Below are 57,671 nucleotides of genomic sequence, written 5' to 3' on the forward strand. Positions count from 1 at the left end.
TTTGATGGCGGCCACCACCTTGTTGGCGTCGGCGTTGCTATAAAACAGGTCGGTAATGAAGATGGACACCCGGCCGGGGTCGGTGCTGTCCACGGCCTGCGCAAAGTCGGTGTCCGACCGAAAGCCTTTGTCTTCCCACAGCGCCTGGCTGTGGCGGGCCGCCACAAAATCGGCCCGCGGCAGCGGCGCTACCGAGCGCCCATACTTAAAGAAGCGCAGGTCGGAGCTTTTGGCGGCATCTTGCACGGTGGCCTCAATGCCTTCCAGCAAGCGCGAAAAATTGGTCGTTTGCGGGCGCGAAAAGCCTTTCATCGACAGCGTGGCATCCAGGTAGATATCCACCGGCAGCTTGGCCGCCGCAGGGGCCACCGGGCCAATAATGTCGGCCGAGGTATATTGAAAATCAGGCCCAGCGACGTGGGGAGTGGCGCGTTCGTGCTTGCCTTTCTTGCCGCCCTCTCCCCCGCACGCGGCCAGGCAAACGGTGAGCAATAACAAGAGGCCGATTCTTAAACGGGGCAGCATAGGCGCTGGGCAGCAAAAGTGATAAATGAGCAACAAGCAAAGCTAGGGCCTACGTCGTAGTCCGGGCCAATTGGTGCGGGTGCGGGCCATTCCAAAAAGCTAAGACTTTCGCAACGCAGCTTACCGCAGCTAGAAACGCCGTTTGTTGGTGAACGTGTAAAAAACGCAAGTGATGGCTTTTGATGTGGGGTAAGCGAGGCAGGCAAGTCAAAAACTGAGTGGATTCGAGCGCAATTGACTGGTCAGATTTGCTGCCCCTCCGGTAAGTAGTAGCTGGTGCTTCGTCCACCCGCCTCATCCCTGGCCAGGATGCCCAGCGCCATCAGCGCCTGAATATCGCGTGTGGCGGTATCCTGTGAGCACTTAGCGATTTTGGCCCACTTGGAAGAGGTAAGTTTTCCCTCGAAGCCGGCGAGTAGTCGCCCTAGCAACAACCTCTGCCGCTCATTGAGAGCGGCTGCCGCGTGGCGCTCCCAAAAGCGGGCGCGGCGCAGCACCTGCGCTATGGTTTGCTCGCTGGCGGCCAGGGCGCGGCCCAGGCATTCCAAAAACCACGTTAACCAAGCTGTGACGTCGAGCGAGCCGCGCTGCGTGCGCTCCAGGATGGTGTAATAAGCCTGGCTCTCCCGTTGAATCTGCGCCGACATGCTGTAAAAGCGCTGCGCGCTGCCATTGGCCCGCGCCAGTTGCAAGTCGGTAAGCGCCCGCGCCAGCCGGCCATTGCCATCCTCAAATGGATGCAGGGTAATGAACCACAAATGCGCCAGGGCTGCTTTTAGCACCGGGTCTAAAGTAGCCGGGCCATTAAACCAGGCCAGGAATTGGGTCATTTCGGCGGGAAGCCGCGTCGCGCCGGGGGCTTCAAAATGCACGATTTCCCGGTTTGCCGTGCCCGATACTACCTGCATCGGGCCGGTGCTATCAAGCCGCCAAGCCCTGGTGCGAATGCGCACCAAGCCGCTGCGCCCGGTCGGAAAAAGCGCGGCTTGCCAGCCGAAAAGCCGTTCGGTCGTCAGGTCTTGGTCGAACTGTTGCGTGGCATTTAGCAGCATGGCCACTACCCCTTCCACTTGTGGCCCCGACGCTACCAGCCCCGCTACTTCCAACCCCAGCCCACGCGCTACTGAGGAGCGCACCTGCTCCGGCGGCAGTAATTCGCCCTCTATCTCGCTGGATTTCAGCACGTCCAGCATCAGCGTTTGCAGTGTGGCTTCCTCTCGTAAGGCAAAACCCAAGCCTTCCATTCGCCCCAGCAACCGTCCCTGATGATGCCGGACATGCGCCAGTAGCTCCTGAAGCCGTTCGGCCTGCCAGATGAAAGCGGGCCAGTCGGGTTGTTGATAGATGTACTCGTTCATTCTCCGCAGGTTTTGCGGGGAATATACAGCCTAATCTCCGCACGCACCCCGCGCCCTACCCTAGCAATTCCTCGATATCGGCCCGCGTGAGCGACTTTATCACGGCCTCGTCGGTGGTTATCAAGTCATTCACTAACTGTAATTTACGCTTTTGCAGGGCCAGGATTTTCTCCTCCACCGTGCCCTGGCTGATGAACTTATAGACGAACACCGGGCGCTGCTGGCCGATGCGGTGGGCGCGGTCGATGGCCTGGGCCTCCACGGCGGGGTTCCACCAGGGGTCGAGGATGAACACGTAGTCGGCGGCGGTGAGGTTAAGCCCTACCCCCCCCGCCTTGAGGCTGATGAGGAAAATCTGTAAATCGGGGTCCTGCTGGAAGCGGTCCACCTCGGCCTGGCGGTCGCGGGTGTGGCCGTCGAGGTAGGCGTAGGCGAGCTGGCGCTCGTCGAGACCGGCGCGCACCAGGCTCAGGTGCTGCACAAACTGACTGAACACAAGCACCTTGTGGCCCTCGGCCACTACGCTGCGCAGCATCCGCAGCACCTCGCGTAGCTTGCCCGACTCGCCCGCGTAGGTGGCATCGGCCAAGCGCGGGTGGTTGGCAATCTGGCGCAGGCGCGTGAGGCCCTGCAACAGCATCAGCTGCGTGCCGCCGGCGGGGGTGGGGGCGTGCCCGTCCAGCGTCTCCATGATTTTATTGCGGTAGAAACTCTTGGTTTCCTCGTAAAACTGCTGCTGCTCGTCGGTGAGCGGGCAGTAGCTGAGATGCACGGTTTTTTCGGGTAGCTCGCTGGCTACCTGAGCTTTGTGGCGGCGAAGCACGAAGGGCTTGATGAGCGCGTGCAGCTTGCGGGTGCGGCTCTCGTCCTGGTTTTTCTCGATGGGCTTGACGAATTCCTTCCGAAAAAACGCCTGCGTGCCCAGCAAGCCGGGATTAATAAACGACATCTGCGACCACAAGTCCATTGTGGAATTCTCAACCGGCGTGCCAGTCAGGATGAGCCGGTGCCGCGCCCGCAGCTGCCGTACCGCCTGCGCCGTGGTCGAGCTGGGATTTTTGATGGCCTGCGACTCGTCAAGTATTACGTAATCAAACTGATAACTTGCCAGCAAATCAGTATCCAGGCGCACGATGCCGTAGCTGGTCAGCACGATGTCGTAGTCAGCAAATTGCGCCACGTTCTTGTCGCGGTAGGTGCCGGTATAGGCCAGCAGTCGCAGGCCGGGCGTGAACTTGCGGGACTCGTTTATCCAGTTGTGTACCAAGGAAGTAGGCAGTACTAAGAGCGAGGCCGCGCCTTTCGCCCCACCACTCTCTTTGCGCTCCAGCAGCATGACCAGCGTTTGAACACTTTTGCCCAAACCCATGTCGTCGGCCAGGCAACCGCCGAGGTGGTAGTCCTGCACGAAGCGCAGCCAGTTGTAGCCCGCGTGTTGGTAGGGCCGCAGCGTGCCGCGGAAGCCAACGGGTAGGGGCCGCTCCTCCACGGCGGCGAAGTCGCGCAGCTTTTCGAGGCGGCGCGTGAGGGTCACGGTCGCCAGGTTATCATTCTCTAAATCAGTGACTAACGACAAGTGGTGGCGTCGCAGCGATAGCGGCTGGCCGTCGGTTTCTTCGGCAAAAGCAAAAAGCTCCAGATAGTCCGTAAACCACTCATCGGGGATGAAGGCGACCTGACCGTTGGGGAGGCGGTATTCGCGGCGGCGCTGCAAGATGTAGGGCCGCAGCCGGATAAACGGCACCGCGTACTCGCCAAACCAGACCGTGCCGCGCACGTCGAACCAGTCGCCGCGCTCCTCAATGCCCACATCCACCCGCACCGGCCCGATGAAGTAATCCTGGCTGGCCGAGGCCGCGCCTTGCACCTGAAAGCCGTGCGCAGCCAAGGCCGGCGCGTGGTCGTGCAGCCAGCGAAACGCCTCCGCCTTGGGCAGCGTGGCGTGGCCATCAGTGTCAAGGGGAAGGCCGTGCTGGCGCAACTCGTCGGCGCGCTCGTTTTCTTCCTTGGCTGAGCGCAGCAGGCGGCGAAAGACGTAGGAGTCAGCATCTTCCTCCAGCTGCACGCTCATGGGGCGCGGGGGGGTAAGGGGTAGGTCGTAGGCTCCGTAGCGGAAGGTAAGCGTGAAAAAAAGCGGCGCTTCGTCGGTGCCTGCGCCGGGGATAACGACTGGCTTGGGCAGCGGCACGCGGCCGCGCCGGGGCGGGCCGGGCGGGCGCACGGGCACCACCGGCGCGCCCGCCGCCGGGCCGGGCGGCACGTCCGAAAACGTGAGTTGCGGCCGGGCCAGATAGCGCTCAGTGCGAATGTCGAAGCCGCGCGCGTGGACATCGAACGACTCCATGAGCGGGGCTACGAACTTCTGGAAATAGCTCTTCTCCACGGCCCGCGGCACCACGATAAACTTCTTATTCAGAAAGGGTTGCAGCTTGCGCCCGTCCACGTCGTGGCGGAAGCAGTAGAGCACGTCCTCCACCAGCAGCCAGGCGGGTTGCTGGCACACCAGTACGGCGTTTTTGAACTGAAAATCCAGCCGCTGCTGCTGGTACTGGATGGTGGGGAAGTAGTGCGTGCCCTCCTCGTTGCGCCGGAAGTGAAACAACACCGAGGCGGGGGTAGGGGCCAGCTTCAACTCGCGCCAGGTGGGCTCGCCATCGCGCCCCATGATGAAAACGTGCTTGCCTTGCAGGCCCGCCAGCAGCCGCCCCAAGCGCTGCTGCACGTAGCGCGCCACGGCCTCCTGCATGGGCTTGTCGCCCTTTTCGGGATTATAAATTTTGAGGAAAAACTCGGCCGGCGTGATTTTGCGGGGCCAGAATTCCTTGATAACCGCGTCCTGCTGCAGCTCGTCGCAGAGCTTGATTAGCTCATAATCGTCGCGCTCCAGCCCGTCGGCAAACTCGGACGCGTTCTTGGCCGAAACCGTTTGGTGCTGCAAGGTGAGCTGCCCGCGCGGGCCGAGCTGCACCACGTGCGCCGTGAAGAGATGACCCAGGTACTCGTGGGCAAACAACGAGTACACAAGTTGAAAGGGTAGCGCAGTAGAAACATTCATAGCCGAGCACGAGAACGCGCAAGTTAGTCCCGAATGCTGCTATTTGCCATCTGTTCAGGCCAAACGAAAACCGACGTGTTCGATTAATTGCCTGGCAGCGCGCCGGTTTATAAATTTTCGCGGATGAGCATTCGGCCAGCGTTCAGCGCTGGTCGAATGGATACGGCCAAGGTGATGGAAATGATGGCCAGGGAGATAAAAAATATATCCGAGGCTTGCATTTTAACCGGATAGAAATCGACCACGCTCGTGGCCATGCCCATGCTCACGACGTGGAAAGTTTCCTGTATCCAGCAAATCCCTACCCCCAGTATCAGCCCCGCCACGGCCCCCACGAGCGCCACAATGGCCCCCACCAGCAAAAACGTGCGCCGCACCAGCTGCTCGGTGGCTCCCATCGCCTGGAGCACCGCAATGTCTTTGCGCTTATCAATAACCAGCATCGAAAGCGAAAAAAAGATATTGAGCGAGGCGATGAGCAGGATAAACGCGAACGTGATGAACACGAACAGCTTCTCAATCTTGATGGCTTTGAGCAGGCTCACGTGCTGCTCGTCGGAGTCGAGCACCGTGAAGCTGTTACCGAGGCGCTCGCGCAGCTCTGCCTTCACCTTGTCGGGCTTGAAGCTGGCGCCTACCCGCACGTAGAGGGCCGTGCGGCGCGCGCCGTAGCCCAGCAGGCGCTGGGCAAAGCTGAGGGGCACGAACAGGTAGCTGTCGTCGAGATGCTGCTCAATCTGGAAGACGCCGCCGGCCAGGATAGTTTCCTCGTTGAACGCCTTTTCGGGGTTGATATTGAGGGTTTTGCGGCCGGGTTCCTGGCGGGGGTAGAGCAGGCGCAGGGGCGCGAGGCGGTTGTCGAGGGTGATGCCCAACTCGTTCTGCACGCCCTCGCCGATGAGCGCGTATTCGAGGTTGCCGCGGCGCAGGCGGTGGTCGCCGGCCACGAGGTTGGAGTCGATGGGAATTTGCCCAAAGTAATTTTCCGACAGCCCGCGCATCTTCACCACCATCTGCCGGTCGTGGTATTGCAGCAGGGCATTGTCCTCAATTACTTCGGTTACCAGGGCTACCCCCGGCGTGTTCTGCACCTTGGTAAGCAGCAGGGTATCAGCCGAGAAGGACTTGCCCTCGCGGGCCGCGATAACCAGGCTGGGGTCCGACTTGCCGTAGAGCGAGCGCACCAGGTCTTCCAACCCATTGAACACCGAGAGCACGATGATGAGCGCTGCCGTGCCCACCGCCACGCCCACCATCGAGATGTTGGAAATGATGGTAATAATGTTGCGCTTCTTCTTGGAGAGAAAATAGCGCCGTGCAATGAGGAGAGGTACGTTCACAAAATCACGGATTACGCGGATTTAAACGGATTTCACGGATTTTGTGGATAGCTTCAATTCAGAAAGCAAAGAAATATACTGGCGGGTCTGAAGCCTACTCCTACGGATTTCACGTCCACAAAATCCGTGAAATCCGTTTAAATCCGCGTAATCCGTGATTTACTTCCACGCCTTTACAATCAAACCCGTGCCCGAATCGTGGGTGGTGCGGGCGTCGAGCCAGTTGAGGAGCAGGCACCACGGGAACACCACGGCATAATAGAGGGGTAGGAGCAGGAAAAACCAGCGCGATTTGCCCAGCATCAAAATCGGGTACTTCATGCTGAAGCGCCACGAAATCTGGCCCGGCTCGCCGTAGCTGTACTTGGCCTCGATGCGCTCGAAGCCGGCAGTGCGCAGCTTCTGCTGAATCTCGTGGATGTTGTAGCCGTCGCGCACGTGCTCCTCAATAAAGCTCGTCTCGGAGTCGGCGTGCACGTCGGAGCCGCCCTGGTCGGAGGGGGTAGAGATGAGCAGCATGCCGCCATCCTTGAGCGAGGTGTGGATGTTGCGAAACACCTCCACATCTTCCAGAATGTGCTCCATCACGTCCACGGCCAGCGCCAGGTCAAACGAGTTGGGCTCCTGATACAGCACCAAATCCTGCACCGCAAATTGCACCTGCGGCCGCCCGATGGCCCGGAAAAAGTTGTTGGAATCGGCCACCTGCTCCTCCTTCACATCCACGGCCAGGATGCGCCAAAGGTTGCTGATGCCGCTGAGCCAGTAGCTATACTGGCCGTAGCCCGCGCCGGCGTCCAAAATATCCAGCGGCTGGCGGGTGCGGCCCTTGGCCCACTGGCGCAACTCGCGGTGCACGTGCCAGGTGCGCAACAGCAAGAGGTCGAGCAGGTTATAAAACAAGCGCCGCAGCCACGGCGAACGGTTGAAGACGTTGCCCAGGCTGCGCTTAATCGGGTCGTAGTACAAAAGAAATTATGAATTATGAAGTATGAAGTATGAATTGCTAAGAGCAAGTCTATTCATCATCCTTGGGGTTGAAGAGCCGGGGGCGGGGTAGGGCGGGCGCGTCGTCGGCCTCAGGCTCGGCGGCCGGAATGTCGAGCTGGCTGAGCACCTGGTCCATGTGGGCGGCGTAGGCGGCGCTGTCGTCGTGGAAGAATGTGAGCTCGGGCACCACGCGCACCTGGCTGCGAATGCGCTTGCCCAGGGCAAATCGAATTTCCTTGGTGTGCTCCTTGATGGCTTCGAGGCGCTCGGGCGCGTCGTTGCCGATGAGCAGGCTCAGGTAGATGCGGGCCACGCCCAAGTCGGGCGTCACCTTCACGGTGCTGATGCTGGGCACCAGCCCGCTGCCAAACAAGTGCGGCAGGTCGCGCTGGAGCACCTGGGCCAGCTCCTGCTGGAGCAGGCTGGCCATTTTTTGCTGTCGTTTGCTTTCCATAGTAAATAGCAAAGGTAGTTTCGGGTTTCTAGTTCCTGGTTTCGAGTTCACAGTTCCTGGTTTCTGGTTCCTGGTTTCGAGTTGCAGATTCTTGAATCAAGTGTCCGACCTTTGCCAACTAGAAACCAGGAACCAGAAACCAGGAACCAGAAAATTTGCTGCGTTTTTTCAAAAGCTCTCTGCCGGCCCAGGTGCTGGTGCTGCTGGCGCTGGTGCTGGCCCTGCGGGTGCCGCTGCTGTGGTGGGGCCTGCCCACCACGGCCGCCGAGCTGCGCCTACTGCTGCTGGGCGAGGGGGTAGGGGCCGGGGCCTGGCCCTACCGCGACCTCTACGACGGCACCGCGCCGCTGGCCGCCGCCGCCGCCGGCCTGCTCGAGCTGGCCTGGAGCCGCCCGCTGCTGCTGTACCGCGCCACCGCGCTGGGCCTGCTGGTGGTGCAGGCGCTGCGCTTCAACACGGTGCTCAACCAGGCCGACGTGCATCCCGAGCGCGGCTACCTGGCGGCGCTCACCTACCTGGTGGTGGGCAGCGTGAGCACCGACCTCGACACGCTGTCGCCGCTGCTCATTGGGCACACGTTCATCGTGTTTGCCCTCAGCACGCTGCTGCCCACCTCGCGCGAGGGCTACGACAACCGGCGGCTGTTTCGGGCAGGCTTTTTGGTGGGGCTGGCGGCGCTCTGCTACCTGCCGCTGGCGCTGTTTGTGGTGTTGGGGCTGTTTGCGGTGCTCATTTTCGCAGCCAATTCGTTTCGCAGTTCCCTGCTGCTGATGTGCGGTTTTTTATCGCCCTACGCGTTGATAGCCACGGTATTCCTGTACGTCGGGGCGTTGCCCAATTTCAGTTGGATGCACCTGGAGCGCGGCCTCATTCCGGCCGTGGCCGCCGCCGATGGCCTGCCGCCCGCCGTGGCCTGGCCGCTGCTGGGGGGGGTAGGGACGTTGCTGGCGCTAGCCCTGCTGCGCGCGACGGGCACGGCGCTGGGCCTGGTTTTTCAAACGAAATTCCGGCAATTGATGCTGGTGTGGCTGCTGGTGGCGCTGGCCGTGCTGGTCATTGGGCGGGGGCTGGCGCCGGGCTCCCTGTTGCTGCTGCTACCGCCGCTGGCCTATTTCAGCTTGTATTTGTGGCAGCGGGTGCCGGGCCAGCTGGCCTGGGTGCCCGAGCTGCTGTTTGTGGCGGTGCTGGGCCTCACGGTGGGGTTGCGCTACCGCGACTGGGTGCCCGGCCTGCCCGCGCTGCTGCGCCTACCCCCCGAAAGCGCCTTCGCCCCGCAGCCCAACCCCACTTACCGCCGCCTCGTGGCCGGCCGGCCGGTGCTGGTGCTGGGGCCGGGCCGGCGCATCTACCTCGACCATCCGGCCGCCCGGCCCTACCTCGACTGGCCCCTCGCACAGGCTGATTTTGGCCACCTCACCGAGTACGGAGCCGTGGTGCGCGTGGCCCGCAGCCTCGGCCCGCAGCCGCCGGCCTACCTGCTCGACCAGGCCGGCTTGCTACCCCGCCTGCGCTACTTATTGCCCGATGTGTTTGGCCGCTACGAGCCGGTGCCCGGCGTGCCGGGAGTATATCAGTATGTGCGGTAAGCTTCAGCTTGCCGGGTGAACGTAAAAAAGCCGCTTCCTGCTGTAGAAAGCGGCTTTTTATAGATTTAAGTCCGGCAAGCTGAAGCTTATCGCACACTTGTTCTATTCCGCGCCGGGTAGCAGCAGCTCGGCGTTGAGCTTGGCGGCGCTGTTGCGGCGCACCACGCGGGCAATGTGAATGCTGAGTTCGTAAAGAATCAGAATCGGAATGGTTACGATAATCTGGGCCGAGATATCAGGCGGCGTGATGATGGCCGCGATAATGAGGATGACCACGATGGCGTGCTTGCGGTAGAGCACCATTAGCTCGGGCGTCACGAGGCCGGCTTTGGCCAGGAAAAACACTATCATGGGCAGCTCAAAGACGAAGGCGCACGAGAGCGTCATGGTCGTGAGCGTGCTCAAGTAGCTCTGCAAGTCAATCTGGTTCTGGATGGTAGGGTCAACCGTGTACGAGGCCAGGAAGTTGATACTCAGCGGCGCGGCGATGTAGTAGCCAAACAGCAGACCCAGGATAAACAGAACCGACACAAAAAATACCGCGCCCTTCGAGTTGGCCCGCTCGTGGGGGTAGAGGCCGGGCTTCACGAAGCGCCAAATCTCCCAAAACAAATAGGGAAATGCCAGGCAGATGCCCACGATAAACGAGGTGCTGATGTGCATGGTCAGCTGCCCGCTCATCTCCCGGTTCTGAATAATGAAGTTGACTTGGTTCTCGCACGGGTCGGTAGAGCCGAAATAATGCCCGATTTTGCAGAACGTCTGGTAGGTCCAGAAATCAGAGCGCGACGGCCCCAGAATCAGGTCATGAAACAGGAAGGTTTTGGCAAAAAACGCGCACAGCGAAAAGACCACCACGGCAATCGCCGCCCGGATGATGTGCCAGCGCAATGCCTCCAGGTGGTCAATAAAGGACATCTCCGCTTCGCCTTCGGCGGCGGCGCGGTTCTGTTGAAATTTTTGAGTGGGGGAAGCCAAGGGGTGAATGGGTGAATGAGTGAATGAGTGAATGTTGAGGGAGTGGGCGAATGAGTGCGGCAGACAGCGTCCGCCATTTACTCATTCACCCATTCACCCATTCACTCATTGAAACAATGGGTAGGCCTGCATCCACTCGTTTACCTGGTGGCGCACGCCGGCAATGCGGCCGGCGTCGGCGTGGTGCGTCAGCGCCTCGTCAATGAGTTCGATGATGCGCACCATGTCGGCCTCGACCAGGCCGCGGGTAGTTACGGCGGCTGAGCCAATACGGATGCCACTCGTCACGAAAGGCGACTTGTCATCGAAGGGCACCATATTCTTGTTGATGGTGATGTCGGCCTGCACCAGGGTGTTCTCCGCCAGCTTGCCGGTGAGGCCCTTCGAGCGCAGGTCAATGAGCATCAGGTGGTTGTCAGTGCCGCCCGAGATGATGTCGTAGCCCCGATTGGTCAGCTCTTTGGCCAAGGCCTGCGCATTTTTCTGCACCTGATGCACGTAGTTGGTATAGCCCTCGCCCAGCGCCTCGCCGAAGGCTATGGCTTTGGCGGCGATAACGTGCTCCAAGGGCCCGCCCTGCGTGCCGGGAAACACCCCCGAGTCGAGCAGCGCCGACATGGGGCGGATGTCGCCCTTCGGCGTTTTCAGGCCAAACGGGTTGTCGAAATCCTGACCCAGCATGATGAGGCCGCCGCGCGGGCCGCGCAATGTCTTGTGCGTAGTGGTGGTTACGATGTGGCAGTGCTCAAACGGATTATTGAGCAAACCCTTGGCAATGAGGCCGCTGGGGTGCGAAATATCAGCCAGCAACAGCGCCCCTACCTCGTCGGCGGCGCGGCGCAGAGCGGCGTAGTTCCAGTCGCGCGAGTAGGCCGAGGCCCCGCAGATAATCATTTTGGGGCGCTCGCGGCGGGCGGTGTCAATCACTTTGTCCCAGTCGATAAGACCAGTCGCCTTTTCTACTCCGTAAAAAGAAGGCTTATAAAGCTTGCCCGAAAAATTGACTGCCGAGCCGTGCGTGAGGTGGCCGCCGTGGCTGAGGTCGAAGCCCAGAATTTTGTCGCCGGGGTTGAGGCAGGCCAGCATCACGGCCGCGTTGGCCTGCGCGCCCGAGTGGGGCTGCACGTTGGCCCAGGCCACGCCAAACAACTCCTTCGCGCGGTCGATAGCCAGCTGCTCTACCTGGTCAACTATCTCACAACCACCGTAATAGCGCTTGCCAGGCAAGCCCTCGGCGTACTTATTGGTGAGCACCGAGCCCTGCGCCGCCATCACCTGGTCAGACACGTAATTTTCGGAGGCAATCAGCTCCAGGCCGTGGGTCTGGCGCTGGCGCTCCTGCGCAATGAGGTCGAAAACGGCCGTATCGTACACGGCAACGGGGGCGGCGGTAGGGGCAGTGGCTTGCATAGGTTCAAAAGTACGACGGAGTGTAGGGTAAGCTTTAGCTTGCCGGGTAAGGATGTGCGGTAAGCTTCAGCTTGCCTTTTTTGAAAATGCGCACTTTCACTGGCAACGGCAAGCGAAAGCTTACCGCACAGCGATGGGGTAGGGTTCCTCGCAATTCTCCACCAAGTGCAGCTCCCAGCTATCCAAATCAAGCGCGGCCAGGTGGCGCAACTTGGGGTTGAGCCGAAACGCACAGCCGGTATCGAGGCCGATGGCCCCGGCCCTGGCGGCTACGATGGCTTCAACCTCAGCCACGGGGGTAGGCACGTGGCCGTGCAGCAGGCGCTTGCCCGCCAGCCGCGAGGGGTCATAGGTAAATTCTTTGCTATAAAGCATGCTGTGCGCATCGTTGCGCATCTCGGTGGGGGGTAGGGCGAAGTTGAAGCCGGCGTGCATCAGCACAAAGTCGTTCAGCTCCAGCTGGAGGGGTAGGGCGCTCATCCACTGCACGTAGCGAACCGGAATGTCGGCGACCCGCGCTACGCCGAAGCTGGCCAGCGTCAGCTGCTTCTCGGCTGCCAGCTTCCACATGCCGTTGGCGTTGGGTTCGCCGTGGATGGTGGCCAGCAACTCGTGCTCGTGGTTGCCGCGCAGGCAACGCACCTGGTAGCCAGCGGCTTGCAGCTGCATGAGGTAGTCGAGCACGCCGGCACTATCGGGGCCTTTGTTCACGTAATCACCTAAGCAGATACAGGTGGTCGGCGGGGCGCAGGCGCAGTTTCTCCTCTACCAAGTGGCGAAAAGTGCGCAGGCAGCCATGCAGGTCGGTGGCGACGAAGCGACGCATAAATGAAACATTAGTGAATAAACTTGCCATGAGGCAATGTCACAAAAAAGTCATTTTTTGCACAATGAATCTATATGCTATCACTTGCAATATAAAATTGATAAACAGTTTATTAGCCTTATTTAGCTGAGTTCATTATTTAGCTTATTCTGATAATTTATTGTATTTTCTGACAAACATCAGAATTATTTATATGTCACAAAAAAATAATTTCTGTCCTTTTTTAATGAAGAAATTATGAATAATATTGTGAAAGTTATTTATTAAACAAGTGTTTAGCTATCTCAGTGTTTTGGTCAGCAGGTATCAGCTTATTGAATACGGTCGTAGTAGAGTGCAAGAGTCTGAAAAACCATCATTTTCTCATCATTTTCTTTTCTATATGAAAAAGCACTTACTTTTAAAATTCATTGGCTGCCAAGGGCTTAGCTAAATTTAAAACTGGCCCATTAGCCAAGGTCAAGCAAGCCTCAAATTTTATCGAGCAAAATACCAAAAGTAGCGGTGCGCTTAAAGGGATTCTGGGCGTGGCTGGCTCATTAGGTGGGGTATTCGGAGTAGCTGGTTCCATCGCCGGCTTGTTGTGGCCCAGTGACGACAAGCCAACTACCGTTACGCCGGCTCCCACGGTTTCCAGCGGCTCCATCAGCCTGAAAGGCACCATTGAGACTACTACCTTGATTGGTTCTACTTCTACGGAAGAACCTGGCACACCGCATAATTTTGATGGTAACACCAATGGCTTCAGGCGGGCTTCGCAACCTTACTACGACTGCCCAATGGGTCTGTTTAATTTGCGCCGGACGCCGCAACTGGCACAGCGGGTCTACCCGCGGGCCAAGATGTATAGCGGCTACCGGGGCCAGGTGCCGGAAGAACTTTACACGTCCTACTCCGTGACCCAGGACCTGGAGCCGGTATTCAACCAAACCTCCGGGATGCAGGTGGTGTCGGTGAAGGCGGCCATCGTGCAAAAGGTCGGCTACTCTTCCTTAGCGAGTATTGTCGATAACCCGGCTTCGCCCACTCGTTATAACCTGCTCTACGCACAAGTGGAGGCCGGCAACCTGGAAGCGGTTCCTTTCGACGCTAGCCCCACCAGCAGCCCGAACGACGATACTTATCTGGTGCAAACGCCGTTCGTGGATATAGGCTGCTTTAAAGACATGGCCTTCACTGCTCCTACTGATAGCCTGGCCCGGTCTCCGGCTTTCATCCGCATCATCGCCACGCTGCGCCGGACTAACGCTTCGGTTACCGACGCACCCTGTTTTTTCGCGCAGGACTATGCCTTCGACGCGCTAACGCAGCCCTCAGGAAATTCGTCGGGTGGGTCCGGCAGCACCTACCTGGACATCAACGATTACCTACCCTATAATAGCGGTTTCACGGTGCTCTTCAATCCAGCAGACGCTACGTTTACGGGCAAGGTGTTTCAGCAATATGGACAGTTCTTTGCGGCCCCAAACAATCTGGTATTCGACTACAACTCCTCCTTGCAAATGGACGTAGTGCGTAATGGCGGCACCGCTGGCTACGGCGGGGGTAGCGGCGGCTTTCACGCGGGCAATACTATCAGCTTTGAGGGCGAGTTGAGCATCCCGGCAGGCATGGACGTGTACATGACTACCGACCCATTTCTGAACCGAGCCTGTTCCAATCCGGGCCTGGTAGCGCAGGCAGTGGGTAGTTGTAATCCGTATAATTCCTGGGCTACCACTACCGTGCAGGCTCCGCCTACCACCAGTGTTGCGCGGAAGGATTCACCTGCTGCCAGGCTAGCAGTGGCTATTCAGCTAGCCCCTAACCCGGCTATGCAAAGCACCGTTGTCAGCTTGGTGAGCACGGAAGTCGAGCCGGCTGGTATTAGCCGGGTGGAGGTGCTGAACCTAAGCGGGCAGGTGGTGTGGCAGGCAATAGCCCCTGGCCCTACTACGCTAACGATGAAAATACCCCTGCGGGGCTTAACCACCGGCCTCTACCTGGTGCGGGTAACGACTGCCGGCGGGAGCTACGCGGAAAAACTGGTAATCCAATAAAACGGCGGAACGCGATGAAAAATCTAAAATTCGTGCTGTTAAGCGGCGGCTTATTAATGGCTTCGCTGGCGCAGGCCCAGGTTTTCCGGTGGGCCAAAGTTGGGGAAATAACCAATGCCGATAGTAGCCAACAGAGCGCCGCGACCAGCATTGCCCAGGCAAACGGGCAGGTGGTCGCAACGGGCTACTTTGTTAGTTCGCTTACCTTGGCCGGTAAAACAGTTGGCGTAGCACCTTACGAACAAGGGGCGTTTACTCTTGCCGGCCCGGCCACTGGGACCGATTCCTGGCTGCAAGCAGGACTAGGAAAAAACGTGACGGGTACGGCCATCGGGATGGATGCAGCCGGCAACAGCTACGTAAGCTATACCATTAAGGGAGATGCTACGTTTGATATGGAGACGATACAGTCGCCAGCAGACTATTATTATTCTGTCACGGCTCTGGTCAAATACACGCCGGCCGGCCGGGTAGCGTGGCTGCGCAAGCTCGACGCGGGCCGCCGGGTAGAGATAGCCAGCCTGGCCGTAGCGGCGGACGGCACCTGCACGCTGGGCGGCCGGTACGCCGGCACGCTGGCGCTGGCCGGCCAGCCGCCGCTCACCAGCAACCAGCCGGCCGCCTACGATGACACGTCGGGCTTGCTGGCGCAGTTCGACGCGGAGGGCACCTGCCGGTGGGTGCGGCAGGTTTCTGCCCCGCTGGCGCGCGTAACGAGCGTGGCCCTGGATGCCACCGGCGAAGTGAGCGTGAGCGGGTGGATAAGCGCGGCCAATATTCCCACTGGCAACACCACGGCCACGGCCACCTTCGCGCCCGGCGTAACGCTCACCAGTCAGCTTGCGGATGGCTTCGTAGCCAAATACACGGCCCAGGGCGCGTTGCGGTGGGTGCAAAAAATTGGCGGCGAGGCCAATAACTTTGCCGAAGGCGTGGCCGCCGATGCCAGCGGGGCGGTGTTCGTGTGCGGGGAGTTTGGCTCTAATGCCGTGGCCTTGGGTACGGCCACGGCCACATTCGGCCCATTTCAGCTCACTTCCACCGGCTTTCCCTCTTATCCTTACGGCTTCGGCGCCCCCGATGGCTTCGTGGCCAAATACGACGCGCAGGGCACCTGCCAGTGGGTGCAGGCCATTCGGGGCGGCGAGTACGAGGCGGTGCGCTCGGTAGCCGTCAATAAGCGCGGGGAGGTGTACGTGGGCGGCGCGGCCTACGCGGGCGTACTCTTCGGGACCAACACGTCCTTGCAGGGCACTACGGTGGGCTATCAGGGTTACGTAGCTAAATACAGCGGAGCCGGCGAGCTGCGCTGGCTCCAGAGCTACGGCGGCTCGGGCCGCTACTCGCTGGCGGCCAGTAGTTTCCGCTCGGGCCTGGGCCTGACTACCGATGGGGTAGGGCGGGTATATATCTGCGGGGCTTTCCAAAGTGATGCCTACTTTGGCGGTATCTACGCCAGCGGCACCACCGGCAGTGTAGAGTATCCCTTCATCGCTGCCCTCGACGACCAGGAGCTGCCATTGGCCGCCCGGCCCGCTACGAATGCCGCCACCGCGCTACAAGTCTACCCTAATCCCAGTGCCGGGCCGGTCCGCGTGGCCTGGCCGGCCGGCGCCCGGCCCACCCACCTCGATGTGCTGGACGCGCTGGGCCGCCCGGTGCGCACCGCCGCCCTACCCCCCGCCGCTACTGAGCATCCGCTGGACCTCACCGGCCTGCCGCCCGGCATATACCTGCTACGCCTGCAAACCCTGGGCGCGGGTCTGCTCACCCAAAAGCTGGTATTAAACTGAAACCAAAAGGGAGAGCCGATACTTATCGGCTCTCCCTTTTGGTTGAATTAAACGCAGTCTAAGCGTAGCTGCCTTTACCGTTGTCTGGCTTGTTGTGACTGCGGTTAGGGTGTTGCATCCCGGTGTCCTGGGCCTCGTCTTCGAGGCGGGTTTCGGTGGCCTCGTCGAGGTCATCGACAGGTAGGGCGTCGGCTTTGGTGTGCTCGGGCATGCCGGGCTCGTTCTTGCTGGTCTGCGACTGCTTGTTCTGCTCAGTGTGGTGGGTAGACATGGGAAAAGGAATTAATAGTGAGAAAAAATAATAAGCGGTGAATAATAAGCAAACAGGCAACTACCTACGACTCATCATTCACCGCCCATTATATTAAAATCCTTGGTCAATGGCCGAGTCTTTGGCACCGGGGTCGGTGATTTCGGCGTTGGTGTCGGTGCCGGTGATGGGTTTAATAGGTCTGGGAGCCATCTGGCCCATGCCCACGTGCGAATCGGCATCTTCCATCTCGTCGGGTCCCTTACGCCGGTCGTCGGCGTCAAGCTCATCGACGGGGCCGCGCTGGGGGCGGCGGCCGTTTTCGTCGCGCTCGGCGTCGGGGCTGGGCAGGTCCTGGTCGCGGCGTTGGTCAGCGCCTTGCTCGACGGTGCGCATGTTGTCGCCGGGCTGGTGCGGGCTGCTGTCATTGGAGTTCATGGCCAGCGCGGTTTCGCCCTCGCCATTGGCCGTGCCGAAGCCCTCCTTGCCATCCCGGTTGCCGAAACCACCGCGGGCATCGCCGTTTTTGGGCGGGTCGGCATTCGGAATGCGCAAGCCGGCGGCAAATTCTTCTTCAGTCGTATCGTCGTTGATGACGCGGATGGGGCGGTTATTAGGGTCAACTGGCATGGGTAGGGGAGGCAGCTAGTGAAAAGGCGAAGCGCCCGGTAAGTTGTACTGTGGTTTGCGGCTTTGGGTTTAGCTTCGCCGGCGGCCGGCGGCTCAAGTTGTCTGGTTGTCAGCTTTTAGCCGGCCAGCCTCCGTAGCAATTCCCTACCCCCTCATGTGGACTGAACACGACAACGCCCTGACGCGCACCTTCCGCTTCAAAGACTTCAAAATAGCCTTCTGCTTCATGACCGACGTGGCCGAAGAAGCTGAGCATCAGAACCACCATCCCTGGTGGAGCAACGACTACGCCACCGTGAGCTTCCGGCTGTGCACCCACTCGGCCGGCCGCGTCGTGACGCAAAAAGACCACCAGCTGGCCGCCGCCATCGACCAGCTGGCGGCGGCCTATAAAGGCGAGGAAGTGAGGGGGTAGGCGGCCCTACCTTTGCGCCATGCCCGAAGCCGCCGCCCTCACCCTCGTGCCTACCCCCATCGGCAACCTCGAAGACATTACCTTGCGGGCCATTCGGGTGCTGGGCGAGGTCGATGTGGTGCTCTGCGAAGACACCCGCACCAGCGGCCGGCTCATGCAGCATTTGCAGCTCAAAAAGCCGCTGCTGGCCTACCACTTGCACAACGAGCACAAGCAAGTGCCGCACCTGCTGGAGCGCCTGGCCAAGGGCGAGCGCATGGCCCTGGTGAGCGACGCCGGCACGCCCGGCATCTCCGACCCCGGCTTTTTGCTGGTGCGCGAGTGCCTGGCCGCCGGCTTGCTGGTCGAATGCCTGCCCGGCCCCACGGCCCTGATACCGGCCCTGCTCAAGTCGGGCTTCGGGGCCGAGCGGTTTGCCTTCGAAGGGTTTTTGCCGGTGAAAAAAGGCCGCCAGACCCGCTTGCTGGAGCTGGCCCGCGAAACGCGCACGCTCATCTTCTACGAGTCGCCGCACCGCATCGTGAAGACGCTTACGCAGTTGGCCGAGGTATTTGGCCCCGAGCGGCTGGCCAGCGTCAGCCGCGAGCTGACCAAGCTGTTTGAAGAAACTCTCACTGCCCCGCTCGGCGAGCTGGCCGCCACGTTGGCCGCCCGCCCGGTCATCAAGGGCGAAATTGTACTGGTAGTAAAAGGTGCTGAATATGAGCGAATTGAACGCAGCAAATACGCCGCCCGCGACGACGACGAGGAAGCCGACGACGACGACGGCGATGCCGACGATGACCCCACCGCCTAGCTTCTGGCAGCGCCCGCTGGTGCTGGGTAGCCTCAGCGCCCTGCTGCTGTGCGGCGGCTGGCCGCCCTACCCGTCGGCCGCGCCGGCGCTGCTGCTCTTCATCGGCTGGGTGCCCTACCTGCTGATGGAGCGGCAGCTTACGCTGACCGGGGCGCGCAAGGGCCGCGTGTTTGCCTGCACCTACTGGCTGCTGCTGGTCTGGAACGCGCTCACTACCTGGTGGGTAAGCTTCAGCACGCTGGGCGGCGGCATTGCGGCCGTGGTGCTCAACGCCCTGCTCATGTGCCTGCCCCTCATGGCCTTTCGGCAGACCAAGAAGCGTTTTGGCGACCGCCTGGGCTACCTCTCGCTGCCCATCTACTGGATTGCCTTCGAGCAGCTGCACCTGCACTGGGACCTCACCTGGCCCTGGCTCACGCTGGGCAACGGCTTCGCGGCCGCCCCGCAGTGGGTGCAATGGTATGAGTACACCGGCTTTTTAGGTGGCTCGGTGTGGGTATGGGTAGTGAATTTGCTGATATTTAATGCTTTAATTAGAAATTCTAAATTAAAACTTAGAAATGAAACAGACCAGCTGTGGAATGAAGCCGCTGTAAGGCCCTCATTTTTGATTTTTAATTCCCGATTTTTAATTCCCCTCCTAGCTATCATCCTCCCCATTGGACTTTCTTACCTCATCGGAGCTACTTATCAGGAAAAAGGCCCTACTACTGAGGTAGTGGTGGTGCAGCCCAACCTGGACCCCTACGTGGAGAAATTTGAGGGCGGGGCCAACTTCGTTTCCCCTAACGACCAACTCACCCGTCTTCTCCAACTGTCGGAGCAACACCTGACGCCTGCCACCCGGCTGATAATCTGGCCCGAAACCGCCCTGGAAGAGGCCATATGGGAAAAAATGGTGGAGCGGGACCCCAGAATCCAGCGCATCCGGGCGTGGCTGGGGCAGCACCCCGGCGTGGCGCTGCTCACGGGCATCACGACCATCGGCTCGTACCCGAGCAAGGAGGCGGCCAGCGCCACGGCCCGCTATCGCGACGACCTGGGCTACTACGACACCTTCAACGCGGGGGCCTACTTCGTCTCCGCCACGGCTCCCATCGCCTTTTACCACAAGTCGCGGCTGGTGCCGGGGGTCGAGAACGTGCCCCCCGTGCTCACGGCCCTGGTTTCGCACATCGACCTGGGCGGCTATGTGGGCTCCTACGGCAGCCAGGCCGAGCGCACCGTGTTTGCCGCGCCGGCTGACGCGCCGGCCTTGCGCCCCGCGCCCATCATTTGCTACGAGTCTATTTACGGTGATTTCGTGAGCCAATATATCCCCAACGGGGCCACGCTGCTGGCCCTCTTCACCAACGATGCCTGGTGGCACGACTCGCCCGGCTACCGGCAGCTACTGCGCTACGGCGGCCTGCGCTGCATCGAAACCCGCCGCGACCTGGCCCGCGCGGCCAACACCGGCTTCACTGGCTTCATCAATCAGAAGGGCGAAATCTACCAGCAGGTGCCCGCCTGGATTGCCACCGCCAGCCACGGCACCGTGCATCTGAACGACGAGGTGACGTTTTACGCGCGCTTCGGCGAGCTTATCGGGCGCGCCGCGCAGCTGCTGGCCGTGCTGGGGATAGCGGCCGTAGTAGTAGGGATGCTGCGCGCGCGCGTCTCGAATCGTTAATGCCTTAATCCAAGCGTGGAATACAAAGTCCACGCTACTATTTTATGACTCCCGACCTCCTACCCCTCTCACATTCCGTGGCCGCACTCTGCCGTCAGGCGGGCGCTTTCATTCGCCAGCAAATCACGGATTTTGATTCCTCCAAAATCGAAAGCAAGGGCCTGCACGATATGGTTTCCTACGTAGATAAGGAATCGGAAAAAATGCTGGTAGCGGGCCTCCAAAAGCTATTTCCCGAAGCCGGCTTCGTGACTGAGGAAGGCACCGTAGCTAACACCGAGGCCAACCAGACCGAATACCGTTGGATAATTGACCCGCTCGACGGCACCACCAACTTCATCCACGGCCTACCCTGCTTCGCGGTGAGCGTAGCCCTGGCTCGTGGCAATGAGCCGGTGCTGGGCGTGGTGTATGAGGTGAGCCGCGACGAGTGCTTCCGCGCCGCCCAGGGCCACGGCGCGTTTCTGAACGAGCAGCCCATTCGGGTAAGCACGGCCGCCCGTCTGGATGATTCGCTCATTGCCACTGGCTTGCCGTTCTACAAGTTCACGCACCTCGACGCCTACCTGGGCATCCTCACCGAGTATATGCAGCACTCGCGCGGGCTGCGCCGCTGGGGTTCGGCGGCCACCGACCTGGCCTACGTGGCCTGCGGCCGCTTCGACAGCTATTTCGAGTTCAACATCAATTCCTACGACGTGGCCGCCGGCATCCTACTCGTGCGCGAGGCGGGGGGTAGGGTCACGCAGTGGCTCGAAGCCGGCGACCCCGTATTCAACCGCGAAACCCTGGCCACCAACGGGCTGGTACACGAGGAGATGCAGGCCGTGATGCGGCAGCACTGGCAGCCGGGGTTTCAGCTGTAGCTTAGGGCGCACTTATCCTGCGCTTCATGAAAACTATACTGACCCTAGGGCTGGCCGCGCTGCTGGCCGGCCCCGCCGCGGCCCAAACTCAACTCGTCGGCGACATCGCTGGCATGGGCACCCGCACGGCCGAGTACCACTACACGCGCCAGGGTAAAGATTATACCGATACCCTTCGGGTGGTGAATGGACATTTTGCACAGTCCATCCCAGCGACCGACGACGGCATGGGCACTATTGTATTTCGTAATGCGTCAGGGTTCTTTGAATCTCAGCAGTTCTGGGTTGAGCCAGGTACGGTGCATTTTCAAGGCGCGCTGCAGCAGCTTAACAAGCTCGATGCCACTGGCACGCCCGAAAACAACGTGCTGAGTGCTTTTAATCACACCGTGCAGTGGAAGGACTACGGCAAACCTACTAAGTCGGAAGCTGATTATCAGGCTCTACAAGCTCAACAAGCGCAGGCCACCCGCCAGTTTATTAAGGCGCACCCGGCGGCTCGCACCAGCGCACTCCAACTCTATGAGCAAACACGAAGGCAGCCTACTTACCCGGTGGCAGCGTATGAACAGCTACTGCAGAACCTCAAGCCTACTGTGCGCCAAAGCTGGTACGGGCAGGAGGCTGCCAAGCGCCTCGTCATTCTCCGAAACCAGCCTACCATAGGCAAGGCGGTGGCCAATTTCAGCGTAGCCGATACGGCGGGCGTCCAGCATTCGCTGGCTACCTACCGCGGCAAGTATGTGCTGCTCGACTTTTGGGGGCATTGGTGCCATCCGTGCCTGGAAGCCATGCCGAAGGTCAACGCCTTGCATCAGCAATACGCCGACAAGCTAACTATCATAGGTGTTGCGATGGAGGGACCCAACAGTGCGCCACTATGGAAAAAGGCCATCCGCCAGCACCAAGTACCGGGCTTGCAGCTGTCCGAGTTACAGAGCGATAACGGTCCCGTTATTACCAGTTTCAATATCAATGCCTATCCTACCTATCTGCTACTCGACCCCCAGGGTAAGTTGGTAGCACGCAGTAATGACGTAGATGAAATTACCCAAAAGTTAGCGGCTCTGGGCAGCTTATAAAGCTGCCCAGAGCCGCTAGGCAAACTTTCCGCCTACCCGCGCCGTTTTGCTAGCGTCATGGATACGCAACTGCTCATTATCATTGCCTTGTTCGCCGCCGCGCTCTTTTACCTGGGCCGGCGCGTGTGGCAAACTTTCGCCGCCAAGGGCCAGGCGGGCTGCGCCAAAGGCTGCGGCGGGGCCTGCGGCGCGGCCTTCGATGTAGATGCTTTGCAGCGTACTATTGAGGCGCGTGCGGCCAGCCACTAACGGCGGCGCTTAAAAACTGTAGTTTTGATTAACCCCTGACCGCCCCGGCTCCGTATAGCCGGGGCGGCCTGCTTCAGGCCCTACCCCACCAATTAGCACCTATTGCCATGCAGGACAAAGAAGAAATGACCTCGCTCGTCACCGTCGAGAAAAAGCTCAACGGCGAGGGCTACACCCACGACTTTGTCGTGAAGGATGGCCGCCTGACTACGATGGACAACGACAGCGCCCGCACTTATCTGCCCGAAGATGTCACGGTCGTCGATTATTTTCGCTTCGAAGGCGAGAGCAGCCCCGACGATGCTTCCATTCTCTACGCAATCGAAACGGCCGATGGTGCCAAGGGTACCATCTCGTCGGCCTACGGAGTTTATGCCAATGGAGATGTGGACCAGTTCATTCTCCAAGTAGAATCGCTGGGTAAAAACCTGATGAAAGGAAAAAAATAAATCACGGATTACGCAGATTTTAGCGGATTTCACGGATTTTGTGGACGCAAGAAGGGCTACCCGTTGGGGTGGCCTTTTCTTTTGGTACGGCAAGCGCCGTCCACAAAATCCGTGAAATCCGTTAAAATCCGCGTAATCCGTGATTTAGCCCCACACTTTGGTGCCCTCGGTGCAGTTGCGGCACATCTCAATCTGGTCGCGGCCTCTTAACAGGGCTTGGCGGAAGCCGTGGTATTTGGGGCCGTGCCAGAGGGCGCGGAAGCTTTCGTGCTGGCGGTCGCCGAGGCGGTACTCGGCGTCTTTATCGAAGCAGCAGGGCACCACTTTGCCATCCCAGGTGATGACGCAGGAGTGCCACATCTTCCAGCAGCCGTTCACGAGCTTGTTTTTCAGGCTAAAAGTGCCGTTGCCATTGTTGGCGTAGCGCGAGTAGTAGTCGATGGTTGGGATGAGCGGCGAACCCTGTTGATAGTCGTAAATCTGGGCCGTTTTGAACCACACGTCATCTACCCCCATCGCCTGGGCCAACGCTTTGGCATCGGCAATCTGGTGCTCGTTGGGCCGCACTACCAGAAATTGAAAGATAATGCGCGGCGTGTTGCTGTTGAGCTGTTTGCGCCACTTCACCACGTTGCGGGTGCCCGCCAGTACCTTTTCCAGCTTGCCGCCAATGCGGTACTGCTGATAGACCTCCTGCGTAGTGCCGTCAAGCGAAATGATGAGCCGGTCGAGGCCGCTTTCCACCGTGCGGCGGGCATTCTCATCGGTGAGAAAGTGGGCGTTGGTGCTGGTGGCCGTGTAGAGGCCCTTTCGGCTGGCATACTCCACCAAATCCAGAAACTGCGGGTGCAGGTAAGGCTCGCCCTGGAAGTAAAAAATGAGGTACCAGAGCCGGCTGGCTACCTCATCAATGGTGTTTTTAAACAGGTCGGCGGGCAGCATGCCAGTCGGCCGCGTGAAGGAGCGCAGGCCGCTGGGGCACTCGGGGCAGCGCAGGTTGCAGCTCGTGGTGGGCTCAAATGCCAGCGCCACGGGCAGGCCCCAGGTGCGGGCCCGGCCCGTGGCGCGGCTGATAATATAAGAGCTAACTACTTGGCAGGCATTAAGAATACGGCCGGGCGTGGCTTTGCGCAATAGGGAAAGACCGTCGCGGAGGGTTGAGCGCATAGCATGAAGGTAGGCAGCGGCCCTCACAAGGGGAAAGTTAAGAGGTAAGAGGTAAGAGTTAAGATACTTTTAATCGGCACCTTAACTCTTAACTCTTAACTCTTAATTCCTAACTCGTTTACTTGGCCGCGCTGGCGGGGCTAGGGAGCTGCGCCACGGCCGCACTATACACGCCGGCTTTGCCAAACGACTGGTTTATCTCGTCCACGGCGGCGCGGCTGCTCAGGCGCTTGGGCTTGGGGTTGAGGATGGTGCCGTCTTCGCCCAGCAAAATATAGGTGGGCACCTCGCTCAGGTTATAGGCTTTGGCCAGTTCTGAGTGCATCCCGCCGATGGCCCGCACGTGCACGCCCGGCAGCTTCTTAATGGTAACAAGCTGGCGCCAAGGCATTTCCAACTCATCGAGCGCCACGTTTACGAAGACGATATTTTTGCCCTCAAACCGCTTGGCCAGGTCCTGCGCGTAGGATAAGTCGCGCAGGCACAGGCCATTAGTGGTTTTCCAAAAGTTGAGATACACCAGCTTGCCCTGAAAGCTGCTGAGCCTCACCGAATCGCCGGTAGCCGAAACCAGCCGGAAGTCAGGCGCCTGCGAGCCGATAGCCAATGCCTTGTGCTTGCTAAAGTCGGATTCCAGGGCGGTCAGGTAGTACTTGTGAGTATCCAGCGCCCGAAAATCGCTGAGCATAGCGGCCGACTGGCGCACGTGGCCAAAGCGAAACGATTCCTGCAGGATGCGGCCCAGCGTGAGCAGGCGCATGGTGCTGTTGAGGCGCTTGGTGGCTAAGGCGTAGCAGAAAGGATAAAAATCGGGGTCGGTGCGCAGGTGCTTCTGCTGCGCGGCCATGTGGTGCACATAGTTGAGCAAAAACTCCTGAAACTGCTCGTTGGCAACCGCCGTCTGGTCGTTGAGCAGGTTGGGGTCGCGCAGAAATTCGAAGTAGCCGGGCGTCATCGTCATGCGGCCTTCGCTGCTCACCACCTGCTCGCGCAAGTCAGGAAAAGTTAGGCGGTCATTGGCATTGGAGTACGTAATCTCCGCCTTGGCATAGTTATAAAAATCAATGGTAAAAGACTGCCTCGCGGCGCGGTCTTCTAAAAAGTTGCGCTCGTGCTTAATTCGGTAGTCCAGAAACGATACAAAGGGGGCTTCGTAAAGTTGAATATTATCCGGAAGTACTTGAAAACCATCGTTTGACACGAACTGCTCATCGAACTCCGCCAGGTAAGAATTGGCGTTGGCCATCTGCTGACGGTGGCGTTGCTCGTCGGTCAGGTTGCCACTATTGCGAAACCGGGTTGCGAAGCCGTTCGGAACATCGTTAGCCTTGAATTTAACCGTGCCGGGCAAATCGTCTCCTTTGAAGCGTACGTCGAGGTCCGTGCCGGGGTCCAGAAACAGGTCCGCCACCGCGTCACCATACACCAAATCGGCCTTGGTAGAGCCTGTAAGCTGTACGATGAGCCGGAATTCGCCCTTTCCGTTGAGCTTGGCGTAGCTAATGCGCTCATTGCTATCGAAGGGACTGTCATGAATTGAGACAGCAACGGTATCGGTGGTTGGGTTGGAAACCCGGCCCGTAAGTATCGCTTTGCCAGCTGTTTCAGCTAGCCGGGTGCCAGTTGCTTGCGCTTGCGCACCCAACACCCAGGCAGCGCTCAGCCAGCAAGTGAGTAAACAAGTAAATGTTAATTTCATAGAAGGTAGGACAATAGACAGCGAAGCACAACCAATGCGGATGAACCCTAAAACCTAATTCGTGTACGTATTTATTTTATCGGTAAAAGTCAATTATTGCCCCGAAGATAAGGCACGCCGCGCACTCGTTTCGCACGTTGACTTAGCAAAAATAAATAGTCCTGAAAAATATGGTTTTTGCCAAATTCTACCTCGGAATAAGACAGTTTTTCGGCATGCTTATCCCGTCCCTACCCCCTCATCCGTCGCTCATCCAAACAGGCCCTGCAAAACCTCATCCAGGCGGCTCACGGCCTGCACGCGCAGCCCGGCCCGGCCCTGGTCGGCCAGGTTCTTGCCGTTGAACTGCGACACGTACATCTCCCGGAAGCCCAATTTCTCGGCTTCGGCCAGGCGCTGGTCGAGGCGCGGCACGGCGCGCATTTCGCCGCTGAGGCCAACCTCGGCTGCCAGGCACACATCGCCGGGAATAGGCAGGTCGTTCAGCGACGACACTACGGCGGCACACACCGCCGCGTCGAGGGCCGGGTCGTCGAGGCGTAGGCCGCCCGCAATGTTCAGAAACACGTCGTGCTGGCCCAGCCGCAGGCCAGCGCGCTTTTCGAGCACGGCCAGCAGCATTTGCAGGCGCTTGGCGTCGAAGCCGGTGCTGCTACGCTGCGGCGTGCCGTAGGTGGCGGGCGTCACCAGCGCCTGCACCTCTACTAATAAGGGCCGGTTGCCCTCCAGCGTGGCCCCGATGGCCATGCCGCTCAAGCTCTCGGCGCGCTGCGACAGCAATATCTCCGACGGATTGCTGACCTGGCGCAGCCCGCTGCCCTGCATCTCGTAAATGCCCAGCTCGGAGGTGCTGCCGAAGCGGTTTTTGGTGGTGCGCAGAATACGGTAGCTCAGGTGGCGGTCGCCCTCAAACTGCAACACCGTGTCCACCATGTGCTCCAATATTTTAGGGCCGGCGATGCTGCCGTCCTTCGTGATATGGCCGATGAGCAGCACCGGCGTGCCGGTTTCCTTGGCGAATTTTAGAAACTCAGCGGTGCATTCGCGCACCTGGCTCACCGAGCCCGCGCCGCTCTCCACCAGCGTCGAGTGCATGGTCTGGATGGAGTCGATGACGAGCAGGTTGGGCTCCACCTGGTCTATTTGGCGGAAAATATTCTGGGTATTCGTTTCGGTTAGGATGAAGCAGCCGGGGTGCTGGCCGTCGGCCAGGCGCTCGGCGCGCATCTTTATCTGCGCTTCGCTTTCTTCGCCGCTCACGTAGAGAATGCGCAACTTCTTCATCATCAAGGCAATCTGGAGCATGAGCGTGCTCTTGCCAATGCCCGGCTCACCGCCGATGAGCACGATGGAGCCCGGCACCAGGCCGCCGCCCAGCACGCGGTTCAGCTCACCGTCGGGGGTGATGATGCGCGGCTCTTCCTCGTGGCGGATGTCGGCGAGCGGGCGCGACTTGGCGGCTTTGCTCACGTTGCCACCGGGCACGGTGCTGGCGGGCTTCCACTGGCCGGTGGTGGTAGCGGCGGTTTCCTTCTGCACCACTTCCTCCACGTAGGTGTTCCACTCGCCGCACGAGGGGCAGCGCCCAATCCACTTTGCCGACTGCGCCCCGCAGTTCTGACAGAAAAAAACCGTTCTTGCCTTGGCCATCTTTGCTAAAATAATTCGCAAGAATAAGGCCTGGGAAACTAAAAAGGTTGCAGCGAAGGCCACAAACCAGCCTGGCAATCGAGCACAAAAAAGCCTCAGCCGAAACGACCGAGGCTTTCCAAATGGACTTAATGGAATTTGCGCTGGGTGGGAACAGAATTGGTGCCAGAAATCAGGAAAGTGGAAATGCTATTCGCGTTGTTTCGAAATTCGGCCGCGTGCGATTGTCAGTTTGCTACCCCCGCGGCTGAGGCAAAGCGGCTGTGGCCGAGAGCCGACCCACAGACCAACCGTATGCACGAATGCCGGAATTGCTCAGCCGCAAATTTACGCAGGCGAATCACAATTTTTAGCGAAAATTCGCTAAAAAATATAAATTTGCTGATTCCCAGTAGCTTTGCGTAGGCAAAATCCTTGTTTGCGGTGAATGCAGCAGGTTTTGATTTGTGGTGATGAGGACCCCACGGTTTCTTTTTTTACTCGTTTACTACCCCCATGCTTAGTCATAGCCAAGTCGTTCGCCTCATTTTTGGCCTGAAGCTGCGCGAGCTGCGGCAGGAGCGGGGCCTGAGCCCGGCCGAGCTGGCGCGCAGCTGCGAGGTGAGTGTGAGCTACCTCAACGAGATTGAGAAGGGTAAAAAATATCCCAAGGCCGATAAAATACTGAGTTTCAGCAAGTTTTTGGACGTGCGCTACGACCAGCTCACGTCCACCATCTTGCCGCGCCGGTTGGAGCCGATTTCGGATTTGCTGAATTCGAACGTGCTCCAGGAATTTCCGCTGGCCATGTATGGCATCGAGCCCATGCAGCTGTTTGAGCTCATCGCCAACGCGCCGGCCAAAATGAACGCGTTTATCAGCACCGTTTTTGAGATTGCCCGCAACTACGAGCTGCGGCAGGAGCACTTTTTTCTGGCCGCGCGGCGCTCGTACCAGGAAATGCACGACAACTATTTTGAGGACTTGGAGGAAGCCGCCCGCGCTTTCGTGGCCACCCACCACCTCGGCCCTACCCCCCCCGCTGACTTGGAGCTGCTCGAAGCCGTGCTGACGCAACAGTATGGCTACACCATCGACCGCATCACGCTGGCCGGGCACCCGGTGGCGGTGGCGGGGCGGCTGCGCTCGGTGTTTCGGCCCACGACCAAAACCCTGCTGCTGCTGCCTACCCTGAGCCGCGGGCAACAGGCCTTCGTGCTGGGTAGAGAGCTGGGGTTCAATTATTTGAAATTAAAAGAGCGCCACTACGCCAGCCCCAATTCGCTGCCCCTGCGCTCATTTGAAGAGGTGCTGAACAACTTCCGGGCTTCGTATTTCGCCAGCGCGCTGCTGATGGAGGAAGACAGCCTGGTGCGCGACCTGCGCAAGGTGCTGGGGGCCAAAAAGTGGCAGCCCGACGCCCTGCTGGCCCTTTTGGAGCGCTACGACGTGAGCTCGGAGATGCTGATGCAGCGCCTGGCCACGCTCCTGCCCAAGCATTTTGGGTTGACTAGCCTGTTCTTCCTGCGGTTTGACCAGGCGCAGGCCGGCGCCGACTACGTGCTGACCAAGGAGCTGCACCTTTCGCGCCTGCACAACCCGCACGCCAACGACTTGCACGAGCACTACTGCCGCCGCTGGGTGAGCTTGCGCCTGATAGCCGAAGCCCGCGCCGCCGCCCCGCCCGCGGGCCTCGTCACGCTGGTTGACGCGCAGCGCTCGCGCTACCTCGGCACCGACGACGAATACCTGTGCCTGACGCTGGCCCGCGCCGGCGCGCTCGACGCGCCCGCCATGAGCGTGACCGTGGGCCTGCGCTGCGACGACAACCTGCGCCAGCAATTCAAGCTCCTGGCCGACCCCGCGCTGCCATTGCGCATCGTGAACGAAACCTGCGAGCGCTGCCCGCTAACCGACTGCCAGGAGCGCGCCGCGCCCCCGGTGCAGGTGCAGCGCGCCGCCGAGCAGGTCGCTTACGAAGCCGCCGTTGCGGAGCTGGTAGGAGGGTAGGGAGTAATGAAATGGTGGTTAGTGAGATTGTGAAGTGGTGATTAAAAGAACGTTATGCAGAAAGCGTCTGTCATTGCGAGCAACGCGAAGCAATCGCACCAGAACGAGCCGTTTGGGTATCGTTCTGGTGCGATTGCCGCGCGTTGCTCGCAATGACAGACGTTTTGCATAAGCCCTAGACTAGTTTCCCGCTCACCATTTCACCACCTCACCATTTCACTGCGCTGCTACCGTGCGGCGGATGCCCAGCTTTTTCATGCGGGCTTCCAGGGTTTTGGGGTTGATATCGAGGATGGCCGCTGCGCCCTGGATGCCGCTTACGCGGCCGCCGGTGCGGTGCAGCGCCGTTAGGATATGGTCGCGCTCCTGCTCGCGCAGCGTTTTGAGGGGCGCTTCGTCGGTTTCGGGGGGGGTAGGGAAAAGCGGCTCGGCAAGGGGCGCGGGGCCGGGCGGCAGCGCCCGCAACGTAGGCCCGGCCGCAAAGCCACCAAACTCCAGCCAAGTGCCCTGGCTCACGATGATGGCCTGCTCCAGCACGTGCTCCAGCTCCCGGATGTTGCCGGGCCACGAATAGGCCAGCAGCGCCGCCAGGTCGGCGGGCCGAATGGCGCGGGGCGGCCGCGCCAGGCGCTTGCTCAGCGTGCCTAAGTAGTGCTGCACCAGCGGCACGATGTCCTGGGGGCGTTCGCGCAGCGGGGCTAACTGAATCGGGAACACGTTGAGCCGGTAATAGAGGTCGGCCCGGAAGCGCCCGGCGCGCACCTCCTCTTCGAGCACGCGGTTGGTGGCGGCCAGCACACGGGCGTCGGTTTGCAGCACGCGGTTGCCGCCCAGGCGCTCAAACTCCTTTTCTTGCAGCACGCGCAGCAGCTTGGCCTGCAAATCGAGGGGTAGCTCACCCACTTCATCCAGGAAGATAGAGCCGCCATTGGCCAGCTCGAACTTGCCGATGCGCCGCTCCACGGCCCCGGTAAACGCGCCTTTTTCGTGCCCAAACAGCTCACTTTCAATAAGTTGGGCGGGTAGGGCGGCGCAATTTATTTTGACCAGCGCGCGGCCGTGGCGGGGCGAGGCCTGGTGCAGCGCCCGCGCCACCACTTCCTTGCCGGTGCCGGTTTCGCCGGTGATAAGCACCGTGGCGTCGGTGTCAGCCACCTGCGCGATGCGCTGGCGCACCTGCTGCAAGGCTGGGCTCACCCCAATGAGGCCGTCGGCGGGCCGGTCGGTGTTGATTTCGTCAATCAAATAGGTGCGCTCCTGCTCCACCTGCGCCTTCAGTTCCTCAATCTGCTCGAAGGCAAACAAGTTGTCCAGCACCAAGGCAATCTGGGGCAGCAGGGCCTGCACCGTAGCCTGGCTATCGGACGTAAACGCCTCTGGGTCAGCGGCGGAAAGAGTAAGCACTACCTGGCTGTCGGGCCGCTGCCAGATGGGTGCCACCAGCATCGCGCGGGTGTCGTAGTGCTCGTATGCGTAGCGCAGGCGGGGGTAGCGCACGGCCAGCGCGTAAAAATCGACCCCTGCGTATACACCGGGCCGTTGCAGCAAGTCACTGAACTGCTGGTAAAGCCCAGCCGCGTCAACGTCGTCCTCTTGCTGCGGGCGGCCAGGGTCAAGGGCCATAAACTTATCACCGTCAACTCGTGAAAACTCCGCGAACGCTTCAAAAGAATTGGTAGGCCCCACGCGCTGGATGCGAATGCCAAAATACTCGAAGGGCATCACCCGGCCCAACTCCTCGGCCACGGCCCGAAACAGCGGCTCGCGCTGCTTGATACTGAGCAGCGCGTTGTTGATGGCCAACTGCATAGTGCGCTCACGCTCGCGCCAGGCTATACTCTCGAAGGCCAGCGTATTACCCACGGCCACGGCCACCAGGGAGCCAATCTTTTCGAGGAGCCGGTCATCGTCGGCGGTGGGGGTAGGGCGCCGGGCGGCGGCCAGAATCAGGAAGCCCGTGAGCCGGCCGCCCAGCCGCAGCGGCACGGCGGTCATGTACTCGATGCCTCGCTGTCGCAGCTGATTAAACGGCTCGTAGTCAGCGTAATGGTGCGTATATTCTTGCAGCGTAATGTGCCAGACGCGCGGGTCAGCCACGAGCTGCTCAACGGGCGAGCCCGCGATGGGCGTAAAGACTGTGGCGGAGGCATCGATGGGCAGGCTGGCCGCCGTGCTTCCTACGTAGCTGCGTAGGAATAAGCGCTTGTTTACCAAGCCTTTATCGAAGACATTGATGCCAATCAAGTCAAACGAAAAGATGAGCCGCAACTTGTTGGTGATGGCCTGAAACAGCGTCTCCTTGTCGCGAATCGTGGCAATGGCTTCGTTGAGATGAAGCAAGAGTGTCTCGTCCTGGTTGGTAGTAAGCGGCATGAGAGCTTTGAGAAATTCCTGATATGTAAGGAAACCCTAAAAAGGAGACAAGGTTTTTTATGGTCCAGTTTATAGAAGCAATGTTTTTATCTTGCAGATACTTAGGGGGTTCCAGCTAGTAAATCCAGCCATAGCCAATTGGCACGTCATTCGGTAAGGGGTAGGCACACTACTACGCCACCTGGCTTATGTTTTCTAGATATCAACTTGCTGGCTTTGCGGGGCTGTCGCTCGCGGGCAGCATGCTGGCTCGGCCTGCGCTGGCCCAGACCCTGCCTGGCCTACCTGCCGCCAACCAGCCCACCGGGATGCTCAGCGATTCGCTTAGCCTCGGTGGCACGGTGCAGGCGGTGCTCGACGCTAATCCGGGCTTGGCCAACCTCACTGAGCTGGCTAACGCTGCTTCCAGCCGCCTGAACCAGACCCAGGCCGGCTTCCTACCCCTAGTTACGGGTACGGCCAACTACACGAACCTTACGCCAGTTTCGCATTTGGCCCTTGGAGGCGGGCCGGAACTAAAATTTGCGCCTAGCAACCTCTTTGATGCTCACATTACGGCGCAATACGAGCTGCTGGATTTTGGTAAGCGGAGCGCTACTACCGACTTGTCGCGCTCGCAGGTACAGACGGCCCAGGACAACATTATTGTGGCCCGGCGCGACCTGGCTTTCAATGCGGCGCAGACGTACTATAATATCCTGTTTATGCGCGAAAGCATTCGGGTGCAGGACCAGCAGATTGCTTCGTTGGTGGTACATCGCAACGATATGCAGAAGCGCGTGGATGCCGGCGTAAGCACCAAGTTCGACGTCACCACAACCGACGTGCGCATCACGCAGGCCCAGAACAGCAAGCTCGACCTTCAAAACCAGCTGCGCAACCAGCAGGTGATGCTGGCCCGGCTGCTGCACAAGCCCCAGCAGGCCGATATTCCGGTGCGCGGCAGCCTCAGCTACGACCCGCAGCCCGTGAACCTGGAAGCCGAGCTGGCCAAAGCCGCTACCAACCGCCCCGAAGCCAAGCTGGCCAAAGACGCCGAAGCCACCGCCGACCTGCAAGCCAAGCTTCTGGACCACAGCAACATGCCTAGCCTGGGGGTAGGGGTGCAGGCGGGTGGCAAAAACGGCTACATTCTGCCCAACGCCACCATCAACGACATCCGCTTCAACACGGTAGCCACGGCCCAACTCTCGGTGCCTATCTACGACGGCAATAAGAACCGCAAGCAGCGCGTAGAAGCCGCTGCCAGCTACCGCGGGGCCCTGGCCCGCACCGCCGACACGCAGGACCAGATTCGGGCTGATGTGCGCCAAGCGGCTAATAACATGGAGTTTAGCCAGGCCCGCTACGACAATGCCGTGCAGCAAGTGACGCAGGCCACCGATGCCCTCACCCGCGCCGAAGGCCGCTACCGCTACGGCGTGGGCCAGAACCTGGATGTGCTCGATGCCGAAACCCAGCTGGCTCAGGCCCGCCTGGCTCGCGCTCAGGCCATGTATAATTACACGCTCGGCCAGTACCAGTTGCGCCGCGCCACCGGCGAGCAAATTTGGCAGTAGCTTGATTAGGCCAGGAAGGTGTGGGGGTAAGAGGGTAGGAGTTAAGCGGTCTTTGGATTACTAAAGCTGCGCTGCTTCCCTCCTAAACTCCAACCCTTCTACCCTCCTACCCTTACTAAAATGACTCTCTCGACCATCTTGTGTCCGCTTGACTTTTCGGCTGCCTCGGTGGCGCTGGTGGCGTATGCTGCCGCGCTGGCCGTGGGCACCGGGGCCGAGCTGCACCTGCTCTACGTGCAGGAGCTGGCCGTGCCTACCCCGGCCGGAATAGAGGCCGAGCTGCATGCGCACCGCGCTGCCGCGGTGGCGGCCGGCGCCAACAGAGTGAGCGCCACCACCGTGCACGGCGAGGCGGCCGAGTCTATTCTGGCCGAAGCGGAGCGCCAGCGCGCCGACCTCATTATCATTGGGGCGCACGGCCAAACCTGCCTCAGCCGCTTCCTGATGGGCAACACCGCCGAGCGGGTGGTGCGCACCGCGCCCTGCCCCACGCTGCTCGTCAGAGAATAAATCACTAGTTGCCTGTTAAGCAAGCAATCAACTCCCAATAATCAGCAATTAACTTTCCAACACTACCTCATGGCTACTCAAACCGAACTCCAAGACGTGCCTCCGACCGCCGTGGCCGAGCCGATGGAACCCGAAAAAAAGCGTAATCCGCTCGTGCTTATCATCGTGGCGCTCGTGCTGCTGGTTGGCGGCTACTTCGGCTGGACGCGCTACCAGTTTTCCAAAGTCCACGAAAGCACCGACGACGCTTCGGTCGAAGGCGACGTGTACCCCATCATTCCCCGCGTGTCGGGCCCGGTGCTGAAGGTATTTGTTGCGGACAACCAGACCGTGAAGAAGGGTGACACGCTTGTTACCATCGACAAGTCGGACTACCAGCAGCGCGTCAACGCCGCCCACGCCGCCCTGCTGGCTGCCCAGGCCCAGGTAACGGCCGCCCGCGCTCAGGTGGGCACGGCCCAGGCCAATGTGCGCACCGCCCAAACCACCATCGGCGTGAGCGAGGCCAACCGCGTCAAGCTCCGGCAGGACTTGGCCCGTAGCGTGAAGCTGCGCAAGGACGACATCATTCCGCAGAGCGACTACGATGCCGTGCAGGCTAACCTGAGCGCCACCAACGCCCAGCGTAGTACCGCCAACGACATGGTAACGGTGGCCCGCGAGCAGGTAACCGCCGCTCAGCAGCAGGTAGTAGTGGCCCAGGCCGTGGTAAAACAGCGCCAGGCTGACCTCGACAACACCAATCTCCAGCTCAGCTACACGACCATGCTGGCCCCGGCCAATGGCTACGTGAGCAAGAAAAACGTGCAGCCTGGCCAAGTAGTATCGCCCGGCCAGCAGCTGATGGGCCTGGTGAGCAGCGGCAAAACCTGGGTTATCGCCAACTTCAAGGAAACCCAGCTCGAAAACATGAAAGTGGGCCAAACGGCCAAGCTGGAAATAGATTCCTACCCCAACGAAGATTTTGAGGGCCACATCGAGTCGCTGTCGGCCGCAACCGGCGCGCGCTTCGCGCTACTACCCCCCGATAACTCGACCGGCAACTTCGTGAAAGTGACCCAACGCATACCCGTCAAAATCGTGCTTAATAAGGAAGACCCCGAGCACCCCCTGCGCGCTGGCATGAGCGTCAATGCCATCGTTTCGGTGAAGTAGTAGCTGAGTAGCTGAGTAGTGAAAACTACTCAGCTACTCAGCTACTCATTTGCCTTTCTGTCCTTATAGGTTTTGCGGGCGGCGGTTTCATTCTTAAACTTATAAAAGAGTGTGCGTGAGTCGGCCCTAAGCTACTTCACTCACTTGCTCACCTACTCACTTACCGATGGAAACCGGATTTAGAAAATGGATTATCGTTATCACGGTGGTCCTGTGCTGTTTGCTGGAGCTAATTGATACCAGCATCGTGAACGTGGCCCTGACCCAGATGATGGGCAACCTCTCTGCCACGCAGCAGGAAGTGAGCTGGGTAGTGGCCTCCTACGCCATCGCCAACGTGATTGTGATTCCGATGACCGGCTTTTTGGGCGAGCAATTCGGGCGCAAGAATTACTTCCTGTTTTCGGTCATTCTCTTCACCCTCGCCTCGATGGCCTGCGGGCAAAGCACTAACCTCTGGGAGCTGGTCGCGTTCCGCTTCATTCAGGGGGTAGGGGGCGGAGCCCTGATGGCCACTTCGCAGGCTATTCTGGTGGATACTTTTCCGCCGCGGCAGCTGGCGCTGGGGCAGGCGTTGTTTGGCATGGGCGTGATTATCGGGCCCACTATCGGGCCTACGCTGGGCGGCTTTATTGTGGATAACTACGACTGGCCCTGGATTTTTTACGTCAACGTGCCGGTGGGCATAATGGCCTCCATCTTCACCATCCTGTTTATTCGCGACCCCGAGCGCATCAAAAATGCCGTGAAGCGGCCGTTGGGCCAGATTGACTGGACGGGTATTGGCCTGCTGATAATGGGCGTGGGCTCACTGCAATACGTGCTGGAGCAGGGCCAAACCAACGACTGGTTTGACGACAAAATCATTGTTCTGTTCACCACACTGGCAGTGGTCGGCATCATCGGGTTCATCGTCCGCGAGCTGACGGCCCGTCAGCCCATCGTGGATTTGCGCGTTATCACCAAGAGCCGCAACCTGGCGGTGGGCGCGTTCCTCTCGTTCGTGCTGGGTTTCGGGCTGTTTGCTTCGGTGTTCATCTTCCCGATTTTTACGCAGCGCATTCTGGGCTTCACGGCCGAGCAAACGGGCCTGATTCTGCTACCGGGTGCGCTGATGTCCGGCTTCATGATGCCGGTCATCGGGCGGCTGATGGGCGCGGGCGTGCCGATTAAGGTGATGCTGCCGTTGGGTTTTATCATCTTCTTCTTCTTCACCTTCTGGATGGGGGCGCGCATTTCGCCCACGGCCGGCGAGGGCGACTTTTTTTGGCCACTCATCGTGCGCGGCATCGGGCTGGGTCTCATCTTTCTGCCCATCACGGTTATGAGCCTGGCGGGCTTGCAGGGCAAGGATGCTGGCCAGGCCGCCGGCCTCACCGGCATGATTCGCCAGCTCGGCGGCTCGTTTGGGGTGGCCATCGTGGGCACCTACCTGGAGCGTAGCATTGCCTACAACCGCGTGGCCCTGCTGCCCAACATCTCGCTCTACAACACCGAGACTGTGCAGCGCATCCAGGCGTTTACCCAGAATTTCATGGCTAAGGGTTTCCCCGCCGAGCAAGCCCGGCAGCAAGCCTACGCCGCTCTCGAAGGCACCCTCATGAAGCAGGTGTCACTGATTACCTATTCGCAGATTTTCAACGCACTGGGTCTTTTCTTTCTGGTCTGCGTGCCGCTCATCCTCTTCGTGAAACGCACCAAAGTCGGCGGCAAAATAGACATGAATGCAGCCCACTAAGGGATTTGGCCCGCGTTTTGCAAATTACCAAGGCGTGAATTATGTAGGTGAAATTACAGATAATGTGATGATTGTTAGGCGTTAGTTTATATTATACTACACAAAGAAGGGGTTTCCGGCATTAAGCCGGAAACCCCTCTTGTTTTCTGCCAGATTTTTTTCGGACCGGCTACTGATACTGGATATAGAGCGGCTTCGGGTTTAAATCGGCCAGCACCTCCTTGGGCGTCATCAGGTGCGAGCCTTTGGGCTTGATGTCGTACTCGTAGAACAGCTTGAAGCCGGTGTACTGCACGGGTTGCTTCTCCACGTAAGCCTTGTAGGAATCCTTTTTGAGGGTCGGGTCGCCCCAGCCGTCCATGTCCATCACCACCTGCACGCGCGGGTCGAGCTTGATATTTTTGTAGTTGGTCACCATCTTCTCCGTAAAGCGATGCACCATCAGAATCTTGGGGGGTAGGTGGTTTTCGCTCACGATGCGGGCCAGGAAATTGATGGCGAAATTCACATCCTTGGCATCGTAGGTGCCGATTTTCTTGCCGGGGCGCGCGTTCTTGGTCGCCATCGCGAACTCGGGGTCGATGCCCAGGTGAATAGTCGGGTCCTTCAGATATTCCGTGAGCTTGGGCAGCTCGTGAGCCAGGTCGCTCAAGCCCACCTGCACGTCCATAAACAGCAGCGCGTTTTTCTCCTTGGCCCAGGCGCGGGTTTCCTCAATCGTCGCTTTCGAGTTCATGAGGCGGTATTTGCCGTCGGAGCCCGCCGCGCCCTGCGCCGTGATGGTCACGCTGTGCAGCGCCGGCATCACCGGAATGCTGGGGTCGGCGGCCTGCCATTCGGCCAGCACCTTGTCAAATTTGCGCATCATCTGAGCCTTGGGCTCGCGGCCCAGAATGCCCATGCCCTTCGAGCGAATGTTGCCATAAAACGCCACAATGCGGTGGCCCGGCAGGATAGCGCCCGGCAGCTGCCCCGTTTTGCGGGCAATGCTGTCGGCCTTGAGCGAGTCGCGCTGCAAGGCTATTCGCTTGAGCTTGATGGTATCGACGGGAGCCGGCTTGTTGGCGGCGGCGAGGGTGTCGGCCTTGCCGGCGGAGGCTTCGCCCTGGCCCGAACGGTTGCAAGCGGTGAGGCTTAGGCCGGCTAGCAGGCCCAGGCCCAGCGCGCCGCGCCAAGCCGAATTAAAACGTAAACGCACTACAGTTGAGATAAGTAAAATACGGCGCAAGTTACAGCCCGGTCGGGGGTGGGCAAGTTTTGGCCGGCCGGCGGGGCAGTCAGGGCAGCTCAAGTAGCGCGGACTCCCAGAGTCTGCGCTACTTGAGCTGCCGCTTATAAAGCTGCACCACATTTTCCAGGCCCAGATACAGCGCATCAGCTACCAGCGCGTGGCCAATGCTGACTTCCTGCAAGCCGGGCAGCTCCTGGGCCAGGTAGGCCAGGTTTTCGAGGTCCAAATCGTGGCCGGCGTTGAGGCCCAGACCGGCGGCCACGGCGGCGCGGGCGGTGTCGCGGTAGGGCAGCACGGCCGCCGCGCGGTCGGTGGGGTAGTAGCGGGCGTAGGCCTCGGTGTAGAGCTCGATGCGGTCGGTGCCGGTGTGGGCGGCGGCATCAATCAGGGCCGGGTCGGGGTCGAGGAAAATGCTGACGCGGGCACCGTAGCTCTTCAGCTCGGCCACCACGTCGCGCAGAAAGCCTTGGTACTTAACGACCTGCCAGCCAGCGTTGGAGGTGATGGCGTCGGGCGCGTCGGGCACCAGCGTCACCTGCTCGGGGCGCACTTCGCGGCACAGGGCCAGAAAATCGGGGGTAGGGTTGCCCTCCACGTTGAGCTCGGTGGTGACGACGCTCTTCAAATTGCGCACGTCGTCGTAGCGAATGTGGCGCTCGTCGGGCCGCGGATGCACCGTGATGCCCTCGGCCCCAAAGCGCTCGATGTCGCGGGCAGCTTGCAGCAAATCGGGCCGCGCGTGCAGGCCACGCGCGTTGCGCAGGGTAGCGATTTTGTTGATGTTGACGCTTAGCTTGACCACGGATTACGCAGATTTAAAACGGATTTCACGGATTTTGTAGTCGGCGCAAGCGGCTCGCCGCCTCGCTACGGCGCGCAAGGTACCTTTGCCACGAGGTAGCCTGGGCGGCGCGCTTTTTCCTTTAACCAACTTTTGCATGACTGGTTCGCTTCGCTCGCCCGTTCGGCCGGGGCCACTGCTGTTGTTTGGGCTGCTGGCGGCCGGCATCGTGGCCGCCGAATATGGCGTGGTGCATTGGGCCGACTTTGGCCGGCACCCGGCCCTATCCCCCGCCGTGGCCCTCGACCTGCTGGTGACGCTGCCGGTGGTGTTCTACCTGTGCCTGGTGCGGCCGTATCGGCTGCCGCTTAGCACGTTGGGAGTAGCTTTGGGCGGTGGGTTGGCCCTGAGCCACTGGCTGTTGCCGGGCGGCGGCGTGTCTTTGCTGGTGTGGGCCGGCCGGCTGGCGGGGGTAGCAGAGGTGGCAATGCTAGCCTACACCGCCGTGCGGCTGCGGCGCGTGGTGCGCGGCTACCGGCTGGCGCAAGCGCAATCGGCCGATTTTATGGAAAACCTGCTTACCGCCGGCCGGCCGGTGCTGGGCCGCCTCACCGAAGCCCTTATGACGGAAGTGGCGGTGGCCCGCTATGCCCTGCTGGGCATTTGGACACCGCTCGAAGCCGGCCCCGGCGAGCAGCCATTCAGCACGCACCGCGCGTCGGGTTTTGGGGCGCTGCTGGCGGCGTTCGCGGGGCTGAGCGTGGTGGAGATGGCAGCCGCGCACCTGGTCATCGGCTACTGGCACCCGCGCGCGGCCTGGGTGCTCACGGGGCTGAGTGCTTACTCCTTGCTGTGGCTGCTGGCCCACGGGCAGGCGGTGCGGCGGCGGCCGGTGCTGCTCACGGCTACTACCCTGGTGGTGCGCGCCGGCTTCGTGTGGCGGGCGGCTATTCCGCGCGCGCAGCTTCTTTCTATCGAGAAAATAACGGACGTACCTACCCCCGCGCCGGGCCTGCTCAACGCGGCCCGGCTGCTGCTCACGCCGCCCAATCTACTACTCACTTTTGCTGAGCCGCAGCTCGTGCGCGGCCTCTACGGCCTGCGCCGCACCGTGCGCCGCCTCGCCATTTACGTAGATGAGCCGGCCGCGCTGCTGCCGCAGCTGGCCGGCAATCACCTAATTCACTGATTTTTCGGGTGCTCCGGCACTCCTGGTTTTTCACGCTTCTTTCCTAACCCCATCCTGAAAATGGCTCTTAAAGACACCATCGACGCCGGCATCAAGCAAGCCATGCTGGCCAAAGACAAAGTGCGCCTCACCGCCCTGCGCAGCATCAAATCGCAGATTTTACTGGCCGAAACCGCCGAAGGTGCCAGCACCACCGGCCTCAGTGCCGACCAGGAGCAGAAACTCCTCATCAAGGCCGCCAAGCAGCGCCGCGATTCGGCCGCCACCTACAAGGAGCAGTTCCGCTCCGACCTTGAAGAAACTGAGCTGTCAGAGCTGGCTATTATTGAAGAATTCTTGCCCCAGCAGCTCGATGAAGGTGAGTTGGTCCAAAAGCTCGTGGACATTATTCAGCGCACCGGTGCCACCGGCCCGTCGGACCTGGGCAAGGTGATGGGGGTAGCTGCCCGCGAGCTGAGCGGCCAAGCCGATGGCAAGCGCATTTCCGCCGCCGTCAGCATGTTGCTCAATAACACGGACTTCTAAGAATGTAGGGTAAGCTTTAGCTTGCCCTACATTTTCCTCATGACAGCGCTCGACTTGCTCTTGCTGCTGCCGCTGGCCGTGGGCACCGTGAAGGGCTACCGGCGCGGGCTGGTGCTGGAGGTGGTGTCGCTGCTGGCCTTCGTGCTGGGGGTAGTGGGCGGGCTGAGCCTGCTGAGCGCGGCCATTCCGGTGGTGCGCTCGTACCTGGGCGAGCTGTTTGGCATGCTGCCGCTGGTGGCGTTTTTGCTGGTGCTGGTGGGCATTATGTGGGGCGTGCACCTGTTGGGCGGTCTCGTCAAAACGGCCGTGCACCTTACCCCCCTCGGCGTGCTCGACAACCTGCTGGGGGCCGCCGCCGGCGCCCTCAAGTGGCTGCTGGGCCTGAGCCTGCTGCTGCACGGCACCGCCCTGGCGGGCCTGCCGCTGCTGGCACCCAGCCTCACCAAAGGCTCGGTAGTGCTGCCCTGGGTAGTGAAGGCAACTCCGCTGGCCTTGCAGCTCACCGCGTATGTGCTGCCCTTCGCCAAAGGCTTGATGGCCAAGGTAAAAGCAGCCATGTGATTAGTAAGTTGGTAGGGTGCGGGGCTTGCCCCCGCCCACCGTTGAACAACTCGTGCTGGGCTCGTTCAATGATGGGCGGGGGCAAGCCCCGCCCCCTACTCATTCCCAATCCAATTTTGACTCTTCTCCTGCTCGATAGCTTCGACTCCTTCACCCACATGCTGGCCGACTACCTGCGGCAGCTGGGGGCCGAGGTGCTGGTGCGCCGCAACGACACGCCCCTGGCCGAGCTGGCTTTGCTGAAATTTGGGGGGGTAGTGCTGTCGCCGGGGCCGGGCACGCCCGCCACGGCCGGCCACCTGCTGGCCGTGATTGCGGCCTACCACCAGCGCCTGCCCATGCTGGGCGTGTGCCTGGGCCAGCAGGCGCTGGGCGAATTTTTTGGGGCCACCCTGCGCCGCGCCGCGCGCCCCGTGCACGGCAAGGTTACCGACATCGAGCTGTTAGGTGATGACCCCTGGCTGGCCGGCCTACCCCCCCGCCAGCCCGTAACGCGCTACCACTCGCTGGTGCTGGAAGCCAGCACGTTGCCAGCCTGCCTGCGCCCGCTGGCCGTGACCGCCGACGCCGACCGTGAGCTAATGGCGCTGCGCCACGCCACGCTGCCGCTCTACGGCGTGCAATTTCACCCCGAGGCGCTGCTCACCACGTATGGCTTGCAGTGGCTGGCCAATTGGGTGCGCTGTTGTAACATTGCATAGGTCGGTTTTTAAGTTTTTGGCGGCTTGTTTCTGGCTGGTCAACAACCTGGAATCAGCGATTAAAAGCGAGAAACGAAAAATAATTAACCAGAAACGAGAAACTATGGAGCTTCGCCGCCAGCAACAGCACGGGTTTGACTATGTTGACGAGGGTCAGGGGCCGGTGTTGCTGCTGCTGCATGGGCTGTTTGGGGCGCTCAGCAACTGGGAGGATGTGATAGCTGAGTTTTCGCCTACTCACCGCGTCATTATTCCGGTGCTTCCCGTCTATGAGATGCCGCTGCTGCAAGCCACGGTGCCGGGGCTGGTCGAATATGTGGCCACATTTGTGGAAAAGTTGCGCCTACCCCCCTCGTTTGCGCTGCTCGGCAATTCGCTGGGTGGCCATATTGCTCTGGTCTATACGCTGCGCAATCCCGACCGCGTAAACCGGCTGGTGCTCACGGGCAGCAGCGGCTTGTTTGAGGATGGTATGGGCGGCTCATTTCCGAAGCGCGGCAACTACGACTTCGTGCGCGAGCGGGTCGGCTACACCTTCTACGACCCGCAGGTCGCCACCAAGGAGCTGGTCGATGAGGTATTTGCCGTTACTAATTCCAACGCCAAGTGCCTGCGCATGATTAGCATTGCCCGCTCGGCCCAGCACCACAATCTGGCCGGCGACCTGCACCGCATCACGGTGCCCGTGCTGCTGGTGTGGGGACTGAACGATACCATTACGCCGCCGCCGGTAGCCCACGATTTCGAGCGCCTGCTGCCCCACGCCCAGCTGTGCTTTCTCGACCACTGCGGCCACGCGCCCATGATGGAGCGCCCCGCTGGCTTTAATCGCTACCTGGGGCAATTTTTGCGGCGCACCGCGCCCGCGCTTTCGCCGGGCGCGGCGGCCCCGGCGCACTGATCCGGCTGCCTGACGAGGCGCGGCGTGGTTTTTGCCGGATAATAGCAACCTTTAGTGCCCGTTCGTAGTCCTAGTCCTGCTTGGCCTGCTTCGGAAAGTTAGTCGCAGCTTTCAACGGAAAATCACCAGCCAACCCGATATTTCGCTGGTGCTGCCTGTTGTAGCTCATCGGTAGTTACTTGTTTGTCGCCTGCTACTTAGCTTGTGCCCTTATGCCTGCTTTACTCGCCGAAGACCTACTCAACCAAATGATTCCGCCCCTCAAAGGCACTGACACCACGGCCAAGGCCGCGCGGTGGCTGGAGGAATTTCACGTGGGCCAGCTACCCGTGCTGGCCGGGCGGCGCTACCGGGGCCTCGTCACGGAGCACGACCTGGCCGACTACGACAACCCCGATACCCAGCTGGCCGAGCTTCCGCTGGGCTATGCCAATGCGCACGTGCAGCACGACCAGCACTTTTATCGCGTGATGGAGCTGGCCATTGAAAATAAAATTCAGCTCGTGCCCGTGCTCGATGAGCAGCAGGAATACGCGGGGGTAGTAACGGTGAGCGATGCGCTGGCCGCTTTTGGGCCGGTGCCCGGCGAGGCCGGGCAGGGTAGCATCCTGGTGCTCACGATGGAGGAGCGCGACTATTCGCTTTCGCAAATCAGTCGCTACGTGGAGGAAAACAACGCCAAGATTCTCTCGGCCCACGTCATTGCCGACGAGCACGACCCGTACCGCATTCGCCTTACCCTACGCCTCAACACCGATAACCTGGCCCGTATCACGGCCACCCTGGAGCGGTTTGGCTACGTAGTATCGGCGCAGTTTAGCGGCACACCCGTGGCCAGCGAAGACGAGCAGGAGCGCTTCGACGCGCTGCTGCGCTACCTCAGCGTCTAACTTTACTGGGTGAAGCACGGCGGCCAGCTATTTTTTTTGAGGGCGATTCAGTGCTTGTGCGGGCTTGGTTTGTGGCTTGGCGCTGGCTTTTTGGCCCAAGCCCAAACGGCCCTACCCCCCGCCTCGCCCGACAGCCTCCGCGAGCTGAGCCGGGAGCGCCGCCCGCCGGCCCTGGCGCCCGTGGTGGCCCCTACCGACACGCTGGTGCGCGTGGGCGTGTGCCCCGGCCCGCGCGTGCGGGTGGGGGCCATTCTGTTTGCGGGCAACAACCGCACCCGCGAGCGCACGCTGCGCGCCGAGCTGGACTTTCACGAGGGCGACTCGCTGACCGTGGCCGACTTGCCGGCCCATCTCGAAGCCAACCGCCGCCGCCTCTACAATTTGCAGCTCTTTCACGCGGTGCTGGTGCAGGCCAGCTGCGGCGGCACCGGCGAGGTGGTCGTTCTGTTCAGCGTGCAGGAGCGGTGGTATATTTTGCCTACCCCCATTTTTTCGCTGGCCGCGCCCACGTTCAACGCCTGGCTGTCGCGCCCCGACCACTGGCGACGCCTTGATTACGGCCTGCACCTCACGGACACCAATTTCCGGGGCCGCGCCGAGCAGCTTACCGTGAATCTCCAGCTGGGTTTCAACCGCAAGTATGAGCTTTTTTACGAAGCGCCCGGCTTTGGGCGCCGTCGCCGGGTAGGGCTGGGCTTCGGCATCTCGTACTACCAGAGCCGCAACCTCGACTACACCACCCAGAACGACCGCCCCCAAGGCCTGGCTGAGCCGCAGGACAATGCCTTCCCGATTCAGCGCTTCTACGTGTCGGGTGGGCTGCGCCTGCGCCACACCGTGCAGCTCAGCTCCGCGTTCGATATCTCGTACCACCGCGAATCAATCAGCAACCTCATCTACCTGCTCAACTACAACTACCTGCTGGGCCAGCAGCAGCGTCAGTACCTGGAAGCCAGTTTGATAACAACCAACAATCAGCGCAACACCTTCGCCTACCCCCTCACCGGGCAGTTCTTCCAAAGCTCCCTCACGCTGCGGCAGTTCGTGGGCCCCGACGCGGCCCCGGCCTACGCGCTGGCGCGGCTGCGCTACGCCCGCTACCTCAGCCTGGGGCACCACTTTTACTACGCCGTGGGGCTGGCCGCCCAAACGCGCCTGCTGGCCGACCGCATCGCGTATGCCGACTCGCGCAGCCTGGGCTACGACGCGCTGGTGCGCGGCTACGACGGCTACCTCATCGATGGCCGCTCCTACGGCCTGGTGCAGCAGGGCCTGAGCTGGCGCGCCTGGGCCCCGCCTCCGCTGCGCATTCCTTTCGTTAGGGACCCCAAAATAAATACCCTACCCCTCGCCGTGTACCTCAACGCTTTCGCCGATGCCGGCCTGGCGGGCGGCAGCGTGGGCCGGCCCACGCCGCCCTCCGACCAACTGCCGGGCAAGTTGCTGGCATCGGTGGGTCTCGGGCTACATTTGGTGACGTATTACGACAAAGTATTTCGCTTCGAGTTGTCGCGCCTGTTGAGCGGGTATCCCAAATATGTATTCCTGTTAGGCACCGGATTTCCTATTTAGTCTACCGGGAATATAGTATCTTTCTGTTATGAAAATCGCGATTTTAGGTAAGCCTTTCGACGAAACAGCTGCCCCACACTTGCAGCTGCTGCTTGATGGGCTACACACCCGTGGGGCGGCTATCAGCGTAGTTGAAGAGTTTCGCGACTATATGGATGCCCGCCTGCGCCTACCCCCCGGCGTAGGTACTTTTCGCCGTGGCGACTCGCTGCGGGGAACGCAGTTTGTACTTAGTGTTGGTGGTGACGGAACATTGCTAGATACCGTTACGTACGTTGGGGCCCTGCAAATTCCTATTTTAGGCATCAATACGGGGCGGCTGGGTTTCCTGGCCACAGTCAATCCCGACTACATTCCGCAAGCCATTGATGCGCTCTTCAAAGGCCATTTCACCCTCGAAGACCGCAGCCTGTTGCGCGCTGACACCGACCCCGATGTGTTTGGGCAGCTAAATTTTGGCCTGAATGAATTCAGCATTCTAAAGCGCGATACCTCTTCCATGATTACCGTGCATACCTACATAAACGGCGAATACCTGAATTCTTATTGGGCCGATGGGCTCGTAGTTTCGACCCCCACGGGCTCTACGGGCTATTCGCTGAGCTGCGGGGGGCCAGTAATGCTCCCGCAAACGAACAATTTTATCATCGCGCCCGTATGCCCCCACAATTTGAACGTTCGCCCACTTATCGTTTCTGACCAAAGTATAATTTCTTTTGAAATCGAAGGCCGCGCTACCAGCTACCTGCTCGCCCTGGATTCACGCTCCATGCCGGTCGATGCTACCGTTCAAATAGCCGTTCGCCGCGAAAATTTCAATGCCCGCCTGGTTAAACTCAACCACGTTAACTTTTTAAGTACGCTGCGCAATAAGCTTAATTGGGGGCTCGACCGCCGCAATCCGGCCACTGCGGCACAATTAAAATAACGCAAAAAGTTTTCTTAAAAAACAGCATTAATTTTTTTAGTTCCTTTTAGTACTTACTTTTGTATTCGCTGCCAACCACGTCTTATAAGGTTTGTGGCTCACTAGCTTAGCTAATCTTCTACCCTGCGCCTTATGACTAATATTTTCTCGTATTCAACTGCCCTGCTCGCGGGGCTCGCGCTGCTGGGCTCGACGCGGCAGGCCGATGCTCAGCAGTTCAGCAAGCGTAAGCAGTATACCTCCATCGGGGTTAGCCTGAATGCCATGAACTACTTTGGTGACCTCAATCCGCTCACCAACTTTGCTTCGTTTCATTTGGGTGATACCCGGCCTAATATTGGCCTGAATATCACGCACCGGTTCTTTCCGCGGGTTTCGGGTCGCTTTGCCGTTGCCTACGGCCGCATCACGGCCGATGATAACACCAACGCGAACAAGGACGATGCCAATGCCCGCTATCGCTATACCCGTAACGCGAGTTTCCGCAACGATATCTATGAGGCTTCGGCCGTAGTAGTTGTTGACCTGATTGAGAACCGTAACAATTACCTCAAGCGCCCGGACTTCGTGCCGTATATCTTTGGCGGGGTAGCAGGCTATCACCACAGCCCGCAGGGCAAAGACCAGAACGGTAACTACGTCGATTTGCAGCCGCTCAAAACTGAAGGCGTTGATTACAGCAAGTTTCAGTTCTCGCTGCCTTTTGGCGCGGGTGTGCGCTACCGCATCAACCGTCAGCTAGATGCCTCTTTTGAGATTGGCTTCCGCAAAACCTTTACGGGTTACTTGGATGATGTGAGTGGTAATTACGCTAATTTGGCAGGTGCCACGGCTCCCGCGCAATATTTTGGCGGTTACAACAATGGTACTTCGCCAGGTGGCATCACCAATACCTCAACCGGGGTAGCGGGTGGTTTCCTACCCGGTGCCAAGCGTGGCCAGGGCAAAACTGACTGGTACACCGTTACCGGCTTTTCGCTCAACTACATCCTGAACCCAAAAATCAAGAACCCCAAGTTCCGCTAAGCCCGTGCTGGCTGGCTGAACGCTCCTTTTATCAGTCTGCCGCATGGTTGTTTTCCGAGTTTCTTCCGCACTCCCCGTTGGCCTCCTGCTAGCGGGGAGTGCGTTTTTTTTACCCACTTGCGCTTTCGCTCAGCATACCAGCGAGTTAGGCATCGGCGTTGGCACTACTAATTATAAGGGAGATATTTCGCCGCAGTTTCAGTGGCAGAACAGTCGCCCTGCTTTCACCGTATTTTATCGGCGCGATATCTCGGTGCCCATCACGTTGCGGGGCAGCATCACGGCTGGTTTTCTGCGCGCTACCGATGCCAACGTAACGGGTGTAAACGGGGGGGTAGCCCCTTTGCAGGACTACCGCCAGCTGAGCCTAAGCGGGGGGGTAGTAGAAGCGTCCGGCGTGGTGGAATATAATTTTCTGGATTATCACCGCCGGCAGGACCAGCATCGGATGCACTTTTCCCCTTATTTGTTCGGGGGCCTGGCGCTCTATAGTGTTAATGCTACCGTCCGCAGTGCCAACGTGGCCTTGCAGGCCGACTTCAATCGGCAGGGTAGCAAAGTAGGGGTGGCCGTTCCGGTGGGGGTAGGGCTGAAAGTCGCGCTAACCGAACACTTCAACCTGGGTGCGGAGATAGGGGCGCGCAAGACATTCACGGACCAGCTGGACCATACCGGGGACCAAAACCCGCTGTTAGTGAACAGCCACGACCAGGATTGGTACTATTATACCGGCGTCAGCCTGTCCTACACCTTCTATAAAATTCTGTGCCCGCCAACTTATAAGCACAATAAAAGGCTGTTGAAGTAGCCGATTTACAATGGTAATTTGCGGGTAAAATATTGGATAGTAAGCAATTCGCGGGTTTGGGAAAGGCTGCTGGCAAAGCCTGGCGCTGAGGTGGCGGGGTAGGACTGCAACCCTTTGCGTAACTTGCGCACTCTTATACGCAAACCGCAACAATGGCCGAACGGTCCGAAATCGACCTCTCTAATATTCCTGTCCATGTCGCTGTTATCATGGATGGTAATGGGCGCTGGGCCAAACAGCGGGGAGGCCTGCGCGTGTTTGGGCACCAGAGCGCCATCACGGCGGTGCGCGACACGGTGGAGGAAGCTGCCGAGTTGGGAGTAAAATTTCTGACGCTGTATGCTTTTTCTACGGAAAACTGGAACCGCCCGGCCTTTGAAGTAACTGCGCTGATGCAGCTGCTTGTTCATACTATTCGCAACGAAACCAATACGTTACTTAAAAATAGCGTGCGCCTGCAGGCCATTGGCGACTTGCCAAGCCTACCCGCTAGCTGCCAGCGCGAGCTAGCCGAATCGATGGAACTGACCAAAGGCGGCACTCGCATGACACTGGTGCTGGCCCTGAGCTACAGCGGCCGCTGGGACCTGACGCAGGCCGCCCAGCGACTGGCCGCCGATGTGGCGGCCGGACACGTGCAGCCCGCCGCCGTAACGGAAGCTACGATTACGGGCTACCTGGCAACCGCCGGCATGCCAGACCCTGAACTACTTATTCGCACCAGTGGCGAGCAGCGCATTAGCAACTTTCTGCTGTGGCAGCTGGCTTACACGGAGCTTTATATTACCTCAGTGCTGTGGCCCGATTTTCGGCGCAGCCACTTCCGCGACGCTCTCAAGGCCTACCAGGGCCGCGAGCGACGATTCGGCAAAACCAGCGAGCAGCTGACGATATCCTGATGTTTTTTATGTTAATAATGCGTACCTACTTGCGTAGTGGCCTGTTGAGTTTCCTGCTGCTGGCCGGAATAGTAGCTGCGCAATCGGCTCATGCTCAAGAGGGAGCGCCTACCCCCGCGGCGGGTGCCGACGAGCCGCACAAGTACCAGCTCGGGGGCATTACGGTGAGCGGTGCCCGCTACCTGGACCCTAATACGTTGATTGGCCTGTCGGGTTTACGCATTGGCGACGCCATCACGGTGCCGGGCGAAGACGTGGGCAAAGCCATCCGCAAGATATGGTCGCAGGGTATTTTGGCCGATATTTCGGTAGGCATCGCCCGGATTGAAGGCAATAAGATTTTCCTCGATTTTAACGTGCGTGAGCGGCCCCGTCTCTCCAAGTTCACGTTTGAGGGCATCAGCAAGGGTCAGGCTGATGAGATTGACAAGAAAATCAAGCTCATCCGGGGCAAAGTAGTTACTGATGCGCTATTGTCTAATACCCGGACGCAGGTGCGTAAGTTCTACACTAACAAGGGCTATCTGGATACCAAAGTCGTGATTCGCCAGGTGGCCGACTCCGCGCTTTCCAACAGCGTAGCGCTGAAGATTGACGTGGACAAAGGCAACAAAGTGCGGATTCACGATATTGAATTCGAAGGTAATAAAGCGTTCAAGGATAGCAAGCTGGCTAGTCAGTTCAAGAAAACCAAGGCGCGCAAGCCCTATAAATTCTTGACGCCGGGCAAGTTCCAGCGCTCAGAATTTGAAGATGATAAGAAAAAGCTGGTTGATTTCTACAACGACCAAGGCTACCGCGACGCCACCATCGTGTCGGATACGATTGAGCGCGATGAGAAGGGCCTGATTGTGAAGGTGAAAGTGGATGAGGGGCCGAAGTACTACTTCCGTAACATCACCTGGAGCGGTAACTACCTCTACGACAATAAGACCCTGGCGTCGGTGCTGGGCATCAAGCGGGGTAGCACGTATAGCAAAGAAATACTCGATAAGCGACTGAGCTACAACCCGACCGGCCAGGATATTACCTCGCTCTACATGAACGACGGTTACCTGTTTTTCTCCATCGACCCCGTTGAAACCAAAGTTGAAGGCGATTCCATCGACATTGAGATGCGTATCAGCGAGGGCGTCCAGGCGCGGGTGAAGGATATCAACATCGCTGGCAACACGAAAACGTCGGACCACGTGCTGCGCCGCACGCTACGCACGCTGCCCGGCGATAAATTCAACCGCGAACTGCTCATTCGCTCGCAGCGCGAAATCGCTACCCTAGGGTATTTCGACCCCGAGAAGATTGGCATTAATCCGGTGCCCAACCAGGCCGACGGGACCGTGGACATCAACTACACGGTGGTGGAAAAGCCTTCGGACCAGATTACGCTTTCGGGCGGCTGGGGTGGCTACGCCGGCTTTATCGGCACGGTGGGCCTGGTGTTCAACAACTTCTCGTTGCGCAAGGCCAAGGATTTTCATAACTGGACGCCCGTGCCGGCCGGCGATGGCCAGCGCCTGGCTCTGAACGTGCAGGCCAACGGCTTGCAGTATCAGGCCTACTCCTTTAGCTTCACGGAGCCCTGGCTGGGTGGCCGCAAGCCCAACTCGTTCTCGTTCAGCCTGAACCGCAGCATTTCGCGCCTGGGCGTCAATTTCAACCCGACCACGGGCAGCTTTATCAAGGTGAACAGCGCCACGATTGGCCTGGGCCGCCAGCTGCGCGTGCCGGATGACTACTTCTCGCTGAGCAACTCGATTTCGTATAGCCAGTACACGCTCCAGAACTACTCGATTTTCTCGGACTTTAATACGGGTAAGGCCAACAACTTCACGTTCAATACTACGCTCTCGCGCAACAGTATTGACAACCCGACCTACACGCGCCGCGGCTCGTCCATTAGCCTGAGCGTGAGCCTGACGCCGCCTTATTCCGCCTTTAAGGGCGCGCACCCGAACACGTATGAGTGGGTAGAGTTTCACAAGTGGATGTTCGACGCCTCGTGGTTTACGCCCATCGTGGGCAAGCTGGTGCTGAATACCCGCGCTCACTTTGGCTTCATCGGCACTTACACGCCCGACCGCACGCCGGGGCCGTTCGAGCGCTTCAAGATGGGTGGCGCGGGCCTGGGCTACGGCGGCGGCGGCTCGTTCCTGGTGGGCACGGACTACATTGGCCTGCGCGGCTACGACGACCCCAACGGGGCCTATGCCATTCCGACTGCTCAATCGGGCAAAAATGGGGGGGTAGCCTACAACAAGTACGTTGCGGAGCTGCGCTACCCCGTCAGCCTCAACCCGGCCGCGACGGTGTACATCCTGGGTTTTGCCGAAGCCGGCAATGCCTTCGACACTTCCAGCCAGTACAATCCCTACAAGCTGTACCGCTCGGCGGGGGTAGGCGCTCGTATTTTCATGTCGGCTTTTGGCCTGTTGGGCTTCGACTATGGCCGGGCGTTTGACACGGTAATTCCGCCGCCCGGCACCACTACGGCGCAGGATTTCAATCACTTCCACTTCATCATCGGCCAGCAGATTCGTTAGGTTTGCCGGCAGGCTGAACGTTTAGGGAAGCGCCCGCAGTTTGTGAAAATACTGGGACTTAGTGCCAAACCTCGTAAACTAAACGGCTCGGCTTGTTCGTTAGGCGCTTAATGCTATCGCCATCTGGTCGGCCCTACCCCCTCCTTTTTTTCGCATGACTCACGTTGCTCGTTACCTGCTGGCGTTGCTGTTGCTGGGCGCTTTTGTCCCGGCCTGGGGTCAGAAGTTTGGCTACATCGACACCGAGTTCATTATGAGCAAGATGCCGGAGTATGCCCAGGCGCAGGTGGAACTGGCTAAAATGACCGATACCTGGCAGAAGGAGATAGAGACACAGAAAAAGGACCTGGACCAGATGTACCACACCTACCAAAATGAGGAAGTGGTGCTGACGGAAGCCATGAAAAAGAAGCGCCAGGATGAGATTCAGAAAAAGGAACTAGAGATAAAAGCCTACGAAGCCAAGCAGTTTGGCTACGAAGGGCAGCTTTTCAAAAAGCGCGTGGAGCTGAACAAGCCGGCGCAGGACAAGATTTTTGACGCGGTGGAAAAAGTAGTGAAGGTGCGGAAGCTGGACTTTATGTTTGACCGCAACGGCGACCTGACCATGCTCTACGCCAACCCTACGCACGACTACACCGAGTTTGTGCTGGAGGAGCTGGGCCTGGGTAGCCCTACCCGCAACCAGCCCGGCCCCAAAGGCCCCGTGAAGACCGTGAAGCCGCCTAAAACGCCTACGGCCAGCACTGACCCTAACTTTGAGTCGGATTCAAGCACGCCCGACCCCGCCGAAACGACTAAAACCCCGACTACCAAGGCTGCTAAAGCCAACGCGGGCGGTAAGCCCTAAAATTGCTAACTTTGCAAACAGACTTTTTTTAGAACCTTGATTTCCTTCGTAAAACGCGTGAAAAACCTTCACCTGACCTTCGCCGCCGCGCTGCTTATTGCCGGTTCGTTCTTCGCTCCGAGCGCCCAGGCCCAGGCCCCCCTTAAAATTGGCTACACCAGCGTGGAATACGTGCTGAGCCAGATGCCCGAAAGCAAGCAGATTGAATCGGACCTGAAAGCCTACGGCACCCAGCTCGAAGCGCAGATTAAGAGCAAGCAGACCGAGTATCAGACCAAGCTAGAAGCTTACCAGAAAGCTCAGGCAACGATGACCCCCGTTATCAAGGCTGACAAGGAGAAAGAGCTGACCACGCTGGGCCAAAGCATTCAGGAGTTTGGCCAGAGCGCCCAGCAGTCGATGCAGCAGAAGCAGCAGGCGCTGCTGCGCCCGGTGCTCGACAAGATTCAGAAGACCATCGATGCCGTAGCTGAAGAAAGCGGCTACACCTACGTGCTGAACTCGGACTCGGGCAGCAACCCGGTGCTGCTGCACGGCCCTAAGGACGGCGACGTGTCGGACATCATCCTGAAGAAGATGGGCATCACGCCGACCGCCAACGCGCCGGTGCCTTCGACCCAGGCACCAAGGGCTCCTTCGACCGGCATTCCTGCCGCGCCGACCCGCACCAAGACCAGAAAGTAGTAGCTGCCCACCAGCGGCTAGCAAGCCGGAGCCCAGTGGCTCCGGCTTTTTTCGTGTTCCCTACCCCCTCTGCTGCCCGATGTCCCTACCCCCCGACCCCGACCTGGAGCCCGACGAAGCCGGTGAGGAGGATGAATTGTATGAGCACCACCGCATCGTAGTTGACCGCGGCCAGGAGCTGTTGCGCCTCGATAAATTTCTGCTCAACCGCCTGGCCAACGCCTCGCGCACCAAGATTCAGGATGCCATCCGGGCCGAGGCGGTGCGGGTAAATGGCCACCTAACCAAGCCCAACTACCGGGTGCGGCCGGCCGATGTCATCACCATCACGCTGCCCGAGCCGCCGCGCACGGGCAAGATAGTGCCCGAGGCTATGGACCTCGACATTCGCTACGAGGATGACGAGCTGCTACTCGTGAATAAGCCCGCCGGCCTGGTCGTGCACCCGGCCTATGGCCACTGGGAGGGCACGCTAGTGAACGGCCTCGCCTACCACCTGGCCAACCTGCCCACGGGCCGCAACGGCGAGATTCGGCCCGGCTTGGTGCATCGCATCGACAAAGACACGTCGGGGCTGCTGGTGATTGGCAAAACCGAGTGGGCCATGACGCACCTCTCGCAGCAGTTCTTCCACCACACCATCGAGCGTAGCTACCTGGCGCTGGTGTGGGGCAGTTTTGAGGAAGACGCGGGCACGGTGCGCGGCCACGTGGGGCGCAGCCTGCGCGACCGCAAGGTGCAGGCCGTGTATCCCGGCGGCGAGCAGGGCAAAGCCGCCGTGACGCACTACCAAGTGCGCCAGCGCTACGGCCCGGTTACGCTGCTGGAGTGCCGCCTCGAAACCGGCCGCACCCACCAGATTCGGGCTCATATGCAGCATATCGGGCACCCGCTGTTCAGCGATGCCACCTACGGCGGCGATAAAATTCGTTTTGGGCAGGCTACGGGTGCCTACAAGGCCTTCGTAGAAAGTTGCTTTGCCACGTTGCCCCGGCAGGCGCTGCACGCGCGCTCACTGGGCTTCGTGCACCCTGCCACCGGCGAAAAGCTGTATTTTGAAGCCGAACTGCCCGCTGATTTCGCGGATGCGCTGGCTAAGTGGAAAGCCTGGGCGGCCACGCAGTAGCCGGCCCTACCCCCTAAACACAAAGAAGCCCCGCGCAAGCTGCGCGGGGCTTCTTTGTGTTTAGGGGGTAGGGCCGGCTACTTCTTCTTCTTTACAACAGTCGTTGTCTTTCGCGTCGTAGCCGTGCGAACCGGAGCCTTAATGATTTTCATTGCGTTGATAGCATCCTTGTTGGTTGGGTCGATGGCCAATACCTTCTCGTAATAGGTAGTAGCGGTCGGCTTATCACCCTTCTGCAAGTTGTAATAGCCCAAGTAGTTGTTCGCCTCAATCAGGCCGCTCTTGTACTTGTCGGGGTCAGTGCCGGCTACCTCAATATACTTCTCATAGTAAGGCTTGGCCAGACCCTGCTTGGAATCCTGGTCCTGGTAGAAGTTGGCTTGAGCACGGGCCTGCCAGGCGGGCGCGTAGGTAGGTTTAGCCGCCGTGATGATACCATATACACTATCGGCCTGCACATACTGCTTGCTATTGCTGAAGGCAGTAGCCAGGCGGAACTGGTCGGTAAGGTCACCCTGCGGGGTTTTGAGCTTGGCCTTGTAGATGCTGATGGCCGCCGGATAGTTTTTCTGCGCTATGTAAGCCGCCGCGAGGTCATTCTGCAAATCGGCTTTCTTGTCTGGGTCAGTAATCAGTGAAATTGCCTTTTGCAACACCGAAATCGCCTCTTCACTCCGGCCCGACTTAAGCAAAATTTTGGCTTGGTAGGAATAGTCTTCCGGAATGATTTTCTCGGCCGGGGCCACCTTCATGTACTGGTCCATTGCCGTAGCAGCACCGGCATAATCGCTGGTTTCGTACAGGTTATAGGCTTTGAGGCGGTTCATCGTCAGGTTATTGGGCTCCACGGCCAATACCTTGTTGACTTCCACCAGCGACTCGGGATACTTTTTGGTTAGGTACAAGAATGACGCGTATTCCGCATCCGTATCGGCCGACACTTCCGCTTTGGACTGGTAGGTCTGGAACGTCTCCAGCGCCTTCGGGTACTGGCCGGCCGAGTAATACATCTCCGCCAGCTCCTTATAAGCCGGGGCGTAGTTGGGGTCAAGCGCGATGGCCTTGTCCAGGTTTTCCTTAGCGGCGGCCCCGTTGCGGCTGCGCACGTTCAGCACGCCCTTCTTATAAAAGCCTTCAGCACTGTTGGGGTTGGCGGCCGTGGCCCGGTCGAAGCTGCTCATGGCCTCGCCGCCACCCTGGTCAGAGTGCAGGTAGATTTCACCGCGGGCAATCATCAGCTCGGGGTTATCCTTGCCTTTGCCGAGGGCCTCGGCAGTTTTTTCGTAGGTCAGGGCGCGGGTAATGTCCTTCACATCCGATTCGCCGTAGGCCTGCGCAATCATGGTTAGCACCTTAGCGTCCTTGTTCTTAGTAGCTTTGGCAGCGGCTTCGAACTTAGCATCGGCCTCGCCGGCGCGGCCTTTGGCTAGCAAAGCCCGGCCTTCGGCCACCATCCCGAATGGGGTAGGGCCGGCGGCGCGGTTGAAGTAATAAGAAGCTGAATCGGGCAAATCGCGCATCTGGTAGATGCGACCTAGCTCGAAACTGGCTTCGGGGCTGCTATTGCCGCGTAAAGCGGCGCGGGCCTCCTTATAGCGGCCTAGCTCGATAGCTTTCTGAGCAGAAGCTACGCTCTGTGCGGTGGCGGCCGTAGCGCCGGCTCCTACGGTGAGGGCGGTCAGCAGCAGCGGTTTCCAGGGCTTAAAAGACATAGGGTAGGAAAGAAAAGGGTAAATTTTTGGTGAAAGATGCGTGGTTATACTACGCAGCCGGCAGGAAGGTAGTTCACTGGCGCTTATTGGTCGTTATGATGCGCGCCTGCACGTTGGCAGGCATCAGGCCAGACTTCTGAAAAATAAGCTGGCCCTTTTGGCCGGCCACGAACGATATAAACCCGGAGGCCAGCCCAGCCCGCGCTTCCCGGCTGATAATGTAGATGTCGCGGCGCAACGGGTAGTTCTGCAGTTCGGGATGTTCCCGCAGCAGCTCCGCCGATTTAGGGGCCAAGTATACTTGGTAGGGTTGAATGTAGTCGTCTTTTTTGGGATTGGGCCGGGCCGTGATGCTGGCTACCCGCACCCGTTTCAGAAATCCGCGCACTTTAGGGTCGTCAAAATCCGAAATCCAGTTTACGCCCACAATGCCAATGGCATCGGGGTGGGCGGCCACGTAGTCGAGCAGCTTGGGGTTAGACTGCGCCGCGAACGCCTTGGGGGTGAGCGCGCCGCCATGCAGCAGCGTGTCGCGCACGAAGCGGCTAGTGCTGCTGCGGTTCGCATCGAAGACCACATTAACGGCGCCGAGCTTCTTCTGGCCACTCACCTGGTTCCATTGCGTGGTCTGGCCACCAAAAATGCCGCGCAGCTGCGTGATAGTCAGCAGCGTATCGGGGTTGGATGGGTGCAGGATAATGGCCAGGCCGTCGATGCCCACTTTCGTGGTGCGCGGCAGCATGGTTTGCTTATCCATCTCCTTTTTTTCGTCAGCATTTAACTCTCGGGAAACGACGATGGCCTTTACCTTGTCATTGAGCAAGTCCAGAAAAACGTTGTCTTCCGGCTGGTAGCTCACTTTCAGGTGCGCATCGACGTAGAGCTTCTGAAACGTATCTACCTGCGATTCTAGCACTGGCGCGAACGTAGCATCCACGCTAATGCCCACGTGGCCGCTCGTGGGCGTGTCAGTAAACTCCTCGCTGGTGCCAGCGCCCCGGTCGGGGTGACAGCTGGGGAGGAGGCTGGAAGTCACGAGCGCCGCCGCCAGCACCGGGCGGCCCGGCCGCGAAAACAGACTAGTTAAACTCATTGCGCGTGGGGTTGCGAAATTGACTGCGGATGGTACGCACTAAGCGGATAGCGCCGTAGAGGATGAATACGGTACCCAGCAACATCCGGGTTTTGGGACCCAGGGGCAGCAAGGCACCAGCGGCCGACTGGTGCTTGGCGGTGACCCACAGCCAAATGCCCAGCGCGACATAAACCAGCGACATAATCAGGGTAAAGTAGCGTACTATGCGCTGGGGCGAGCCTAAGCGCTCTTCGGTGGTGGGCATGGGTATGGGATAGCAAGTGTGATACTATACCGTAACCCGCGTAAATACCTGGTTTGTTCGATAAGCAGGGCGGGTGGGCAATCAGTCTGCAAAAAAGGGCACAAAATCCCAGTTTCCTACTATCCGCACTTACTTTACTGATATTGAAACGTGATGGGCAGGGTAAAGCGAACGGCTACGGCATGCTTGCTCTGGTAGCCCGGCGTCCAGTTAGGCATCTGGCGCACTACGCGTTGCGCTTCTTCATCGAGGCCGTAACCCAGGCCTTTAAGCACCGTCACCTCGGAGATAGAGCCATCGGCCTGCACCACAAAACTCAAAAACACGCGCCCCCCAATGCCTTCGGCCAGCGCCGCGCCAGGGTAGTGCAAGTGGCTGCGCAGGTAGCGCAACAGCGCCTGCTGCCCACCCGCGAACTCCGGCATTTTCTCAACGGCTATAAAAGGCTCATTGGACGTGGCAGGAGTGGCCGTGCCCGTTTCGCTACCCCCCATTCGGCCACCAACTTCGCCCTCATCAGTAAGCATATTGCCCGCATTCGGCGTAGCCGGTCCCACGGGTCCATCTAGCACTTCGGCCAGCGGCGTGGGGGTAGGGCGCGGCTGGATGATAGCATCTTTAACCACTTCATGAGGAATAGTTGGCACCGGGTGCGTCGCAACGGGCCGGGCGTGGGGCTGCTGCGGCTCGGCCACCTTTGGGTGCTCTATTACAACCTGTGGCTGTAGCAGCAGTGGCTCTATCGTATGGGTAAGCGCAACTATCGGCGCGGCTGTAGGGACCAGCTGCCGCCAGGCCGCCCAG

At 59.6% G+C, this 57,671-nt stretch carries 50 protein-coding genes and 1 pseudogene (2 of these 51 only partly in view); 30 read left to right on the top strand and 21 right to left on the bottom strand.

Features of this window, described 5'->3' with window-relative positions; all coding sequences use genetic code 11:
* The 6 genes from A0257_15285 to A0257_15310 all read right to left on the bottom strand — a co-directional run.
* Positions 1 to 492 carry the 5' portion of a hypothetical protein gene (locus A0257_15285; GenBank protein ID AMR28316.1) on the bottom strand. It extends 792 nt beyond the left edge of the window, so the window shows 492 of its 1,284 coding nt (coding positions 1-492); its start codon is at positions 490 to 492; the stop codon falls past the left edge of the window.
* A gap of 275 nt (positions 493 to 767) precedes the next feature.
* Positions 768 to 1,883 (bottom strand): cell filamentation protein Fic, encoded by a 1,116-nt coding sequence (locus A0257_15290; GenBank protein AMR28317.1) that lies wholly within the window; start codon positions 1,881 to 1,883, stop codon positions 768 to 770.
* Positions 1,884 to 1,938: 55 nt separating this feature from the next.
* A complete protein-coding gene (locus tag A0257_15295; protein AMR28318.1) occupies positions 1,939 to 4,938 on the bottom strand; it encodes a helicase SNF2 in 3,000 nt (999 codons plus the stop codon).
* Between the two features lie 107 nt (positions 4,939 to 5,045).
* A complete protein-coding gene (locus tag A0257_15300) occupies positions 5,046 to 6,278 on the bottom strand; it encodes a hypothetical protein (protein ID AMR28319.1) in 1,233 nt (410 codons plus the stop codon).
* A 159-nt stretch (positions 6,279 to 6,437) separates the two neighbouring features.
* On the bottom strand, positions 6,438 to 7,247 hold the full coding sequence (locus tag A0257_15305; protein AMR28320.1) for a methyltransferase type 11: 810 nt from the start codon (positions 7,245 to 7,247) through the stop codon (positions 6,438 to 6,440).
* A 49-nt stretch (positions 7,248 to 7,296) separates the two neighbouring features.
* Entirely contained in the window at positions 7,297 to 7,722 is a 426-nt protein-coding gene (locus A0257_15310) for a hypothetical protein (GenBank protein AMR28321.1), read from the bottom strand.
* Between the two features lie 155 nt (positions 7,723 to 7,877).
* On the opposite strand from A0257_15310, the gene A0257_15315 reads away from it, so the two are divergent.
* The gene (locus A0257_15315) at positions 7,878 to 9,308 is read left to right on the top strand and encodes a hypothetical protein (GenBank protein ID AMR28322.1); all 1,431 of its coding nucleotides are present in this window, start codon (positions 7,878 to 7,880) and stop codon (positions 9,306 to 9,308) included.
* 102 nt (positions 9,309 to 9,410) lie between these two features.
* Here the strand turns inward: A0257_15315 and A0257_15320 are convergent, their stop codons facing one another.
* The 3 genes from A0257_15320 to A0257_15330 form a co-directional block, all read right to left on the bottom strand.
* Positions 9,411 to 10,226, bottom strand: a complete 816-nt coding sequence (locus A0257_15320; protein AMR29796.1) for a preprotein translocase subunit TatC — start codon at positions 10,224 to 10,226, stop codon at positions 9,411 to 9,413.
* A 165-nt stretch (positions 10,227 to 10,391) separates the two neighbouring features.
* A complete protein-coding gene (gene glyA, locus A0257_15325) occupies positions 10,392 to 11,696 on the bottom strand; it encodes a serine hydroxymethyltransferase (GenBank protein ID AMR28323.1) in 1,305 nt (434 codons plus the stop codon).
* Positions 11,697 to 11,816: 120 nt separating this feature from the next.
* On the bottom strand, positions 11,817 to 12,407 hold the full coding sequence (locus tag A0257_15330) for a hypothetical protein (protein AMR28324.1): 591 nt from the start codon (positions 12,405 to 12,407) through the stop codon (positions 11,817 to 11,819).
* Between the two features lie 525 nt (positions 12,408 to 12,932).
* On the opposite strand from A0257_15330, the gene A0257_15335 reads away from it, so the two are divergent.
* Together A0257_15335 and A0257_15340 are read left to right on the top strand one after the other, a co-directional pair.
* Positions 12,933 to 14,561 (top strand): hypothetical protein, encoded by a 1,629-nt coding sequence (locus A0257_15335; GenBank protein ID AMR28325.1) that lies wholly within the window; start codon positions 12,933 to 12,935, stop codon positions 14,559 to 14,561.
* A 14-nt stretch (positions 14,562 to 14,575) separates the two neighbouring features.
* Positions 14,576 to 16,354, top strand: coding sequence for a hypothetical protein (locus tag A0257_15340; GenBank protein AMR28326.1), 1,779 nt, complete (start codon positions 14,576 to 14,578; stop codon positions 16,352 to 16,354).
* A gap of 58 nt (positions 16,355 to 16,412) precedes the next feature.
* On the opposite strand, the gene A0257_15345 is transcribed toward A0257_15340, so the two are convergent.
* Positions 16,413 to 16,625, bottom strand: a complete 213-nt coding sequence (locus A0257_15345; GenBank protein AMR28327.1) for a hypothetical protein — start codon at positions 16,623 to 16,625, stop codon at positions 16,413 to 16,415.
* A 93-nt stretch (positions 16,626 to 16,718) separates the two neighbouring features.
* The gene (locus A0257_15350; GenBank protein ID AMR28328.1) at positions 16,719 to 17,234 is read right to left on the bottom strand and encodes a hypothetical protein; all 516 of its coding nucleotides are present in this window, start codon (positions 17,232 to 17,234) and stop codon (positions 16,719 to 16,721) included.
* Between the two features lie 154 nt (positions 17,235 to 17,388).
* On the opposite strand from A0257_15350, the gene A0257_15355 reads away from it, so the two are divergent.
* The 7 genes from A0257_15355 to A0257_15385 all read left to right on the top strand — a co-directional run bounded on the left by A0257_15355 (position 17,389) and on the right by A0257_15385 (position 22,763).
* The gene (locus tag A0257_15355; protein AMR28329.1) at positions 17,389 to 17,649 is read left to right on the top strand and encodes a pterin-4-alpha-carbinolamine dehydratase; all 261 of its coding nucleotides are present in this window, start codon (positions 17,389 to 17,391) and stop codon (positions 17,647 to 17,649) included.
* 19 nt (positions 17,650 to 17,668) lie between these two features.
* Positions 17,669 to 18,445, top strand: coding sequence for an rRNA (cytidine-2'-O-)-methyltransferase (locus A0257_15360; protein ID AMR28330.1), 777 nt, complete (start codon positions 17,669 to 17,671; stop codon positions 18,443 to 18,445).
* Positions 18,429 to 20,117: an apolipoprotein N-acyltransferase gene (locus A0257_15365; protein ID AMR28331.1), complete on the top strand. Its 1,689-nt coding sequence runs from the start codon at positions 18,429 to 18,431 to the stop codon at positions 20,115 to 20,117. The genes A0257_15360 and A0257_15365 overlap by 17 nt, the downstream gene beginning before the upstream one ends.
* Before the next feature lie 44 nt (positions 20,118 to 20,161).
* Positions 20,162 to 20,983: an inositol monophosphatase gene (locus A0257_15370; protein ID AMR28332.1), complete on the top strand. Its 822-nt coding sequence runs from the start codon at positions 20,162 to 20,164 to the stop codon at positions 20,981 to 20,983.
* Between the two features lie 26 nt (positions 20,984 to 21,009).
* On the top strand, positions 21,010 to 22,065 hold the full coding sequence (locus A0257_15375; protein ID AMR28333.1) for a hypothetical protein: 1,056 nt from the start codon (positions 21,010 to 21,012) through the stop codon (positions 22,063 to 22,065).
* Between the two features lie 57 nt (positions 22,066 to 22,122).
* The gene (locus A0257_15380; GenBank protein ID AMR28334.1) at positions 22,123 to 22,314 is read left to right on the top strand and encodes a hypothetical protein; all 192 of its coding nucleotides are present in this window, start codon (positions 22,123 to 22,125) and stop codon (positions 22,312 to 22,314) included.
* Between the two features lie 107 nt (positions 22,315 to 22,421).
* Positions 22,422 to 22,763: a hypothetical protein gene (locus A0257_15385; GenBank protein AMR28335.1), complete on the top strand. Its 342-nt coding sequence runs from the start codon at positions 22,422 to 22,424 to the stop codon at positions 22,761 to 22,763.
* Positions 22,764 to 22,907: 144 nt separating this feature from the next.
* On the opposite strand, the gene A0257_15390 is transcribed toward A0257_15385, so the two are convergent.
* From A0257_15390 to A0257_15400, 3 genes are all read right to left on the bottom strand, one after another.
* A complete protein-coding gene (locus A0257_15390) occupies positions 22,908 to 23,930 on the bottom strand; it encodes a radical SAM protein (protein ID AMR28336.1) in 1,023 nt (340 codons plus the stop codon).
* 118 nt (positions 23,931 to 24,048) lie between these two features.
* A complete protein-coding gene (locus tag A0257_15395) occupies positions 24,049 to 25,575 on the bottom strand; it encodes a hypothetical protein (protein ID AMR28337.1) in 1,527 nt (508 codons plus the stop codon).
* A gap of 303 nt (positions 25,576 to 25,878) precedes the next feature.
* On the bottom strand, positions 25,879 to 27,279 hold the full coding sequence (locus A0257_15400; GenBank protein AMR28338.1) for a DNA repair protein RadA: 1,401 nt from the start codon (positions 27,277 to 27,279) through the stop codon (positions 25,879 to 25,881).
* 495 nt (positions 27,280 to 27,774) lie between these two features.
* Between A0257_15400 and A0257_15405 the strand changes: the two genes are divergently transcribed.
* Positions 27,775 to 29,268 (top strand): hypothetical protein, encoded by a 1,494-nt coding sequence (locus A0257_15405; GenBank protein ID AMR28339.1) that lies wholly within the window; start codon positions 27,775 to 27,777, stop codon positions 29,266 to 29,268.
* Positions 29,269 to 29,484: 216 nt separating this feature from the next.
* On the opposite strand, the gene A0257_15410 is transcribed toward A0257_15405, so the two are convergent.
* A complete protein-coding gene (locus tag A0257_15410; GenBank protein ID AMR28340.1) occupies positions 29,485 to 31,641 on the bottom strand; it encodes a hypothetical protein in 2,157 nt (718 codons plus the stop codon).
* Positions 31,642 to 31,883: 242 nt separating this feature from the next.
* On the opposite strand from A0257_15410, the gene A0257_15415 reads away from it, so the two are divergent.
* The 4 genes from A0257_15415 (at position 31,884) to A0257_15430 (ending at position 36,603) form a co-directional block, all read left to right on the top strand.
* On the top strand, positions 31,884 to 33,200 hold the full coding sequence (locus tag A0257_15415) for a hypothetical protein (protein AMR28341.1): 1,317 nt from the start codon (positions 31,884 to 31,886) through the stop codon (positions 33,198 to 33,200).
* 138 nt (positions 33,201 to 33,338) lie between these two features.
* Positions 33,339 to 33,710: a hypothetical protein gene (locus A0257_15420; protein AMR28342.1), complete on the top strand. Its 372-nt coding sequence runs from the start codon at positions 33,339 to 33,341 to the stop codon at positions 33,708 to 33,710.
* A gap of 69 nt (positions 33,711 to 33,779) precedes the next feature.
* On the top strand, positions 33,780 to 34,865 hold the full coding sequence (locus tag A0257_15425; GenBank protein AMR28343.1) for an efflux transporter periplasmic adaptor subunit: 1,086 nt from the start codon (positions 33,780 to 33,782) through the stop codon (positions 34,863 to 34,865).
* Between the two features lie 166 nt (positions 34,866 to 35,031).
* On the top strand, positions 35,032 to 36,603 hold the full coding sequence (locus tag A0257_15430) for an MFS transporter (protein AMR28344.1): 1,572 nt from the start codon (positions 35,032 to 35,034) through the stop codon (positions 36,601 to 36,603).
* A gap of 169 nt (positions 36,604 to 36,772) precedes the next feature.
* Here the strand turns inward: A0257_15430 and A0257_15435 are convergent, their stop codons facing one another.
* Together A0257_15435 and A0257_15440 are read right to left on the bottom strand one after the other, a co-directional pair.
* Complete coding sequence (locus A0257_15435; protein ID AMR29797.1) at positions 36,773 to 37,627, bottom strand: hypothetical protein; 855 nt, start codon at positions 37,625 to 37,627, stop codon at positions 36,773 to 36,775.
* A gap of 292 nt (positions 37,628 to 37,919) precedes the next feature.
* Positions 37,920 to 38,636 carry a pyridoxine 5'-phosphate synthase gene (locus A0257_15440; GenBank protein AMR28345.1) on the bottom strand — a complete coding sequence of 239 codons (717 nt, stop codon included), beginning with the start codon at positions 38,634 to 38,636 and terminating at the stop codon, positions 37,920 to 37,922.
* A 136-nt stretch (positions 38,637 to 38,772) separates the two neighbouring features.
* On the opposite strand from A0257_15440, the gene A0257_15445 reads away from it, so the two are divergent.
* The 15 genes and pseudogenes from A0257_15445 to A0257_15515 all read left to right on the top strand — a co-directional run bounded on the left by A0257_15445 (position 38,773) and on the right by A0257_15515 (position 53,815).
* Positions 38,773 to 39,804 (top strand): hypothetical protein, encoded by a 1,032-nt coding sequence (locus A0257_15445; GenBank protein AMR28346.1) that lies wholly within the window; start codon positions 38,773 to 38,775, stop codon positions 39,802 to 39,804.
* A gap of 60 nt (positions 39,805 to 39,864) precedes the next feature.
* Positions 39,865 to 40,329, top strand: a complete 465-nt coding sequence (locus A0257_15450) for a glutamyl-tRNA amidotransferase (protein ID AMR28347.1) — start codon at positions 39,865 to 39,867, stop codon at positions 40,327 to 40,329.
* Positions 40,330 to 40,368: 39 nt separating this feature from the next.
* Positions 40,369 to 40,890: a colicin v production protein gene (locus A0257_15455; GenBank protein ID AMR28348.1), complete on the top strand. Its 522-nt coding sequence runs from the start codon at positions 40,369 to 40,371 to the stop codon at positions 40,888 to 40,890.
* Positions 40,891 to 40,961: 71 nt separating this feature from the next.
* On the top strand, positions 40,962 to 41,591 hold the full coding sequence (locus A0257_15460) for an anthranilate synthase component II (protein AMR29798.1): 630 nt from the start codon (positions 40,962 to 40,964) through the stop codon (positions 41,589 to 41,591).
* Positions 41,592 to 41,694: 103 nt separating this feature from the next.
* The gene (locus A0257_15465) at positions 41,695 to 42,492 is read left to right on the top strand and encodes an alpha/beta hydrolase (GenBank protein AMR28349.1); all 798 of its coding nucleotides are present in this window, start codon (positions 41,695 to 41,697) and stop codon (positions 42,490 to 42,492) included.
* A gap of 212 nt (positions 42,493 to 42,704) precedes the next feature.
* Positions 42,705 to 43,382, top strand: coding sequence for a cbs domain containing protein (locus A0257_15470; GenBank protein AMR28350.1), 678 nt, complete (start codon positions 42,705 to 42,707; stop codon positions 43,380 to 43,382).
* A 69-nt stretch (positions 43,383 to 43,451) separates the two neighbouring features.
* Positions 43,452 to 44,954 carry a hypothetical protein gene (locus A0257_15475; GenBank protein ID AMR28351.1) on the top strand — a complete coding sequence of 501 codons (1,503 nt, stop codon included), beginning with the start codon at positions 43,452 to 43,454 and terminating at the stop codon, positions 44,952 to 44,954.
* Positions 44,955 to 44,982: 28 nt separating this feature from the next.
* The gene (ppnK, locus tag A0257_15480) at positions 44,983 to 45,882 is read left to right on the top strand and encodes an NAD kinase (GenBank protein AMR28352.1); all 900 of its coding nucleotides are present in this window, start codon (positions 44,983 to 44,985) and stop codon (positions 45,880 to 45,882) included.
* 132 nt (positions 45,883 to 46,014) lie between these two features.
* Positions 46,015 to 46,908 carry a hypothetical protein gene (locus tag A0257_15485; protein ID AMR28353.1) on the top strand — a complete coding sequence of 298 codons (894 nt, stop codon included), beginning with the start codon at positions 46,015 to 46,017 and terminating at the stop codon, positions 46,906 to 46,908.
* Positions 46,909 to 46,951: 43 nt separating this feature from the next.
* Entirely contained in the window at positions 46,952 to 47,716 is a 765-nt protein-coding gene (locus A0257_15490) for a hypothetical protein (protein AMR28354.1), read from the top strand.
* A 152-nt stretch (positions 47,717 to 47,868) separates the two neighbouring features.
* Positions 47,869 to 48,615 (top strand): isoprenyl transferase, encoded by a 747-nt coding sequence (locus A0257_15495; protein ID AMR28355.1) that lies wholly within the window; start codon positions 47,869 to 47,871, stop codon positions 48,613 to 48,615.
* A 17-nt stretch (positions 48,616 to 48,632) separates the two neighbouring features.
* Positions 48,633 to 51,155 (top strand): outer membrane protein assembly factor BamA, encoded by a 2,523-nt coding sequence (locus A0257_15500; GenBank protein AMR28356.1) that lies wholly within the window; start codon positions 48,633 to 48,635, stop codon positions 51,153 to 51,155.
* A gap of 154 nt (positions 51,156 to 51,309) precedes the next feature.
* Positions 51,310 to 51,825: pseudogene (locus tag A0257_15505) on the top strand (hypothetical protein).
* A 237-nt stretch (positions 51,826 to 52,062) separates the two neighbouring features.
* On the top strand, positions 52,063 to 52,689 hold the full coding sequence (locus A0257_15510) for an outer membrane chaperone Skp (protein AMR29799.1): 627 nt from the start codon (positions 52,063 to 52,065) through the stop codon (positions 52,687 to 52,689).
* A 79-nt stretch (positions 52,690 to 52,768) separates the two neighbouring features.
* The gene (locus tag A0257_15515) at positions 52,769 to 53,815 is read left to right on the top strand and encodes an RNA pseudouridine synthase (protein ID AMR28357.1); all 1,047 of its coding nucleotides are present in this window, start codon (positions 52,769 to 52,771) and stop codon (positions 53,813 to 53,815) included.
* 77 nt (positions 53,816 to 53,892) lie between these two features.
* Here A0257_15515 and A0257_15520 read toward each other — a convergent pair whose 3' ends face one another.
* From A0257_15520 to A0257_15535, 4 genes are all read right to left on the bottom strand, one after another.
* Positions 53,893 to 55,527, bottom strand: coding sequence for a hypothetical protein (locus tag A0257_15520; protein ID AMR28358.1), 1,635 nt, complete (start codon positions 55,525 to 55,527; stop codon positions 53,893 to 53,895).
* A 73-nt stretch (positions 55,528 to 55,600) separates the two neighbouring features.
* Positions 55,601 to 56,620, bottom strand: coding sequence for a hypothetical protein (locus A0257_15525; protein AMR28359.1), 1,020 nt, complete (start codon positions 56,618 to 56,620; stop codon positions 55,601 to 55,603).
* The gene (locus tag A0257_15530; protein ID AMR28360.1) at positions 56,607 to 56,867 is read right to left on the bottom strand and encodes a hypothetical protein; all 261 of its coding nucleotides are present in this window, start codon (positions 56,865 to 56,867) and stop codon (positions 56,607 to 56,609) included. The genes A0257_15525 and A0257_15530 overlap by 14 nt, the downstream gene beginning before the upstream one ends.
* Positions 56,868 to 57,001: 134 nt before the next feature.
* Positions 57,002 to 57,671, bottom strand: the 3' portion of a protein-coding gene (locus A0257_15535) for a hypothetical protein (protein AMR28361.1). 161 nt of this gene lie beyond the right edge of the window; the window shows 670 of its 831 coding nt (coding positions 162-831); its start codon lies beyond the right edge, outside the window — the gene reads right to left on this strand; it ends in the stop codon at positions 57,002 to 57,004.

The sequence above is a fragment of the Hymenobacter psoromatis genome (genome assembly GCA_001596155.1).
Lineage (GTDB): Bacteria > Bacteroidota > Bacteroidia > Cytophagales > Hymenobacteraceae > Hymenobacter.

What these genes read in the sequence shown, in the direction of transcription:
- A0257_15290 (AMR28317.1), bottom strand. Translation starts at nt 1,883, where the DNA reads ATGAACGAGTACATCTATCAACAACCCGACTGGCCCGCTTTCATCTGG.
- A0257_15295 (AMR28318.1), bottom strand. Translation starts at nt 4,938, where the DNA reads ATGAATGTTTCTACTGCGCTACCCTTTCAACTTGTGTACTCGTTGTTT.
- A0257_15310 (AMR28321.1), bottom strand. Translation starts at nt 7,722, where the DNA reads ATGGAAAGCAAACGACAGCAAAAAATGGCCAGCCTGCTCCAGCAGGAG.
- A0257_15320 (AMR29796.1), bottom strand. Translation starts at nt 10,226, where the DNA reads ATGTCCTTTATTGACCACCTGGAGGCATTGCGCTGGCACATCATCCGG.
- glyA (AMR28323.1), bottom strand. Translation starts at nt 11,696, where the DNA reads ATGCAAGCCACTGCCCCTACCGCCGCCCCCGTTGCCGTGTACGATACG.
- A0257_15340 (AMR28326.1), top strand. Translation starts at nt 14,576, where the DNA reads ATGAAAAATCTAAAATTCGTGCTGTTAAGCGGCGGCTTATTAATGGCT.
- A0257_15345 (AMR28327.1), bottom strand. Translation starts at nt 16,625, where the DNA reads ATGTCTACCCACCACACTGAGCAGAACAAGCAGTCGCAGACCAGCAAG.
- A0257_15350 (AMR28328.1), bottom strand. Translation starts at nt 17,234, where the DNA reads ATGCCAGTTGACCCTAATAACCGCCCCATCCGCGTCATCAACGACGAT.
- A0257_15355 (AMR28329.1), top strand. Translation starts at nt 17,389, where the DNA reads ATGTGGACTGAACACGACAACGCCCTGACGCGCACCTTCCGCTTCAAA.
- A0257_15360 (AMR28330.1), top strand. Translation starts at nt 17,669, where the DNA reads ATGCCCGAAGCCGCCGCCCTCACCCTCGTGCCTACCCCCATCGGCAAC.
- A0257_15365 (AMR28331.1), top strand. Translation starts at nt 18,429, where the DNA reads ATGACCCCACCGCCTAGCTTCTGGCAGCGCCCGCTGGTGCTGGGTAGC.
- A0257_15370 (AMR28332.1), top strand. Translation starts at nt 20,162, where the DNA reads ATGACTCCCGACCTCCTACCCCTCTCACATTCCGTGGCCGCACTCTGC.
- A0257_15375 (AMR28333.1), top strand. Translation starts at nt 21,010, where the DNA reads ATGAAAACTATACTGACCCTAGGGCTGGCCGCGCTGCTGGCCGGCCCC.
- A0257_15380 (AMR28334.1), top strand. Translation starts at nt 22,123, where the DNA reads ATGGATACGCAACTGCTCATTATCATTGCCTTGTTCGCCGCCGCGCTC.
- A0257_15385 (AMR28335.1), top strand. Translation starts at nt 22,422, where the DNA reads ATGCAGGACAAAGAAGAAATGACCTCGCTCGTCACCGTCGAGAAAAAG.
- A0257_15390 (AMR28336.1), bottom strand. Translation starts at nt 23,930, where the DNA reads ATGCGCTCAACCCTCCGCGACGGTCTTTCCCTATTGCGCAAAGCCACG.
- A0257_15400 (AMR28338.1), bottom strand. Translation starts at nt 27,279, where the DNA reads ATGGCCAAGGCAAGAACGGTTTTTTTCTGTCAGAACTGCGGGGCGCAG.
- A0257_15405 (AMR28339.1), top strand. Translation starts at nt 27,775, where the DNA reads ATGCTTAGTCATAGCCAAGTCGTTCGCCTCATTTTTGGCCTGAAGCTG.
- A0257_15410 (AMR28340.1), bottom strand. Translation starts at nt 31,641, where the DNA reads ATGCCGCTTACTACCAACCAGGACGAGACACTCTTGCTTCATCTCAAC.
- A0257_15415 (AMR28341.1), top strand. Translation starts at nt 31,884, where the DNA reads ATGCTGGCTCGGCCTGCGCTGGCCCAGACCCTGCCTGGCCTACCTGCC.
- A0257_15425 (AMR28343.1), top strand. Translation starts at nt 33,780, where the DNA reads ATGGCTACTCAAACCGAACTCCAAGACGTGCCTCCGACCGCCGTGGCC.
- A0257_15430 (AMR28344.1), top strand. Translation starts at nt 35,032, where the DNA reads ATGGAAACCGGATTTAGAAAATGGATTATCGTTATCACGGTGGTCCTG.
- A0257_15445 (AMR28346.1), top strand. Translation starts at nt 38,773, where the DNA reads ATGACTGGTTCGCTTCGCTCGCCCGTTCGGCCGGGGCCACTGCTGTTG.
- A0257_15450 (AMR28347.1), top strand. Translation starts at nt 39,865, where the DNA reads ATGGCTCTTAAAGACACCATCGACGCCGGCATCAAGCAAGCCATGCTG.
- A0257_15455 (AMR28348.1), top strand. Translation starts at nt 40,369, where the DNA reads ATGACAGCGCTCGACTTGCTCTTGCTGCTGCCGCTGGCCGTGGGCACC.
- A0257_15460 (AMR29798.1), top strand. Translation starts at nt 40,962, where the DNA reads ATGGGCGGGGGCAAGCCCCGCCCCCTACTCATTCCCAATCCAATTTTG.
- A0257_15465 (AMR28349.1), top strand. Translation starts at nt 41,695, where the DNA reads ATGGAGCTTCGCCGCCAGCAACAGCACGGGTTTGACTATGTTGACGAG.
- A0257_15470 (AMR28350.1), top strand. Translation starts at nt 42,705, where the DNA reads ATGCCTGCTTTACTCGCCGAAGACCTACTCAACCAAATGATTCCGCCC.
- ppnK (AMR28352.1), top strand. Translation starts at nt 44,983, where the DNA reads ATGAAAATCGCGATTTTAGGTAAGCCTTTCGACGAAACAGCTGCCCCA.
- A0257_15485 (AMR28353.1), top strand. Translation starts at nt 46,015, where the DNA reads ATGACTAATATTTTCTCGTATTCAACTGCCCTGCTCGCGGGGCTCGCG.
- A0257_15490 (AMR28354.1), top strand. Translation starts at nt 46,952, where the DNA reads ATGGTTGTTTTCCGAGTTTCTTCCGCACTCCCCGTTGGCCTCCTGCTA.
- A0257_15495 (AMR28355.1), top strand. Translation starts at nt 47,869, where the DNA reads ATGGCCGAACGGTCCGAAATCGACCTCTCTAATATTCCTGTCCATGTC.
- A0257_15500 (AMR28356.1), top strand. Translation starts at nt 48,633, where the DNA reads ATGCGTACCTACTTGCGTAGTGGCCTGTTGAGTTTCCTGCTGCTGGCC.
- A0257_15515 (AMR28357.1), top strand. Translation starts at nt 52,769, where the DNA reads ATGTCCCTACCCCCCGACCCCGACCTGGAGCCCGACGAAGCCGGTGAG.
- A0257_15520 (AMR28358.1), bottom strand. Translation starts at nt 55,527, where the DNA reads ATGTCTTTTAAGCCCTGGAAACCGCTGCTGCTGACCGCCCTCACCGTA.
- A0257_15525 (AMR28359.1), bottom strand. Translation starts at nt 56,620, where the DNA reads ATGAGTTTAACTAGTCTGTTTTCGCGGCCGGGCCGCCCGGTGCTGGCG.
- A0257_15530 (AMR28360.1), bottom strand. Translation starts at nt 56,867, where the DNA reads ATGCCCACCACCGAAGAGCGCTTAGGCTCGCCCCAGCGCATAGTACGC.